This window comes from Blastocatellia bacterium, assembly GCA_016713405.1.
Lineage (GTDB): Bacteria > Acidobacteriota > Blastocatellia > Chloracidobacteriales > JADJPF01 > JADJPF01.
The window spans coordinates 288,356-346,026 of record JADJPF010000001.1; the positions used below are offsets into that span (position 1 = coordinate 288,356).

A 57,671-nucleotide genomic window follows, 5' to 3' on the forward strand; every position below is an offset into this window, starting at 1 on the left:
TCCTGGCCTAAGAGTAAGAATTTATAATAGCTTGATAGACATAACTCAAAATTGCTTAAAACAATTACAACCAGGTTTAGAAAATTGGGATTTTCAAGCCTTAGAAGAATTTAACAAAGAAATGGAGTCTAAAGTATTTCAAAATGTATATGATCCAGCCACTTATATTGCTGCCAACTTGGTCTATATTTCTCTTCCTAGTGGAGCAGCAACAATGAAGAGCTTTTATAACAGTAACAACATGGGACAATCACTTACTGCATTTGCTGCAATTTCGGCTTATAAAAAGAACCAGAATCAATTTCCTGCTACTTTAGAAATGGCAATGTCTGAAGCAGGTCTTTCAACTCCAGTAGATCTTGCTACAGGTAAACAAATAGGTTATCGCCTAGAAAATGCTAATTCTATAATTTGGTTTGCTGGTGCTGATGGTCAAGATAATGGTGGACAAACTCCATATACTATTGAAGAACGTGTTTCTTCTATTGCAGGTAAGGACTTAATATTTAAGTATGGTGAAATTCCTTTCCACAAAAAAGGCCAATAATTGAAGCAAATATCAAAAACTCCTTTAATTTTCTTGAAAAAGCCTAGTGATTATAGCTAGGCTTTTTTGTTATGTTTTTAAATAATACAAATATTCTAAGAGGTTAAAAAAAGTGATTAAAATTAAAAAATTCAGCAAAAAATTAGATAGAAAATTCTTTTAATTGTCGCCACTTATTATGTAAGGAGGCGTTCTATGAACACTATTATTTCAATCTACAAAGCAAAACAGGATCTAAGCGAAAGTATGGTTACTATGAAAATAGACTTGGTGGAAAAAGTCAAAGAAATATTTGGACAAGCTTTAGAAACACCTAAAGAAAATAGAAGAGAATTTTTAGCTACAGCTTGTTATCAAAACCAGGAGCTATATAAAGAAGTTCTTTCTTTGCTTATTGCACATGAGGAAGCAGAATCATTTTTAGAAAAACCTGCGGCTAATTTTGCAGCTAAATTGGTTAAACACGAAAAGGAAAACCTAGCTAGCAATAGTAAAGAAGCTTTTTTGGAACAGCTTACAGGACGTGTTGTAGATGGAAAATACTTAATAGAAAAACTATTAGGCCAAGGTGGAACGGGAGCAGTTTATCAAGCTATACATTTAGGTACTAAACGACCTGTAGCCTTAAAAGTAATTGCTCCTCAATTTATGGCACATACTGAGTTTGTAGAACGCTTTAAGCGAGAAGCTGAAGCTGCTGGACGGCTTTCTCATCCTAATGTTGTTAATGTTACTGATTTTGGTATTGCTGCTTTTGGTGCAGCACAGGTTGCTTATTTAGTGATGGAATATTTAAAAGGCTTGACTCTAGGAGCTTTACTAAAGAAAAAAGGAAAGCTACCTGTAAGTTTTACTATTGATATCCTAGAGCAAATTTGTTCAGCCATTGAGGAAGCACATAGCCAAGGCATTATCCATCGTGACCTAAAACCAGATAACATTTGGCTAGAACCTGATGGTAGAGGTAGCTATCACGTTAAAGTGCTAGATTTTGGCCTTGCTAAACTTCATTCTTCACAACCTACAACAAATCTTTCTACTCCTCTAAGCAATCTGCTTCCTACAGTAGACCCAGATAAAATTTCTTTATCTTTTGATTATCAAAAGATTAAAACTAATAAACATCGAACGTCTGATAATGAAGGAGTAATGATTTTTACTGATGAAAAAGAAACTAAAATTATGGAGCCATCACAAACAGCAGGTAATTTAGATCCTCAATCCGTCCCAGAATGGCTAACTCGTGTTGGGATGGTTTTAGGAACACCTCTTTATATGTCTCCAGAACAATGTAGCGGCCAAGCCTTAGAAAAAAGCTCAGATATTTATAGCTTAGGTGTAATTGCCTATGAGATGCTAACAGGAGAAACACCTTTTACAGGTGATATGTATCAGTTAATTCAGCAACATACAGAAACTGCTCCAATCCCTTTACAAAAGAAAAGAAAAAATATTCCTTCTTCAATTGCTGATCTAGTAATGGCTGCTTTAGCTAAAAAGCCACAAGAGCGCATTATTAGTGCTAAAGCTTTTGCTACAGCACTTCGCGCTAACTCTGAAGGGGAAATCCCTTTAATACATCAAGCTTTTGGTATTTACTGGAAAGAATTTTTTCCAATAACAAGTGTTTCTATTGTAATAAACTTTATTTTTATCTTATTTAGTAGTTTACTTACAGCAAGTTTAGTTCAATTAAATTTTACTTTTCCACTTGAGGGTATTTTTCAATTAATTTGGTGGATTTTTCCTTTACTTGGTATTTTGTTAACAGGAGAAGTAAGCACAGGAGCATTTACTTTAGCTGTTAAACAATTTCAAGAAACAGGTACTATTTCTTCAACTAAAGTAATTTTAGGCTTGAATAAACACCTAGGACAAATACTTATTACTGCGTTGCAAAATTACTTAGCAGCAGTTTCGCAAATTTGGAAATTTATTTTTCCAGCTTTTCGATCTTTAGTTTATTCTTCATTTACTAGCCCAAGTTTAGTATTAGAAAATAAACAGCCTTATCAAGTAAGACAATCTTCTAAAGAATTAGTAACAAAACTTTATTCTCTAGCTTCTAGCTTAAAACTAAGATTTTTAATTACTAAGGTTATTAGCTTTTTTCTTTTTTTAGTTAGCGTTATGGTTTGCTATGTTACTTTGGGACAGTCAGAACAGTATTCTTTAACTATTTCTTTGATAGCAACAATATTATTGCCAGGACTATTTATGATTATAGTTAACCCATTAATTGATATGGCAATAGCATTGCTTTATTTCAAAGCTAGAGAAGCTAATGGTGAAATTGTTTATCAACAAAAAGGTTTAGAAGAAATAGAAATTTCTGAAAAATTAAGATTTTCCCGCCGTCGCAAAGTTTTAGTTGCAGTATCTTTAGTTTTATCAATTGTGTTTTCTAGTTTTTCTTATATTTTGATTATTCCTCCATTTGGCAAACCTTTTATCCCTGAACGTCCAGTTATTGAAAAATTATCAAATGAAGAAAATGCTTGGTTTGAATATGATTTAGCTCTACAAGATATGTTAGAGTTTCCTATTGGCTTTAGTTACACCAATAACAAACCTTCACAGGAATTTGTTGGAGAAATGATACGTCAACAAATAAAAAATCCTGGTTTTTCTAATTTAGAAAAAGTAGCTTTAAGAGAAGAGGATTTTAATGAGCAACAACTATCTTATTTAGATAGCCATAAAGAAGCTATAAAGCATTTACTTAAAGGTGCAAAACGTCCTAAAGCTCAATTTTATAATGAGTCACCAGCTACTATTAATTCTCAAACTCCTAACTTACTACAAATACGTGCTTTAACTATTTTAGCTGCCGCAGAAGTGCGCCGTTTACTAGATCAAGGAAAAACACAACAAGCCGTAGAACTAGCTCTAGCCAACTATAAAATGGTTACAGATATTGGAGCAGAAGCTAACACCACTTTAATTTCTAGCTTAATTTCTATTATATGTCGTGCAATTGCTGCAAAATCATTATTTGCTGTAATTTACTTTGGCACTACTACATCAGAAATGGACAAGGAAATTGCTAGATTTGTAGATGAACAAGATCGCCGTATGCCCAACGCTTATCAAGCTCTTGTTTGGGAAACTCAAGCTATGGATATTTCTATGGAAGAGGCATTAATAAAAAGCAATTATTCTTCTCTTAATGAAGAATGGCCATTTTTTGGTTCTTCTAGCAAAGTTCAATGGATAAGAGCCTTTCCTGGCCTATGTATTAGAACTTATAATAGTTTGCATATAGTTAATAAACAGTATTTGCAAAAAGTTAGCAGCGTTTTAGAAAATTGGGATTTTGCTTCTACACAAAAAATTTATCAGGAGTTGCTTAACAAAGAATTAGACGATATTTTAAGTTTATCTCCTAGTGATACTATTGCTCGTACTATGTTTTATATTTCTATACCAAATATGTTAGCCACAATGAAAAGTTTATATGTTGCTAATTCATTTGGTAATGGAGTTACAGTTTTTGCTGCTGCTTCAGCTTATAAAAAAGAGCATGGAAAATTTCCTGATACTTTGGATTTAGCCATTAATGGTTTAGGTCTTAACCCTCAAATTGATGTAGCTACTAACAAAAAAATAGGTTATCGCTTAGAAGATGATAAGCCTGTTATTTGGTTTGCTGGTGTTGATGGTCAAGATAATAATGGAAAAATAGCTTATGGTCTTGATCGAGATAAGCCCACTTTTGGCAAAGATTTAGTTTATAGATATGGAAAATATCCTCTTAACAATTAACCATTCTCTCATTCCTAATCCTACTTGTATTAGCCTAGTTAAAATTTTTAACTAGGCTATTTTATTTTAGGCTATTTATTTTATACTTTTTAACTCTCTGTAGAGTCTAGCTTTAGCCATGCTCCATTCCCGATTAGCTGTTGCAGGGGAAATTTCTAGCACTTCAGCCGTTTCTTCAATGGAAAGTCCGCCAAAAAAACGTAGCTCTACTATTTGACCTTGTATTGGGTCTACTACAGCAAGCTTAGTTAATGCGTCATCTAAAGCAATTAAATCTATATCAGGTGGAGCTTCTGATAAGCCTATAACAGTTTCTAAAGGAACTTTTTGGTCATTTCCACCACGTTTAAGACGGCTACGTCCTCTAGCATGATCAATTAAAATACGGCGCATTATTTGTGCAGCAGCACCAAAGAAATGAGAACGGTTTTTCCAGTCTACTTGAGATTGATCTATTAATCTAATATAAACCTCATGTACAAGTGCTGTAGCCTGTAATGTATGGTTAAGTCGTTCCATTTTCATATAATAATTAGCCAATTGATGTAGTTCGTCATAAACAATAGCCATTAGTTGTGCTAAGGCTTCTTTGTCTCCGCTACTGCAATTTAATAGTAATTGCGTTACGTTACTTGATGGATTCATTTTTAATCCTTTCTTAATTGGCTAAATCCTATATTATTTGCTAATTTTATAGTCACTGCTTTAATCTACCTAAATATTTCTATGACTATTTGTTGGCTGGGAATTAATATAGTTTATGAACTTTGATGCTTTATTACCAACAGGAACTATTTTGGCTAATCGTTATGAAATTTGCAATCCTTTGGGTGAAGGGGGAACAGGTATAGTTTATTTAGCAAAAGATAATAAACTTAATGACTTTAGAGCTATTAAGCAAATGGCTGCTGAATATGTAAGCATTGAAGAATATACAAAAGCTGTTAGCGATTTTCGTCGTGAAGCAGAACTACTTTCTAAAATAAAACATCCCTCTATCCCAAGATTTTATGATTATTTTGTTGCTGATGGTTATTATTATTTAGTAATGGAATATATTACGGGTATAACCTTACTAGACTTATTGGAACAAATTCAAAAACCTATTTCGGAAAAACGTGCTACTAAATGGGGAATTAAGCTTTGTGAAGTATTAAGCTATATTCATAATTATGAGCCACCGATAATTTACCGAGATATGAAACCAGCTAACATAATGTATAATAAAGAGTTAAACCAACTATACATTATTGATTTTGGTACAGCTAGATTTGTAGCTGCGCTGCAAATGGTAGACGTTACTGCGGTTGGGACATTGGGTTATGCTCCACCAGAACTTTTTCATGGAATTGTAAGACCCGAAACAGATATTTATTCTCTAGGTGCTACATTAATTCATTTATTAGTAGGTAGATGTCCAAATTTTAACCTTAATTATGGTTTTAACTTTGCTCAAAACCCAAGTCCCAGCCAACTTAACCTAAGCATTTCTCCGCAAATGGATGAAATTCTAGTAAAAGCAGTTTCTATGCGTCCTAGTGATCGCTATTCTTCAGCAGAAGAGCTAAAACAAGCATTAATTAATCATTTAGCTACTATTTTAAGCTAGAGGTTAATTACTTGCTTTTTGAGCAGACTTAAAACCTGAGCCACTGACCCCAGGTTGATCAAACTGCTCCATAAATTCTGGTAAAGCAGGCTCTTTCTGCATCTGCATTCCTTTAGTTATTGCCCAACGATGTAACCAAGAAACTCCAACCTTACCAGTATATTTATCAGATAAATTGTAGGATTTGTCTTTTAATGCTTCCTCTAAGGAAATAAATTGATAATTTCTACCCTTTAACATTTCTATTAGTTTGTCTAAATGTTCGGCATTTAATAAATTAGCGTGTAAAAGTAAAATTTGAGGTACTTCATACCCAACAACATCTAAGGAAAGCTTCTCATAAAATGCAAACATTTTTTCCATATAAGGAATATATTCTGCTGCTACACGATCAGCAGTTTTTTTATCATTTTGCTCTTTTGCTTTGCGATAAACATTAGCAAACAGCCATTCAGAGTTATCAATTGTTACAGGAGCAATAACATAGTTTTGATTTAAGAGAAATTTTTCAAAAGCTGTTTTAGTCTCTAAATCCGGGCCAGTATTTAGAAAAGGATGACGAAAATATTTTACTTTTCTGTTTTTAACCAAAGTATTAGTAATCTTCTCACCTTGTAAAACATTTTCTTGAAAATCTGTTAACGAGGTACGGTAAAAATAGGGATGCGAATAAGTATGATTTCCAAGCTCAAGGCCAGCATCTAACCATAACTGTAAAATAGCAGTACGTTCTTTTAACTCATCATTTTGATAAAGTTTACTTTCATTAACAAATCCAATAGCAGGAATTTTGTTTTTAGTAATTTGATTTATCAATTTGCTGGTCATTTCTTTTAGTGGTTTAATAGCTTCCTGTTGGCCTTGTCGAGGCAAATCATCAAAAGTAATAGCTACTTGTCTTTTGATAGGTTTTGTTGATGGAATTAAATTTGCTGTAACAGAGTTTACAAAAGTTATTGACAGTAAAAACAGAAAAATGATTAATAGCCTAAGCATCTAACACAATTTCCTTTTGTTTATTTTTTTGGAGTGATGCGAACTTAGACTTTTAATCTAATTGGCTAATTTAGATATAGGTGGGAAACCACAAATAGACCTGTTGGTAAGTACAATTTATGAAATCTGTATTGGTAATTGCACATGACTTTCCTCCTTTTGGAGGAGGTGGAGTGCTAAGAGTTCTTAAATTTACTAAATATTTACCAGAATTTGGCTGGAACCCAATAGTTCTATCTGTTGATCCTACGTATTATCCAGCAGGATTATTGGATTATTCCTTAATGTCGGAAATACCTGAACAAGTAAAAATCTATCGTACCAAAACAGCTATTAGTGCATATAAAATTAAAGAAACCAATAAGAAAGAAAATAAAAAATTTAACTGGCGAAATATTTTAGAAAATTTTATTCCAGATAGCTTTCGAGTTATTCAAGATCATGGTTTTTTTTGGCTTCCATATGCTTTGGCTAAAGCGCAATCAATTATTCAAAAAGAGAATATCCAACTAATTTTTACTACATCACCACCTCATAATGTCCATATTTTAGGTAGCATATTAAAAAAAAGATATGGTTTACCCTGGGTAGCTGATTTTCGAGATGGTTGGACAAGAAATGAAATGTATACAGCAAAATCCCAGTTAAGACAGCAAATTGATAAAGTATTTGAACGCTTTATTGTTAATCTTGCAGATCAAATAATATGCGTTACTCCAGAACTAGCAGAAGATTTTTATCAAGATTATCCTAAAGTTAAGAAAAAGACTTCTGTTATTTATAATGGCTTTGATCCAGCAGATTTTGAAAAATTAAATAAAGTAGAAAAAGATAAAAATACTTTTACACTATCCCATATTGGCTCTTTAGCTGCTAAACCTAATAGAAGCCCAGAAATAATTTTGCAAGCTGTAAGCTCAATAGCTAGTACCAATAAGGAATTTAAGGAAAATTTTAGGCTTGAGTTTGTTGGCCCAGTGCTTAATCTACCTTTAGAAGAAATGATTACAAAATATAGCTTAGAGTCTATTTGCTCAGTAGTTGGAGTAGTGCCACATCTTAGAGCTTTAGAACATATGCAAAAAGCAGATGCTCTTTTGTTATTAACCAACCACAAACAAAAATTTGGAGATAGTGCAATTTTAGCAGGCAAATTTGGAGAATATTTATTTACAGCTAACCCAATTTTAGCAGTTGTTTCAGAGGGAATAGCTAAAGATATTATTGAAAATTATGATTTAGGTTACGTAGTTTCCCCGGATGATTTAGAGAAGACAAAAGAATTTTTATATGAGCTTTTTTATAAATGGTAAAATAAATCTTTGCCAAATAATAAAGACAAAGGCTTAACAAGCTTATTTAATCGTAAATGCTCAACAGAAAAATTAGCAAATATATTTAACAATTTGTCTTAAAAAATAATAAAGGTACTAAAATTTTTAGTACCTTTATTAAAAACTCTAAAATTAATAATTAGTTGTAAGCTGGTAGGGCCAAAATTTGAACGCTTATCAAAAGTAACTTTTTTTAATTGAGATTTTTTCTGATGGTCGGTCTGTTCCTGGTTGAGTTGGAGAATTTGAAATTATCCCTACCACATTCATTCCTTCTATAACTCGGCCATAAACCGTATATTGTCCATTCCATTCAGGTTTAGCCGATTCACAAATAAAAAAAATTGACTTGTAGCACTATTGATATCATTTCCACGACGTGCAGCCGAAACAATGCCTCGCACATGCGGACGGGCATTAAATTCTGCTGGCACTGTACCCTGCCCTGGTTGGCCCATTCCCCAACCTTCTGGCGGGCCACTTTTGCTATTTGGATCTCCACCTTGAATAATTACACCAGGAATAATTCGATGAAATGCTACTCCATCATAAAAACCTTCTTTAGATAATTTTTTAAAATTTTCTACATGTTTAGGTGCTTCATTAGGGAAAAACTCAATTACTATTCTTCCTACATCTGTTTCTAAAATTGCTACTTCATCATCAACTTTATCTGAGGGTGTAGCATTAGGATTAGGTGAGGTGTTGTTAGTAGGGGTAGTTGTTTTAGTGTCATTTTCACAAGCAAGCGCAAAGATTGATAAAAAGAGGAAGAGTAAAAATAATAATGTTTTCGCTTCTACTTTAAGCATTAGATTTACACCTTTCTTCCAAAAGATTTTTAAGAATTTCATTAACCATTTGAGGGTTGGCCTTTCCTGCTGTAAGTTTCATTACTTGACCAACAAAAAAGCCTATTAAACTTTGTTTACCTTTGCAGTATTGTTCTAACTGCTTAGGGTTTTCATCTATAACTTTAGCGGCAATATTTTGAATTTCTGTTGTGTCTGTTATTTGTATTAGTCCTAATTCTTCAACTAAAACTTTAGGTGATTTGCCACTTTGAAACATTTTTTCAAATACTTCTTTAGCCATTTTGCCGCTAATTGTATTGTCTATAATTAAATTAACTAGCTCTCCTAAATCCGCAGGTTTAATAGGACAAGCGGTAATCTCTAAGTTAGCGTTTTTTAACTCTCCTAAAAGCTCACTTAGCACCCAATTAGCCGACATCTTAGCATTGCTAGAGTTTTTAACTACTTCCTCATAATAATCTGCCATTTGCCGAGATTGAGTTAAAATTATTGATTCTTCTAAGCTTAGCTTATACTCTTGCTGTAACCGTTCTCGGCGTGGTTCTGGCAGTTCTGGTAATTCTTTGGCAATTTCTGCTAAATATTGGCTAGAAACAACAATTGGAGCTAAATCTGGTTCAGGAAAATAACGATAGTCATGAGCTTCTTCCTTACTACGCATTACATAAGTTCGACCTTCTCGCTCATTCCAAAGTCTGGTTTCTTGGCTAATTCGGCCACCTTCTTTTAATACTTTAATTTGGCGGGCAATTTCATAATCTAGAGCTTTTTGTAGAAATCGGAAAGAATTTAAGTTTTTAATTTCTGTCTTAGTGCCAAGTTTTTCTTGTCCAACTGGTCGCACTGAGACATTAGCATCACATCTTAAACTTCCTTCTTCCATATTCCCATCACAAACACCTACATAAATTAAGGTTTTACGTAAGTATTGCACATAGTCATAAGCTTCCCAGCTACTACGAAAATCAGGCTCGCTTACAATTTCTGCTAATGGAACACCGCTACGATTTAGGTTTACATAAGATTTAGTGTCAGACTCTAACATCCCTTCATGCAATGATTTACCAGCATCTTCTTCTAGGTGTAAGCGAGTAATATTAAAACGTTTCTTTTTCCATTCAATAGGACGGCCCTGATCATCTCTTGGACTAGTAAGAATTTCTACCCAGCCATTTTTAGAAAATGGCTCATCATATTGGGAGATCTGATAACCTTTTGGTAAATCAGGGTAAAAGTAGTTTTTACGAGCAAAAATAGATTTATTATTTATTTGTAAGTTTAATGCTGTAGCTGCTTTGGCGGCCATTTCTAAAACTTTTTTGTTAAAAACTGGTAACGCGCCCGGCATTCCTAGACAAACTGGACAAGTATCAGCATTTGCTTCACTACCAAATTGAGCCGAACACCCACAAAAAATTTTAGTTTGTGTAAGTAGTTGAGCATGGATTTCTAATCCAATTACAGCTTCATAAACTTTATCCACTTTTGCGCCTCGTTTTAATATTTTTAATATATAGAATTGAAAATAGAAGGGGTTATTGTAACTAAGCCAGCAGAGAAAAAAAATTAATTTAACCGGAACAAGCAATTTCGGAAAAAAGGTTGCCTTAGCAAAGAAAAACGATTAAAAATCTTTTCGCTGTAAAAAGCTTAATGGGCCGTTAGCTCAGTTGGTAGAGCAGCAGACTCTTAATCTGCGGGTCGCTGGTTCGATCCCAGCACGGCTCATCAATTAAATTAATAACTTAAAGCCATCAATCTATGATGGCTTTTTTAGTTTTTACCTCAAAGCTTTTAGGGAAAATTAATAGCTTAAAAAGCAAAAAGGGAGATAACTTTATCTCCCTTAAAACCCACCATATTTTATTTATTGTGACACAGGTTTGACTATTGCTAGATTAATCAATTGTTTTGTCAGAATGTCTAGGATGTCTAAATTGTTTTCTCTCACCGCGCTTATTTTTGAATTGTTCTTTCATTTCTTCTAATTTTGCTTTTTGCTCTGGGGTAAATACCGCATTAATTTCATTGTGCATCTTAAATTTTTCACCCATTAATTTAGCTTTTAAGCCAGCCATTTCAGTTAATTTTTGTGTAGCAAGTGCTTCATTGTAAACATTACCTTCAAAGGCTTGACGTAATTCCTGTTTTTTTGTCCTAAGTTCTTGTACTAAAGGTTTAACACTTTCATAGTGATTTTGTTTGATTTGTTTGATTTGTGCTTTTTGATCATCGGTTAAACCAAGCTTTTCTGCCATAAAAGAGCGCATTCTATCGCCGCGTCTATGATGTCTGCCTTGAAATTCACCTTCTACATTTTCTATAGCTGAAAGATCTGCAAATAAATCGCCTTCGCTCTTAGTATGGGCTGATACTAATTGAACAAAAGAAAAAGAGCCGACTAGTAATATTACTAAAGCTAAGAATTTGTTGATACCAGAAATTGTCCTCATGTTAATTTACCTTCCTTTATATAAAATTGCGTTTTAACTAATTTGTTACTGGTAAGAAACTATCGAAATAAAAAAAGTTTGGCAATTTTCAAAAAACTTGCTAAAACTTTTAAGTTTCTTAAAATATAATAATAACTCTTAAGGTATTTTATTGATTAAACACTATTAAAATTTCTAATTAATATTTGATAACAAAACAGTTGACAAAGCTTTTCTTCATAGATAGTCTATTTTTTAGCAAAGTGATTTTGTAAGAAATTTAAGGCATAAAATTATTTTCCAGCAACTTCATAAACTTTATGTGGTGTAACTTTAACTATTTTAGGTTTTCTGGGAGGCATTAATGAAAAAACGTCTTTATTTAGTTTGTTTTGCTTTAATAGCAATAATTTTTACTTTCCAACTTGCTCCTACAGCTAATTCTGCTACTCAAGGTCTGAATAAAACATTAAACATTACTGGAACAGGATTTGACAAACAACGCTACTCAGGCACTTTACAAGTTGTTTCAAGAAAGCTTGTTTCTCCTTCGGCTGATATAGAAGGTGTAACACTAACATGGAATGTTGGAGGGACAATTTATAAGGGAATTGGTATTTCTACAGACCGCATTCTTACAGCAACTTGGGGTGGTTCTAGTTGTAGTTTGGTTGTTTATGCTGTAGAAGGCAATCAACTAAAAGGTCTTTGGACTGTAGCAGGACAAAGTAAATTAGGCACGGAACTTGCCAACCTTTCTTCAGGCTCAGGAATAGCAGGTAGTTATAGAGTAACAGGTACAAATCTAAATGGCTCACCTTATAAAGGTTCTTTAGATATTACTCAGCAAGGGCCGGTTTATCAGTTTTCTTGGAATACTGGTACAAAATATGAGGGAATTGGCATTAAAACACAAGACTTAATTTCTGTTGCTTATGGTGCAAATGGAAAAGATATATGTGGCGTTGTACAATATGAAATTACGGACACAGGCCTTAAAGGTGGTAAATGGGGTATGTATGGAGAAAATGCAATTGGTACAGAACAAGGTACTCTTAGATAGATTATTTGCTGAAAAAGTTTATAGAACAATTAAATATTAATAAAAAATACTAGCTACAAAGTTTTAGATATCAATAAAATTCTCTAGCTAGTATTTTTGCTTTAATTAAATTTTTAGCCAATTTTTTAGAAATTATGATATAACTTCAAGCTATTTTACTACTTTTGCTACAATAGTTTTTCACCCAAAAATTTAAGGAGCTTTCATTATTTATGAGCGCAACACGTCCGCTAACAATTCTTTGTCTAGCTAGTTATGAAAAGGGCGCAGAGTTTATGCGAGAATGCAAAAGGCAAGGTTGTCGTGTCTTTTTAGTTACTTCTCAAAGTATTGCTAATGCTGATTGGCCTAGGGAAAGTTTAGATGACGTTTTCCTAATTCCTGATCAGGATAAAAAATGGAATCGTAGCGATGTTATTTATGGAATTAGCTATCTAGCACGTAGCCAAAAAATTGATCGAATTGTAGCACTTGATGATTTTGATGTTGAAACTGCCGCTGCACTTCGTGAACATCTACGAGTTCCGGGTATGGGCGATACTACTGCACGCTATTTTAGAGATAAACTTGCTATGCGGGTTCAGGCTAAAGATTCAGGAATCAATGTTCCTGATTTTTGTCATGTGCTTAATTATGATGACTTAAGAGATTTTATGCAGCGAGTTCCTGCACCTTGGTTAATTAAGCCCCGTTTTGAAGCTTCTGCAACAGGAATTAAAAAAATCAATAACGAGTCAGAACTTTGGCCTGTTATTGATAAATTAGGCGATCAACAATCTTTTTATGTAATGGAAAGATATGTTCCAGGAGATATTTTTCACGTAGATTCAATAGTTTCTGAACGACAAATCGTTTTTGCTATGGCTAATCAATATGGTTATCCCCCAATGGATGTTGCACATCAAGGAGGAATTTTTACTTCTCGCACTATGGTTCGTGGCTCAGAGGATGAAGTAGCTATGCAATCTATGAACGCCCAAGTATTAAAGGCTATGGGGCTTGTTCGTGGTGTATCCCATACAGAATTTATTAAAGGTAGAGAAGATGGTAAGTTTTATTTCCTAGAAACTTCTGCGCGAGTTGGTGGAGCAAATATTGTTGAATTAAATGAAGCTGCTAGCGGGATTAATCTTTGGGCTGAATGGGCTAAAATTGAGATTTTACGAGGAGAAAAGCCTTATGAATTGCCCAAATTAAGAGATGATTATGCTGGGCTAATTGTTTCTCTTGCTCGTCAAGAATACCCTAGTATGGATGCTTATCAAGAAGAAGAAATTTATTGGCGTATGAAAAAACGTCATCACGTCGGCTTAGTAGTAAGATCACCTCGTCATGAGCGAGTGGAAGAATTAATAAATGGCTATGTCCAACGGTTTTATCAAGACTTTTTTGCTACTCAACCATTACCAGAAAAACCAGCAGATTAGACAAGTTTTTAAGTTATAAATGCAATGCTAAAGGCTGAAGAAATAATTGAGCTACTAAACTTAGAACCTCTAGTTGGAGAAGGTGGTTTTTTTCGTCGTACCTATTTTTCAAACATTAATTTTTCTCAAAATCTTTTGTCTCCTGAATATAATGGCACTCGGTCAATTGCGAGTGCCATTTATTATTTTCTTACCCCAGATACTTTTTCCGAAATGCACAAACTATTAAGTGATGAGATTTTCCATTTTTATTTGGGAGACAAGGTAGAAATGTTGCAATTACATCCTGATGGCAACGGGAAAATAATCACTATTGGTAATGACTTGGCCGCAGGAATTTACCCTCAAGTTTTAGTTCCTGCCCTGTCTTGGCAAGGTTTAAGGTTAGTTTCAGGCGGTAGTTATGCTTTACTTGGAACTACTATGTCACCTGCCTTTGATTATCAGGATTATACTAGCGGAAAACGAGATGATTTGATAAAACTCTATCCTCAATATAAAGAGCTAATTACCAGTCTTACAAATAAATAAATTATGAAACTAGCAATTTTATTACTAATTTTAATGCTACCAACAATTTTAATGGCTCAAAGCAAAGACCCTGTAAAATCTAAGCCTAAAGGCATTTTGCTAGAAGATTTAACTTGGGTAGAAGCTGAAAAATTGCTTAATGAAAAGTCAATAGTTGTTATTCCAGTAGGTGCAGCATCAAAAGAGCATGGGCCACACTTAAAACTAAAAAATGATTTAATAATTGCTGAATACTTAAAGAACCGTGTTTTAGCTGAGGCAAATGTAATTATTGCACCAACAGTAAATTATAATTTTTATCCTGCTTTTTTAGAATATCCTGGATCAACTTCGCTTAGGTTAGAAACCGCTAGAGATTTAATTGTAGATATTTGTCATAATTTTTCTGCTCATGGTGTTAGACGTTTTTATGTTATTAATACTGGAGTTTCTACACGTAAGCCATTAAAATTAGCATCTGATTTGCTTACAGCGGAAGGAATTTTATTTGAGTATACAGACATTATTAAAATTGCTGAGGCAGTAGAAAAACAGATAAAAAAACAGCCAGGTGGAACACATGCCGACGAAATTGAGACATCCATTATGCTTTATATTGCTCCTGAATCTGTAGACATGAGCAAGGCTGTAAAAGATTATCATCCTGATAAAGGCCCGCTTACACGAAATCCTAACAACCCACAAGGGACTTATTCAGCTACAGGAATTTGGGGAGATCCAACATTAGCTACTAAAGAAAAAGGTGAAAAAGTTGTAGAAGCAATTGTTAGCGGGATACTTCAAGATATAGCAGAGCTTTCTAACAAGCCTTTCCCAAAAATTCATGCTAACGAACAACCAACAGAAGAAAAAAAGGAAGAAAAATAACTTACCAATATTCGCTATCAAAAGACTGACGCTTAAACTCTTCTAGTCGCCGGAGCGTTCCGGGAGTCGTGCTAGTAGGTAAGTTATTTATAGGAAAAAAGCTTACTTCAGCAATTTCTAAGTTAGATTGTTTACTTTCTAGCGGTGAATTTTCCAAGACTTCAAAATCATTTATACAAAAAAGAGCAATATGGTCATTACGATTTTGATTAATATTTGAATAAACAGCACTTAGTTGAGCTTTTTTTACTTTTAATCCACATTCTTCTATAACTTCTCGACAAACGGCACTGTAAATCGTTTCTCCGCGATCAACTTTTCCACCAGGTAAATACCAACCTTGTGTGTAGGTATGACGAACTAATAACACTTTTTCTTGGTTAGTAATTAAGGCTCTTACCCCAAGGATTGTAGGCTCAAAGATTTTCCAATAAATTTGTCTTACACGATGAAAAGCTTGTATTACAGGTATTATTGCTTGCATAACTTAAGATTTTAGACTTATTTAGCCTTCAAGATAGCAAATCTTGTTAACGGCTTTTCTAAGCGTTCCTTTCTTGACGAATGGCGGATAGCTTCGTTAATTTTCTTATTCTACTATTCTAAAAATTTTATTTTGAGAGCAATTAATGATTTCCAGAAAAAAAACTGCCGTAGTTGATGTTGGTGGTCGTAAAGTCGGCGGCCAATATCCAATAGTCGTTCAATCAATGACAAATACTGATACAGAAGATGCTGAATCTACTGCAAAACAAGTAGCAGAATTAGCCCAAGCTGGTTCTGAACTTGTTCGCATCACAGTTAACACTAGAGAAGCAGCCGCAACTGTTCCAGCGATTTTGAAAAACTAGACAAAATGAATGTTTCTGTCCCAATAATTGGAGATTTTCATTTTAATGGGCATTTACTTCTAAAAAAATATCCTGAGTGCGCCAAACTCTTAGCTAAATATAGAATTAATCCTGGCAATGTAGGATTTGGAAAAAGGCATGATGACAATTTCCGCCAAATGATTGAAGTTGCAATTGAAAATGATAAACCTGTCCGAATAGGTGTAAACTGGGGATCGCTTGATCAAGCTTTACTAGCAAAAATGATGGATGATAACGGCAAGTTAGCAGAACCTAAATCAGCCGATGATGTGCTAATGGATGCAATGGTTGAAAGTGCTATCACTTCAGCAGAATTAGCAGAAAGCTACGGACTAGCACATAATAAAATTATCTTAAGCGCGAAAGTTTCAAATGTTCAATCCCTGTTAAAAGTCTACCGTAATTTATCAGCGCGTGGCGACTATCCTTTACATTTAGGTTTAACTGAAGCTGGAATGGGTAGTAAAGGAATTGTTGCTAGTTCAGCAGCTTTAGCAATTTTACTACAAGAAGGTATTGGAGATACTATCCGAGTTAGTTTAACTCCTCGTCCGGGTGGGGAACGAAGCGAAGAAGTTCTAGTAGCACAACAAATCTTGCAATCTTTAGGTATTCGTAACTTCCTACCTGCTGTTACTGCTTGTCCAGGTTGTGGACGAACTACTAGCACATTATTTCAAGAATTAGCTGAACAAATCCAAGATTATCTTAACCGCCAAATGAAAGAATGGAAGGCAACTTATCCAGGTGTAGAAACCTTAAGAGTTGCTGTAATGGGCTGTGTTGTTAATGGCCCGGGCGAGTCCAAACATGCTGACATAGGGATTTCTTTACCTGGAACAGGTGAAGAACCCCGCGCACCAGTCTTTGTTGATGGCAAATTATTTACTACACTACAAGGTAGTGATATTGCTAGCAATTTTATGACTATTGTAAATGACTATGTTGATTCTCATTACAATAAGTCTAGTAATGCAAATGTAGTAGAAGAATTTTTAGTTTAACAATTTAATTATTTAATAGGAGTAAATATGTCCAGTCCAGATGCAAATCATCATGATGCAGATTTAATGCTTAAATGTTATGACTTACGTCGTGAAGCAGTAATGCGAGATTCAAGAAATGCAGTAGCAAAGTTTTCCCACAAAAATATGAAGATATCGTAGCTGTGATGCAACCTGATCATCCAATGAATGCAGCTTTCCGACAAGTTGCTACTTATTGGGAAATGGTTTATAGCATGGTCAAACATGGGGTTGTTCATCCAGAATTTTTTGTTGAAAATAGTGTTGAAGGTTTATTTGTTTTTGCCAAAATAGAGCCTTATTTAGAACAAATCCGTAAAGATTTTAACCCCGCAGCTTTACAAAATGCTGAATGGGTAGCAAATAATACTGAAGCAGGTAAAGCTGCTATGGTAAGAATTAAAGCTTATATTCAAAAATTAGCACAACAAGCTAATAATCAATAGCTTAAGCTATTTAATCAACAAAATTAATTTATAAAATAAGCTTAGATAATTAATTACTTTATTAACTATCTAAGCTTAATTACTTTATAAAAATATAAATCCAAAATTAAATCCGTTCTCGCACTTGTCGTAAAGTTTCTCCGTTACTAACTTGTAAGCTTTTTGACTTAGGGCTTTCAATAGGTTGAGCTAAATAAATGCCTCTATGTCCACTAAATACATAAGCTAATATACAGGCAATGCCATAAGGAAGCGCAATTGCTCCGCCAAATAGCTCTATTCCCATCAATAAACAAGCTATAGGAGTATTAGCCGCAGCCCCAAACACAGCAACAAACCCTATAGCAGCAAACAATTCTGGGGTTCTCCCATTATTAGTCCAAGTGTATGTCCAAGTGTTGCACCAATAACAAACAGTGGTGTGACTTCACCGCCCTTAAATCCTGCTCCTAGTGTAATTGCTGTAAAAACTAGTTTAAGTATAAAAGCATATTTACTTATATAACCGCCTTCGGTTGAAGTGGTAAGCATTGGTAAGGAAAGACCTAAATAATCTTGAGAGCCTACTAGATAGGTTAGAGCAATAATTATGATACCGCCTATTACAGGACGAAGAGGAGGCCAAGAAATCCAGCGTTTAAAGCTATCTGAAATAGCATGAGTTAATTCTGAAAAAAGTAGTGCTACTAAACCAAAAGCTATACCCGCAATTGCTAGTTTTGCAAAAAGTAGTCCATTAAGTGTAACTGCTTCAGCATGTTTATAATGAGTATGTGCTACACCCCAGAGACTACAAATTACATCCCCAACAATTGAAGCTATTAAACAGGGTATAATTCCTTCATAGCGAATACGTCCAACAGATTGGACTTCCATACCAAATATTGCACCTGCTAAAGGAGTGCCAAACACGGCACCAAAACCAGCACTCATTCCAGCCATTAAAATAAGTCGTGTATCTTCTACGCTTAAAGACAAACGTTGTGCTAGCCAACTAGCTAATGATCCACCCATTTGAACGGCTGTTCCTTCACGTCCAGCAGAACCACCAAAAAGGTGTGTTAATACTGTAGAAAACAAAATCATAGGTGCCATTAGCAGCGGAACAACTTTTTTAGGTTGGTGGATGTTATCAAGTATTAAGTTATTACCTTTTTCAACCGCTTTGCCCCATTGATAATAAACATAACCAATTAAAAGACCGCAAAGCGGTAATAGCCAAAGCATCCAAGGGTGTGCAATACGAAACTCTGTAGCAGAGGAAAGCAAAGTAAGAAAAAGGGCTGAGGCACTGCCAGCTAAAATACCTACAACAGAAGCTAGTAAAGCCCATTTAACTGTACTAGCAGCTAATACAATATGCTCCCAAATATCCCAGCCTACAAAAGATTGTATAGTTTTAGAAAAACTTACTAAGTGTGGTGTACAAACTCTCTGTATTTTAGAAAATAGATCAGCCTTTTCAATATTTGTACATTCCTCAGTATCTTGATTTGATTTTGTAGTGTTAGCAGGATTCATCTTAGGGGTTTCCTCGTATCTAGTTTTATAACCTAGAAGCGAAGAATAGTTCTACATCACCTCTAGGGGGTTAATGTAGAAGCTATTAGCCGAAGCGGTTCGGAAAATAAGCTTATTTTCCAGGCGAGCCTCATCACCTATAAAATTGTTAGCTTAAAACCAAACTTTATGTTGCATTTTATGTTTTGTCAATGGAAGAAATTTATAGATTATCAACTATTTCTGACATTGCGGCTTCCTTAAAATTTTAGTTTAGGCGTAAAATCAAAGTTTAATTTTAGTGCTAGGTTTTGGAGTGTTAAATGTCTCGATTTAGACAGTTACTTGAAGATGATCGTGTACATGTTTTTGATGGTGCAATGGGAACAATGCTTTATGCAAAAGGTGTTTACATTAACCGTTGTTTTGATGAACTAAATCTTTCTAACCCAAAAATGGTCTTGGATGTTCATAAAGAATATATAAAAGCTGGGGCAGAAATTATTCAAACTAACTCTTTTGGTGCCAATCAAATAAAGCTAAATAAACATGGCTTAGATGATAAATTAGTTGAAATTAATCAAAAGGCTGCTCAAATTGCACGAGAAGCAGCAGGAGACAAAATTTGTGTTGCAGCAGCTATTGGGCCCTTAGGTATTCGTATTGAACCTTATGGGCCAACTTCAAGAGATGAGGCTAAAGAGCTTTTTAAACAACAAGTTAAGGCTTTGCTCTCTGTTGAAGGAGCGATAGACTGTTTTATTTTAGAAACCTTTAGCGACTTAAGCGAAATTAATCAAGCTATTAAAGCTATTAAAGAATTGTGTGATTTGCCAATTATTGCCCAAATGACAATCCAACCTTATGGCAAAACTGCTTTTGGTACTGCCCCAGAAACATTTACTAGTCAATTAGATAGCTGGGGTGTAGATGTAATTGGGATAAATTGTAGCGTTGGGCCTCAGGATAGTTTAGATGCTATTCAAATAATGACTACAGTAACTGATCGTAAACTGTCTGTTCAGCCTAATGCAGGGCTTCCACGCGAGGTAGACGGACGTAAAATGTATATGTGTTCGCCTGAATATATGGCTAAATATGCACGTCGATTTATTCAGGTAGGAGTAAAATTTATAGGCGGTTGCTGTGGTACTACACCGGAGCATATTAAGCTAATTGCTAATGCTGTAAAAGCTGCTACACCACAACGTGCAGTGGTAGCTTTTCCTCTAAATAAAGAGCAAGAAAATAAAACACAGATAGAAATAGTCCCTACGGAAAAACGCTCTAATTTTGCCCGTAAAATTGCTAATGGAAAATTTGTTACTTCAGTTGAAATTGTTCCAGCAAAAGGTTGTGATCCTGTAAAAATGTTGGAAAGCGTTGTAGAGCTAAGAAATGCTAAAGTAGATGCTGTTAATATTCCTGATGGCCCACGCGCACAAAGTCGAATGGGTGCTTTAGCTACAGCAATATTAATTCAGCAACAAGTACAGGGTATTGAACCAGTAGTTCATTATTGCTGCCGAGATCGTAATCTTTTAGGGATGATGTCGGATCTTTTAGGTGCTGCTGCATTGGGGATAAATAATCTACTTATTATTACTGGTGATCCTCCAAAAATGGGGCCATACCCAGAAGCAACTGCTGTTTTTGATGTTGACTCAATAGGGTTAACTAATATGGTAAGCAGCCTTAATCATGGTTTAGACCTAGGTAGTAATCCTATTGGTAAACCAACTTCCTTTTTTATAGGTGTTGGAGTTAATCCTTGTGCAATAGATTTAGATACGGAAATTCGCCGTTTTGAATGGAAAGTTGATGCAGGAGCGCAGTTTGCTGTTACACAACCAATTTTTGATTTAGCTCAATTTTTTAATTTTCTTAAAAGAATTGAACATTGCCATATTCCAATAATTGTTGGTATTTGGCCGTTGGTCTCTTATCGTAATGCAGAATTTTTAAGTAATGAAGTTCCTGGTATAAGTGTACCAACAAATATACTAGAAAGAATGCGTAAAGCTGAAGGGCCAGAAGCAGCAAGACAAGAAGGTTTAGCTATTGCACGGGAAATGCTTCAAGAGGTAAAGTCATCTGTTCAAGGTGTACAAGTTAGCGCACCTTTTGGACGTGTTGCTTATGCTTTAGATGTTTTTAGTGTTTTAGATTAAAGGTAATTTAGATTAATTGTTTTAATCTACGTTGTATCGCTTGCAACATTCTTGTAGGTATTCTTTAAAAGCAGAAACTAAATCTCTAAGCATAGTGAAGTCTTGTTGAATTGCAGCAATTTCAATACGTTTGCCTAAAATACTGATATGAGCAAACCCAAAGCTTTTTCCATGTCCATAAAGTTTATCGCCAATTTCAATTAAAACAGGGAAATTTCTTTCAGCTAAAGCTTTTTCTAATAAAACTAAATTTTCTTTTTCTGAAGCTAAATACCAAGGAATTAATTCCTTGATTAACTCATCTTCATTATCTTGTTCTTCAGCCATTTTTTTAGGTAAAAAAGGTAGCATTGATTACTTTCTCTAATACTGACTAAATACAGCGTAAACAAAGTAACTTAATATTTTTAAGTCTAAAGCCCCAACAGGGATGTGCATAGTCTTTTAATCTTGAGAAAAAACTTTGTTGCTTCTACAGGGCTTAGGATCAAAATACTAACACTTTTTATATTACGTCATACTAATACTATTATAGTAGGGTAGTTTCCTTATAATACTTACTTAGTTAAATAGTAACTAACCCTATTATTTTTAACTTTTATTTGTTGTTAGTGTTGCGATTGTAGGACAACACTAAACAGCAGTCAAACCTATTTGCTAGTCATTTATTAAAATTTCAATAAACACCCTTAAAATATAACAAAAATTCCTAACACATTATTTTTCTGATATTTGCTTTATCAATAATATAAAAAATAGTTAATTATTTACGATGTAAAATTATATTAATATTATTCAGAAAGATATTAATAAATAATGAATTTTTGTCACGTTATACTATATAACTATAACTAATTACAATATGTTACTAGACTTATGATTGATCGCTAGTAAAAGATCTTGTTAATTTATTGTAATCAAAAAAGTAATAAGTATTATCTTGAAAAGTAGATCAATAAATGTAATATACTATTTATAGTAGTAGTAAATAATTTCACCACTACTAATATTGCTAGTCGTGTCACTAACTAATAGTTAATTAATCAACCAACTTAAATCAATCTGGTTAACGAAAAATAAAGGAGAATTTATGAAAAAGATTTATTTCTTAATGGTATTTTTTGCAATTTGTGGTTACGTATTAAGCAGTAGTGTAGATAATGGTAGAACTAGTGCTGATAATCAATGTGAAGTAAGCTTTCATTTTGATGGACTACAAGCAATTGCTTTTGGTGATAGTAAACGTGTTAGTGATGGGATTTTGGATGTTCATCATCACACACCTAATATTGAGATTAAACAAGTTAAACAAGGTAAAGAAACTACTCTTTATAATATTAGGGCTAATGAACTAAAAGGAAAAGCTTTAACTATCAATGTGCCTAACAACCAATTGCAACCTATTAGATATTATTCCCCAGATATGAACAAAGACGTACAAGACTTTCGTTGGTGTTTAGATATTGAAAATGATTTGTTTCAAAAGCAGCTTTATTTAAGAGAAGATAAGCTATTTTGCAAGATTCATTTTCAAGTAGGGGAATTTTTTACTAATCAGTTAACAGATGATAAATACAAGTTTGTTGCAGGCAGCAAGCTACATTCATTTAATCGTCGTATTGGTGAACCTGCGGCAAGAGTGCAACTAGGTATTGGTAAGAATCTAGTTATTAATGGTTTAGATAAAGCCATTAGTTTGGCTTATGTTACTGGGGTTAGTTACAGGGTAAATATTACTAATTTACCACCTAAAGATATGATGAATATGGATCATTTTGCTTTTTATTATGATGTAGTTAAAACACCTACTACTCAATTTATGCCAGTAGCTAGTAAAAAAGTTGCTTTTGGGCCTAGACCTTATATTTGTGGTGCAGCGATTTTTGGTAAATCATCAATAAACTAGTCTTATTGGTTATTAGGATTGTATTTGCTGGGCAAGAAAGAAAGTAAAAAATTAGCATTTTCTTTTTTGCTTTCAGCCATACTTTGATGGGTTTTAGCAATAGCAAAATGTTCTTGTGCTTGTGCCTCTTTACCAGATTTTTCTAGTGCTATTGCTAGCCCCCGTTCTAATTGGGATATTTCTAAATCATTGTTGATTTTTAAATCCTTAATAATAGTCAAAGTTTCTTGATAAAGCTTAGTTGCTGTTTGTAAATCTCCTTGGTTTAGTTTGGTTTTTGCTTCATAGCCCAAGGTTATTGATAAAATTGCTAGTCTTGTATCTGTTTGCTCAATATTGTTAGCAGCTAGTTTTGCTTTTAAGTAAAAATCTTCTGCTTGTGAAAATTGATTAGATTCAGACAGAGTTAACCCCATAAATGTATATGACATTACTAGTAAATGGGGCTTTTTATGTTCTTCAGATAGCGTAATGGCTTGATTTAAATAGGTTTTAGATAATTCATCAAATTTATTATTAAAAGCCGCTACACCTGCCATTTGTAGCAAAGAAACTGTATAGTCAACATTATAACTTTTAGCATTAGCTAACACATCTTGAGCTACTTTTAAGGCTTGTTCGTTATCATCATTTTTTAAGTAAATTCCTGCTAGCGTCATACTAGAGCTAACAAAAAGCTCTGTTATCTCTAATTTTTTTCCAAGCTCTATTGTTTTATTAAATAGGTCTTGTGCTAGAGAAAAATCTGGAATTTCTACCAAACGCTTTGCTTGCCAAAGTGTAAAATAGCTTTCCAACATTAAATAATTGTTTTTTTGAGCAAAACTTAACCCTTCATTTATAGTAGTCTCCGCCTCATCATACTTAAAAGTTTTGACCTTTATTCTTGCTATTAAGATTTTTGCTTTGTGAGCATCAATTAAATCTCCATAAGAAGTAAAACTTTGAGCTATTTTTTCTAATTCCACTAAATTCTTATCATAATTATCATTAATAGGTTGTTCGGTTAGGGAAGATAACTTTTTGCGATTTTCAGCTAGTATTTTTATTGCTGAGTCAGGAACACTTTTATAATACTTAACCAAATCTATACCATAATTATCTTCATAGCGTAGTTTTATATCTTTAGCTATTATTTGAGCTTTTTCAGAAGATTCTTTATTGTTTGCCTTCAAATACTCATCAATAGCACTATCTAGCTGTTGATAAAGATTATTTTCCTTGGCGTTAACTATTAAATTTGAGGTTAAATCTGTTGAATTTTTAGCACCAACTTGTTTTGAAAAAGGTAAGTAAGCTTGCAATGCCGGATACTTAATGCCAAGACCTAGTAATATAAAACTACCTAGCATAAGAAATACTGCCATAGAAGTTGCTAGCATTAAGTAAGAATAAGTGCTTTTTGGGTAAATAGTCTTTTTATTGTATTCATTAGGTTTATTTGGTTGTTTAATGTTGTTTGTAGAAGTTTTATTAATATTTTTGATCTTGCTATCGTCAATTTGTTTTTCTTGGATCAAGTTTTTTACATCATTAAAAACTTCTTTTTTTACATTGTTAATAAAGTAATAAAAAAGGGGATCTGTTAAACATTTTAGTAATAAGGTCTTTTCGTCAATAGAAATAGGATGTTTAAACTGTAAAATTTCTTTTACATATGCAAGATTCATTTTACAGTCAATACAGTTTTGTAAGTGTTTGTCTAGTCTATCTTTATGGTCATTGGATAACTCACTTTTGATATACATTACAAACAAAGGAATATTTTCTGTTGTACAAATTGGTGTAAGAGGCTCTTCTTTACTATTATTTAATTTCATAATATTAATCCTTATTACTTACTTTGTTCTTATTGATAATGATACTAAGTTTAAAATAAAAAGTTAGTATCATTAATGAATTTTTAATGTTTATTAAATAAAACTATTATTCTTAATGAAATGGCTTACGACTATACCACATGATTATCATTAAACACTACTATTTTTTATGGCCTAGTCTGATAATATTAGGTTATGTTTTAATCTCTGTTTTCTTACAGGAAAATTAGCTTTGGGCTATTTGTAAGGTTTTAAGTTTTAATATCAAGGTTGTAACGCTTATACCTACCATTAACAAAATAAGATCTACTGCTAAATAATCAACTCTATAGATAGAAAAAATTAAAGACGGCCATAGAAAACAAATTGTAATGATTTTTCCTTTAAGCGGCATACCTCGTTTATCTTTGATATTACTAATATAATTGCCTAGGTATTTATGGCTAAGTAGCCAATTATGTAAGGTTTGAGAACCTCTAACATAACAAGCAGAAGCTAGAAGTAAAAATGGGGTTGTTGGTAAAAGTGGTAGAAATATCCCTAATACAGCAAGCCCTAAAAATATTGTTCCAAATATGTTTAATACAACTCTTATAAACATTTTAAGCTCCATAGGATTTGCAGAAATTTAAGAGAGTTGTTGTAATAATAAAATAACTTGTAAGCTTCAAACAAGATTGCTATAGGTCTTTTGAGCGGTGGTAGTGATATAAATATAAGGCTGAATGGTTATTGAAAATTTCCTAGAAAACAAGTTGTAGACAAAATGAATTATTCTTTAACATTACATTTTGCACATTACCAAACCCTAGGCTACAATTACGTCGTATCTTCGGCAGTCAAAAGTTTAATTTCTACTGACTTAACTTTGTTTACGCTATAATAAAATAAAAAATTTTAATGAATGAAAAATATAAGCAACTCTATTTTACAGAATATTTAACAGGAATAGAGCTTTTTAATCAAAGAAAATATTGGGAAGCACATGAGGCTTGGGAAGAAATTTGGAAACACTCTAAAGGGGATGAAAAGCTTTTTTATCAAGGGTTAATCCAAGCAGCAGCAGCACTACTTCATTATGAGCGAAATAATACACGTGGCGCACATCTTTGTATTAACAATGCACTTAAAAAACTAGAAAATCTCCCTACTCCTTATATGTCATTAGAATTACTAGGTTTATGTAAAAGCTTACGAACTTTTCTTGCTGATGTGATAGAAAACGGCGAAACTATGTTAAGCAGAAATATTGGTTTACCACATCCAATCATTGTTTTAGAGGAGTAAATTGCTTTGCTATTGCAAAAGCTAGCTAGTCTTTTAACTGAAGACCAAATTGGCAGTTATCAACATAAATTAAAATATCTTCAGAATAAAACTCTACCAATAGTTTATCCCCATTCTATTGAACAGCTTGCAGAAGTTTTATTGTTAGCAAATAAGGAAAAATTAATGGTTTTACCAATAGGAGGAGGTACTAAACTAAAAATAGGTAATCCTCCAGCTAAGGCAGATTTTTTTCTATCTACCAAAAAGCTAAATCAAATCTTAATTCACGAAAGCGCAGACCTTACAACTACTGTTCAAGCTGGAACAACATTTGCTGATTTTCAAAATTGCTTAAACCAACATAATCAATATTTACCCTTAGATCCACCTTTTGCTAAACAAGCTACAGTTGGAGGAGTTATTGTTACTAATAGCTATGGCCCAACACGCCTAGCTAATGGAACTATCAAGGATTGGTTAATAGGAATCAAAGTTGTAGGTGCTGATGGATCAATTTCTAAAGCAGGTGGAAAAGTAGTAAAAAACGTTGCTGGCTATGACTTAATGAAACTCTATACAGGTAGCTTTGGGACGCTAGCTATTATTGTTGAAGCTAGCTTTAAGCTACGACCTAAGCCATTAGATAAAGCTATTATCTTGGGTGAATTTACTTCTAGTAATTTAGCTGTAGCAATAAATAATCTGTTAAGCAGCCAATTACAACCCATTGCTTTAGAATTACTTAACCAACAAATAGCAAAGCTTTATTTTCCTCAAATACAGATAAAAGAAAACCACTCACTTTTAATTGCTCAATTTGCTGGCTCAACAAATGCTATTAAATACCAACAAGAAACGCTTTCTACATTTTGGAAAAATTTAACAAAAGAAATTATTACGATATATCAGTCTGATAAAGATTATCTTAGCTGGCAAAAATTGGTAGACTTTGCAGAAGAGCCAAATATTTTTGGTCAATTTCAAGTTGCTGTATTGCCTTCCCAAGTGTTAGGGCTAGTTAGTGAAATTACTAAAACACTAAATTTAGTAACAAAAGATTATTATTTATTAGTTCAACCAGGAAAAGGAACTATTCAGGGATTTTTTGATCAAAATTTTATTAATAATTTTATTATCAATGATTTAGATAACTTAGATGAAACTACAGCCTATAAACTAGGCGAGTTAGTTGCAGCACTTAGTCAGATAAGAAATTTTACTGAAAAAATTGGAGGACATTTAATTTTAATGGATGATGCTTTTATTGGACTATTAGATACTTGGGGAACACCTCCTGCTAGTGTTATGCTAATGAAAACAATAAAAAACAAATTAGACTCATTAAATATACTTAATCCTGGTAGATTTGTTGGAGGAATTTAACCACTATGTTATTAAAACTTATAGTTTTAACTTTATCATTAAGTATTTCTGTTAGTGCTTTAACTTTACCTAATTTAGCTAGTACAACTAATAAAATAAGTTCAACAGGTTTTCAGCAAGAAGAATTTAATTATAAGGAGATGCAAAAACAGGCAACAAAGACATCTTCTGGACTTAAGTATATTGATTTAGTGGAAGGCAAAGGAGCTAGTCCAGCTAGGGGCAAAGTAATAATTATTAAATATACAGTAAGATTAACTAGTGGTAAAGTAGTAGAAACTTCAGAAGATCGCAGTGAAAATTTTAGTTTTCGTTTAGGGTTAAGACAAGTAATTAAAGGGTTAGAGGAAGGTGTTACAACAATGAAAGTAGGCGGAAAACGCCGGCTAATTATCCCTCCAGTTTTAGGTTATGGTGAACAGGGAAGTCCCGGTGGAATACCACCTAATACAACACTTATATTTGATGTTGAATTGCTTAATATAGAACTTTAGTTATGAAAACTTAGGATTAATTATGCAATATAGATTTATGGCGTTAGTATTAAAACTACTGGTAATGATTCTACATCGAGTTACTTACAGCAATTTCAAAGATGATCCTCAGTGGGAATATTACACAGAAAACTTAAAATATGAAGTAGATAAATTTACTAAAGATAGTGAAGAAAAAAGTTAATAAAAAACTAGTAAATATAAAAATATGACTAATGTAGAAAATTTCTTTCAACTAGATAGTCAAGGCTTGAACTACTTGCAAATAGTGTGGAGGGAGTTATTAGCTAATTATGGAATTCAAGAAGAAATTGCCAACAAATATCTTAAAGAAATACTAGAAAAATATTCAGAAAAAAAGCGATTTTATCATAATTTAAGTCATATACAAGCTTTGTTAAAATCGGCAGTAAAATTAAAAGATTATTTTCAAGATTATAACTCGGTACGTCTAGCAATTTGGTTTCATGACATAATTTACAACACAAAAAAAAGTAGTAATGAAGAAAAAAGTGCAGAACTTGCAGTAAAGGTTTTAACAGAATTAAATATTCCTGTTGCTACCATAAATTTAGTAGAAAAAATGATAATTGCTACTAAAACCCATAATATCAATGGATTAAATGAAGATGGAAAAATATTTTTAGACCTAGATTTATCAATTTTAGGAGCTAGTCCAGAAATTTATCAGCAATATCATCAAGCAATTAGAAAAGAATATTCTTGGGTGCCTTGGTTTTTATATCGTCGTAGTCGCAAAAGCATACTTAGTGGCTTTTTGGCACGAGAACATATCTTTTTTACTAGTGAACTGGCAAAATTAGAGCAGATAGCAAGGCAAAATATTAGTGAAGAAATAGTATTTCTTTCAAAATAAAGTAAAAATTATTAAGGACTTTTAAATGTATGACAAAAGATACTTTGCGTTTAGAGACAAAAATTATTCATGCTGGTGAGCCAGAACCTAGAATTGATGGCGCGGTAAGTATGCCAATTTTTCAAACAGCTATGTTTGAATATGAAGGAGAAAATAGCTACCACGATATTAGATATATAAGACTTAATAATTCACCAAATCACATTGCAGTGAGCAAAAAAATTGCTGCATTAGAAAATGGTGAAGCCGCTCAAGTGGCTGCTAGTGGTATGGCTGCAATTACTACTGCACTTTTAGCTGTATTAAAAGCAGGTGATCATCTTTTAGCTCAAAATTGTCTCTATGGTGGAACACATGACTTTGTTAGTAAAGATTTAGAAAGTTTTGGTATTTCCTATGACTTTATTGATGGAACTGATCCCAATAGTTGGGCAGCTAAACTAAAGCCTAATACAAAAGCAATTTATGTAGAATCTATTACTAATCCACTACTACAAGTAGCAGATCTAAAAGCTATAGTTGAATTTGCTCGTAAAAATAATTTAATTTCCTTAATTGATAATACTTTTGCTTCTCCAGTTAATTTTCAAGCTTCAGAATTTGGTTTTGATTTAACATTACATAGCTGTACTAAATACTTAAATGGACATTCTGATATAGTTGCTGGTGCTGTTGTGGGTTCAGCCAAGTTAGTAGAAAAATTTACTCATAAACTTAATCATTTAGGTGGTAGTCTAGACCCACACGCGGCTTATTTGCTTCATAGAGGAATAAAAACTGTTGCTCTAAGAGTTAGATGTCAAAATGAGAGTGCATTAAAGATAGCTGAATTTTTAAGTACTCATCCAAAAGTAGCAAAAGTTAATTATCCTGGTTTAGAAACACACCCAGAACACAAACGAGCAAGAGAACTTTTTGATGGTTTTGGTGGGATGATAAGCTTTGAATTAAAAGGTGATCAGGCAACAACATTAAACTTTATTAAAAACTTAACAATCCCTCTTAAAGCTCCAAGTTTAGGCGGGGTAGAAACTTTAATAAGCCAACCTGCTTTTACTTCTCATGCTGGAATAGCGCAAAACGAACGTGAAAAAATAGGAATTACTAATACATTAATTCGCCTCTCTGTTGGTATTGAAGCAACTGAAGATTTAATTGCAGATTTTGAGCAAGCTTTAGCTAAGTAACATTTGGTAACTTTATGGTTGATAAAGATAATTCACCTGTAATGCTTTATGATGGTGTTTGTGGTTTTTGTAACCAAACAGTACAAACAATCATTAAGATAGATAAAAAGGGAAAAATACTCTTTGCACCCTTACAAAGTGAATTTGGTAAAGCAGTTATGCTACGTCATCCAGAACTGGTTCAAATAGATTCAGTTATCTTACTAGAACGACTTTCCGATAACTCAGAGCGAATATTAGTTCGCTCTGAAGCTATAATTACAATAGCAAAACACATTGGAGGAATTTGGCAACTTGCTCAATTAACTAGTATAGTTCCTAGAGCATTAAGAGATTTTTTTTATGATCTATTTGCTAAGAATCGCTATAAAGTTTTTGGCAAATATGACAGTTGTATGATACCTACCCCAGAAATTCGCGCTCGGTTTATAGATATGGCTTAAATAATTAATGAAGTAATTTTTTAGTTGTATGCAAATAAGAAAGATAGTTTATTTTTAGTAGGTGATATTTTAGGAATAATAGGTTAATTAAATAGGTTGTTCTTCCAGTTTTTCTAATGGAAATAAACTAATAGTCTTAATGTTAAATGGAATATAGATAGTAAAATTATATTTTGCTAGTAAACTAAAATTATTTCTGGCTAATTTTCAAAAATTTTGCTAATTAATAAACAGACTTAAGCTTTTAATTTGTTGGAAAATAGGGAGTTTTCCTAAAATGGTAAAGTGTTCCAATCCTCGTTGCGTTGATACTAGGGTGACATCTACGGAACGTTGTTCAAATTGTCGGTCATTATTTGCAGGTAAAGTATTACGTAATAGATATAAAGTAGACCGAATGATTGGCAAAGGGGGGTTTGGAATTACTTATTTAGTAGAAGATAGAGATTGTTTTGGGGAATATAGAGTATTAAAAGAACTCTTTCCACATGTTACAGATAATATTGAGGATGCAGAAGAAGATCCATCCGTTACAGCCGAACGACTTTTCCAGCGTGAAGCAAAGGTTTTACTAAGCTTACAACATCCTGGGATCCCAAAACTTTATGCTTATTTTACTGATAGCGGGTATTCATACTTAGTACAAGATTGGATTCCAGGCCAAACTCTTTATGATGAATTAAAATCACGTAAAAGAACTTTTGGGGAACAAGATGTTTGTACTATTTTGGTAGAACTAGCGGACATTTTAGAGTATTTACATGGTCATAACCCTCCAATTATTCATAGAGATATAAAACCTCAAAACTTAATGCGTCATGATAATGGCAAAATACAGTTAATAGATTTTGGAGCAGTTTATCAATCTACAAATATAAAAAGTAATATACAAACATTAATTGGCTCGCCAGGTTATGCACCACCAGAGCAAATAATAGGTTCACCTGTGCCACAAAGCGATCTTTATGCTGCTGGTGCTACAATACTTTATTTATTGACAGGGATTCATCCTAGTAAAATGTTTAACCATACGACTAAACATATGGAATGGGAATCCCATACACAAGTAAGTTGGGAATTAGCCGAGCTTTTAACTGAAATGTTGCTAGTAGATTTAAGTAAGAGATTAAAAAGTGCTACAGAGCTAAAGCGTAGGCTACAAAAAATTGTTACTCAATATGGCAAGCGATCCAATGCTTTTGTTTCAGAATTTATTAATACTAAAGTTTTATCAGAGCAAAACAATGTAGTAAATAAATTAGAAGATATAGCTGAAAAGACTAAAAGCCCTACTGCCGAAGAACAAAAACCCCTTTCATTACCAACTCCAAAAAATTATGTTCCTCCAGTAGAAACTTGGACATCTCCTATTAGCGAAAATTCTGGAGCAATGGAATCACAATTTGATAGTACGGGTGATGGCCCACCAGATGAGGGAGGCAATTTTTATGATATGCCTTTCCCATTTTTGCTAAGACGTATTTATAGAGAGCGTTTAAGCGGTAGGCTCACTTGTCTTAATACAAATACTACTAAAACACTTTATTTTGACCAAGGTGCTATTGTTTATGCTAAAAGTAATTTGCCCGAAGATGGATTTGGCGAAACAATGGTTAGAATAGGACGCATTGACCAAAAAACTTTTAGCCAAGTTTCTCAATTAGTTAAAGAAAAAAACTTACGCTTTGGCGCAGCTTTAATTAAAGGTGGCTGGATTTCTCCAGAACAATTAAAAGATTTAATTTCAGAACAATTTTGTAGTATTACTTACTCGCTTTTTACATGGGAAAATGGACGTTATGAAATTTATAGAGAAGCAGCTAGAAAAAGCTCAATAAAAGTTTCACTCTCTACAGCAGATATTATTTTTGAAGGACTAAGACGAATCCAAAACATTGATTTAGTAAAAAAATGGCTAGGTGATTTTCGTTGGAAACTTTGTGTAACAAAAGATCCTTTTTTACTCTACCAATCAATAAGCCTTAACCCTAAAGAAGCTTTTATTGTTTCGCGTATTGAAAATGCTCGCTCAATAGAAGAAATTCTTTCTATGGGTGGACTTCCTGAAGATGAAACCATTAGGACACTTTGCGGTTTAGTAGCTGTTGGGCTATTAGAATGGGTTAAAGAAGAACAACCTGTTCAACAAGATGAAGAGGCGATGTCAATTTCTCAAATAATAGTTAACCATAAACTAAAAACACCTGCTTTTGATATGCAAAGCGCGGCAAATTTTTGTTATGAAGTAGAGAAAATAAATACTACTTTAGATAGTATGAATCATTATGCTTTATTAGGTATTTCTAGAAGTGCTACAGAGGAAGAAGTTAGACGTGCTTACGCAGAACAGTCACAGAAATTTCACCCAGATAATAACGCTCAATTAGCTAAATATAACATTAGTTTACACAATGATTTAGAGAAGATTTTTACCCGTATTTCTGAGGCTTATCGAGTGTTAATCAATCTAACTACTCGACAAAACTATGATCGTAGTTTTAGGACTACTAGTTCAAATGCTAAAGCTACACTTCCAAATGATGCAAGAAACGACAAAGTTTACCAACCTGCTAGAGTAGAAAATAGAGCTAGTAATAATGCTAATAACTTGGCTAATTCCAAAGTTGATAGATATCCTAAAAGTAATTTTTCTAATCGAACATCAGAACCCTATCAAAATAGGACTGCAACCCCACAACAAAATCTGGCTGCTCAAAGTATGTTTGAAAAGGGGATTAAATACTTTCAAGCTTATGAATATAAACAAGCCTATTATGCTTTTCAGGCTGCTGTAGATGTAGCCCCACAACATGCAGAATACCGAGTATTTTTAGCTCGTACTTTGCTTCATCTTAATGAACAAACTAAAGCAAAAGAACAATTTAGCAAAGCTATTGAACTTGAGCCAAAAAATGCAGATTACTATGTAGAGTTTGGATTACTTTATCAAAGGATGAATATGCCAAAACAAGCTTATTTACTGTTTGATAAAGCTTTGGAAATTATGCCAGGACACCTTTTAGCAAAACGTGCTAAAGAAGCTTTAAGACCATAGGTTTATATATATTTTTCTAATGTAGTAATTATTAATTCTAAGCTTGGTCTATCTTTAGGGTCTTTAGCAAGCATAGCCATTATTAAACTAGCTAGCTGCGGCTCTATAAGTATTATTTGATTAATAGGAGTTGGCTTTTTACTAATATGAGCTATTAGTATTTCTACGTCCGTCCCCAAAAATGGCACTTGCCCAGTAAGCATCTCATAAAAAACTACTCCTAATGAATAAATATCTGTCTCTTTTTCAACATCTCGTTTATTTATTTGCTCTGGAGACATATATTCTGGAGTTCCAATTATAATATTAGGGTCTGTTAAGCGTTCTGGGGCGGCCTTTTTGTCGTCTTGTTTTGCTTGTAGTATAGCGATACCAAAATCCAGTACTTTAACAACAGGCTCATTATTAGAGGAATATACTAGAAAAATATTATTTGGCTTTAAGTCTCGATGAATTACATCTTGTTTATGAGCCTCTAAAACACCTAAACAAACCTGTTTCATTATTTTTAGAGCATAGTCTTTTGGAATGGTAATATTTCTTCTTAGCTCATTCATTAGTGAATGACCTGTGAGTATTTCCATTGTGATAAATGCTTGACCAGAAGCAACTAAACCATATTCATAGGTTTCAATCACATTTGGATGTTTAATTCTTAAGGCTGTTGAAGCTTCTCTGGCAAATCGCCGAACTTCAACGCTATTTGACACATATTCGCGGCGTAGTAGTTTTAGAGCTATTTCTTGATTTTTTTGTAAGTCATGCGTTCGATAAACTATGCCCATTCCACCACGGCCAATAGGTTCTAGTAGTTTATACCTATTATTTAAGGTTTTGCTGACGTGTAAATAGGTTTCGTTTGGTTCATCATAATTTACCAAAGAATCAGATGAAGCTGAATTTAAAAAATCTGGCGGTGATAAAACAGCTTTAGTAACTGCATCAGTATTATCATTAGGTTGTTGTGGTGGGTTAGTTATAACCTGTGGGACTACTTGAGATAAAGTAAGTCTACTTAGAATTTTTTTTGTTCTAACAATTATTTCTTTAGCATTAAAAGGTTTGTTCCAATAATCTTCAACACCTGTTTCTAAAAGGGCAATTTTAGTTTCTTCATCATCCGAAGTAGTAAGAAATATAAAAGGAATATGTTGCAAGGCAGGAGAGTTTTTTATATGAAAAAATAAGTCTATACCATCTAATACAGGCATATGCCAATCAGAAATAATCAAACTAGGCTGAATTTCTGAACATTTTTCTAAAGCTTCTTGCCCATTTAGAGCCGTAATTACTTTGCAATCTAAACTTTGAAAAGCCTTTTCAAGGATTTTCAAAGTCATAGTGTCATCATCAGCAATTAAAATACAATGTTTATCCATTTTAGTTAGTTAGTCTAATTAATAGTTTGTTCTATGTGCATAACTAAGCGTAAACCATTAAAAGGGCTTCTAATATGAACTGTTGCTCTATCACGAAAAGCACAACGACATCCATAACCAAAATAGTCCCAGGAACCCCCACGTAGAACCCTTAAATTTGGTTTTTCTCCCACTACCCAAGCAGTACCATCAACTGGCGCACCTTCATAATTATCATGCCAAACATCTTGACACCATTCCCAGACATTTCCATGACAATCATAGAGTCCAAAAAGGTTAGCATTAGCTAAACTTCCTACAGCAGTAGTGCAATTGCGATAAATAGTTTTGCGAGCCTGGCCGTAAGGGGCTTGACCATCATAGTTTACTAGTCTTGTGGTAACTGTTGTACCATAAGCAAAAGGGCTTGTAGTAGTAGCGCGGGCAGCATATTCCCATTCTGCTTCTGAGGGTAGACGATAGTAATGTCCTGTTTTAGCTGATAATCTAGCACAAAACTCTATCGCATCATACCAAGAAACCTGTTCTACAGGTAAATTATCGCCTTGAAACATAGAGATTTCTGCTGGCAGATCTTGGTTAATTTTAGGCCAATTAGCAATAACTCTCCATTGGGCTTGTGTAACAAGGTATTTGCCTATAAAAAATTCAGGGACATTTACTAGATGTTGAGGCTTTTCGTCTTGGTCGCCTTCAATACTTCCCATTAAAAAGTTTCCAGATGGAATATAGACCATTTCTAAAGCTACACCCTCAAGATCTTGGATATAACAGTTGGCTGTTTTTTTACGGCGTTTTACTACACGACCAAAGTCATCTACTATTGGAACTGAAAATTCAAAATTGGATAAGCTGTTTAACATACCTTAAGTTTACTAAAGATTTATTAAAAAAATAACAATTATTTTTTTAATAAATGTTCTAAAGCAGGGAGTAAATTAGGGTAGAGAAATTTATAACTGCTTGCTTGAAGTCGTGCTGGAATAGCCCGACAACTTGAAAATAATGCTTCATCTGCTAGCTCTCCAAAAGCAATCCGAGCAGCAAAAGCAGGCACAGTAAAAAAACTAGGTCTATATAATACCTTAGCAAAAGCTTTAGTAAATTCTGCATTAGTAACTGGATTTGGGGCAGTAACATTAATATTTCCAGATATTTCTGGATTCTTTAACAAAAATAAAATTATATTAATTACATCATCTAATGCTATCCAACTCATATAATGTTTTCCATCGCCAAGCTGACCTCCTAAACCTAGTTGGAATGGCAACATCATTTTACTTAAAGCTCCTCCATTAGGACTAAGAACTATACCAATACGTAAATTAATAAGCCTAATACCATTATCAGAGATGATTTTATTTGCTTCTTCCCATTCCTTAGTTAGATCAGCTAAAAATCCTGTGCCTGGGCTACTTTCTTCAGTTAACACTTCACTACCACGATTACCATAATAACCAATAGCTGAAGCCATAATAGCTACTTTAAGAGGAACTTTAGATTTTAATAAAGTATTACAAAGGTTTTTGGTTACTTTAATTCTGCTATTGCGGAGTTTTTGTTTTCTTTCCTCTGTCCATCTGCCTTCAGCAATATTTTCTCCTGCTAAATGGATCAAAGCATGTGCATTGCTTAAAACTGAAGGGTCAATATTTCCTGTTTCAGGATCCCAGCTAAATTTATTAAGTTTTGGATCAGCAGCAGAACGAACTAGCTTTTTTACAGCATAACCAGATTGCTCTAGTGGTTTTACTAGTACTGATCCAATTAAACCTGTTGACCCTGTAACTAATACTTGAGAAATATTTGATGACACAAGAAATACTCCTAAATAGTAAGTTTTTGTAGTAGATACAGGGTTGTTACTTACAACCCTGTATTTATATTAAACTTCATAAAGTAAGTCTTCTGGAAGTGTTTGTGGATTATCTACTAAGTAAGGTGTACGAGGCAGACGAGAAATTTTGCGGCTATCTACTGATAATAAATGATGATAAGCCTTTGTTAAAAACCTTGGAATAATTAAGTCATGTGTTCGTTTAACGCGATCTTCTGCTTGAAGACTTGCTAGCATCTTGTTAAAAAGCTCTTCTCCATTGTGTGCTAGGATATGCTCTCGTTTTTCTAGATCTAAGAAATTACGTAAAATACTATCTCTATCAGCTTCAGGATGAAATTGAGTAGCCTGGATTTCCTCACCAATAGATATTGTCATTAGGGCTTTACCCCTTAAACCATGTCTACTTTCTAATGCTAAAACTTTTACACCTAAAGCAGAAAGAGCCGAAGCATCAGGATGGACAACTTGATAATTACGACGTTCAAAGGCAAAAAAACGTTCTCCTAAGCCTTCTAACAAATAGGATGTAGCCCCTTGTGGTGTTGGGTAAGCGGGCATAATTCCATAAACCGAGCGTGGCGCATCACAAACTTCTGCAAAGCCAAAATGCCTAGTTAATACTTGGAAAGAGTGGCAAATTGCAAAAAAGAAAGATTTTCTTTCTCTATGGAGGTTATGTTCAAATACATCATCCAGGAGTTGAAAATAATCAACTTCCCATTGTTTGCCTTCTCCATCATGAGGTGAGCCTGGGCCACCACTAGAAATATAAATATCAAAACGGTGTTTTGGGACTTCTCCAAAATCTCTTACTCGGAAATGCTCTATTTTAAGGTTTAAGTCATAATTATGACGAGTTTTCCAATTTTGCTGAGAATCATCTAGTAGTTGGTATATGCAACTAATACCCTGGTTCTTAAAACCATCGTTTAGGTCTAACACAGCAACGGAAATAGAATCAGATTTAGGTAAATTACTCATAATAGTTGATTTGTAAAAAATTTTTGGTGACGAATAGAAATTTTCTGTTTATAATAACCCAGTTTGCCAACTAAAAACACCTAGAAAAACCTTCTATTTATTAATAATTCATGCTAAATAAATTTAATCATAAAGGGTTATATGCAGTAACAGATAGAGAAATTACAGGATTAACCCATCCACAAATTGTTGAAGAAATTATTGAAGGTGGTGGAAAATTAATTCAATTAAGAGAAAAATCACTACTTACTGGGGATTTTTATCAAACTGCTTTGCAGGCAGTTACGTTAGCGCGTAGAAAAGGTGCTAGGTTGATTATAAATGACCGTGTGGATATTGCATTAATGGTAGAAGCTGATGGTGTTCATTTAGGGCAAGATGATTTAGACCCAGAAAAGGCTCGCTCGCTTTTAGGCCAGGATGCTATAATTGGCCTCTCAACACACTCATTAGCACAAGCAATATTAGCAGATAAACGCCCCATTGATTATATTGCGGTTGGGCCTATTTTTCCCACCCTAACAAAACCTGAAGCTAGTGCTGAAGAGGGTGGTTATATAGGACTAGAATTATTATTTAAGGTTTGTCAATTAGTTAGCAAACCTGTTGTAGCTATTGGGGGAATTACCTTAAATACAGCTAAAGACGTTTTAGAAACAGGGGCTAGTTGTGTGGCTATAATTTCTGATTTACTAAAATATGGTAATATTAGCGAACGTACTAACAGATTTTTAATTGAATTAGAACCATTTACAAAAATTTAATTAAGTCTACTGGTAAAATTTAGTAAGGTATAATCTTAAGGAGGCAAGTAAGATGAGTTTTTTTGAACTCCCACCATTAATTGAGAAAATGTTAGCAACTAGTGAAAATGTTAGTGACTTAAATTTTTCTGTTGGACGACCTCCACAAGTAGAAGTAAATGGTAAACTTACGCCAGTAGAAATCAAGGGTTTACGGGTACTTACTCCATATCAAACAGAAGTTATTGCAATGTCTTTACTATCTGGTAATAAAGATGCCGCCGAAAAACTACTAAAAAATGGTTCTGTAGATATTTCTTTTAGTATCCATCAGCGTACAAGATTTCGGGTTAATATTTTTTCTCAACGTGGCACTTATTGTATTGTAATGCGGGTTATTCCTACAGATATTCCTTCTATAGAATCTCTGCAACTACCTCCACAACTTGGGGAAGTATCTTTTTATAAAAATGGAATTGTTTTACTTACCGGGCCAACAGGTAGCGGCAAATCTTCCACTTTAGCAGCAATTATTGATAAAATTAACCGAGAAAAATACTATCATATTGTTACTATTGAAGATCCAATAGAATTCCTACATTCGCATAAAAATTGCACGATTAATCAACGTGAGTTAGGTAGTGATACACCTTCTTTTGCTTTAGCCTTACGCGCAGCACTGCGCCAAGCTCCAAAAGTAATTTTAGTAGGTGAAATGAGAGATTTAGAAACAACAGAAATTGCTTTAGAAGCTTCTGAAACAGGTCACTTAGTATTATCTACCCTGCATACTACTGATGCTTCTAAAACAATAGATCGTATCATAGGACTTTATCCTAAAAATGAAGAACATATTATTCGGGTAAGACTAGCGCAGTCATTTCGCTATATAATTTCACAAAGATTATTACCAAAAGCCGATGGAAAAGGAAGAATAGCTATAGTAGAAGTCTTAAAATCTACTCCTAGAACTCGTGAATATATTGAAAAAGGTGAAAGTGAAGGCAAGACCTTGTTAGATGCTATGAATGATGGGGAATTAGAAGGTATGCAACATTTTGACCAAGTAATTGAAAAATATATTCGTCAAGGGATAATAACTAAAGAAGACGGACTCTCATTCTCAACTAACCCAAGCAATTTACAACTTCGTTTATCAGGTCTTGGAACTTCTAGTGACTTTTCGGTTGGAAGCCAAGATAATAGTCGTGGAGATGGTGGCCGAAGTAGTGCTTTTGGTGCTGGCTCAATGCGTAATTTAATAGAAAGGTAGAAAGGAAAATAAAAAAGGAAAATTTTTATGAACCAAATGTGTCCTTCTTGTGGTTTTGATGTTCATATTGATGATAGCCAAGCTCCACCCTATGCTTTTACTATGGAATGCCCGCGTTGTCGTAAATCTGTAACTATGTCTCCCCCTCCTAAACCAGAACCAACATTAAAAGTTGATAGTACAATGGCTCGTACTAACGTTATGGGATCAGGAAATGCTAAAGCTGGTGGCCCGGCTAATATGCAGGAAACCTTAATGGCATTTATGCAGATGATGAGTGGTGGAACTACTCCAGTAGCAGCAAAAACGCCAGATCCTTCTAAAACGCCTTATGCCTGGGCGCGTAAAAATGTATTAATTTGTTGTGCTGATCAAAACCAACGTCAAATAATCGAGCAAGTTATAACAAATAATTATGATACTCATATAGCACAAAGTTCAGCACAAGCTTTAGAAATAATGCATGGTGTTAAAGTAGATATGCTAGTGCTAGACCCTCAATTTGATGCTGCTCGCCAAGGTGGTATAGCTGTACTACGGCATGTTAGTTCTTTAATGCCAAAATATCGCCGCCGTATTTACGTTGTGTTAGTTTCTCCTCAAGTAAAAACTTTAGATACCTATATGGCATTTCTTAATTGCGTTAATTTAACGGTAAATACTGATGATTTAGAATCTTTGCCAGCAGTCTTGGAAAAAAGCTTAAAAGATTTTAATGAATTATATCGTCCATACTTTGAGGCTGGAGGGGGAGATTTTTTATAAAATTAAAAAGTTATTCTTCTTGTCTAAGATCTAAACTATCTCCCCAATCGGATTTTTTTGCTAGTTTATAATTATCTTTACTAGCTGAAATCGTAAGGTTTTTTAATCCGTTACTAGTACATAAACTTAATTGTAAATGACCTTTTCTTTTTAATGGATGGCGGATAATACGGGCAAAAGGTCTATTTACAACATCTTTAGAAACAATAAGATAAGAAAATTTTTCATCTTCATAAGATAAATATCCAGCTTTTGCTCGACGATGAAGGCTTGAGCGCGGCAACCGCTCAGAAAAGTGGCACCAATCGTTTTCCTGCATCGGGCAAATTTCTTGGTGTGGACAAGGTGCTACTATATTTGCTCCTAAACTAATTAACTGCTCTCTAGCCTCTAAAATATTACTAAACCCTTTTGGTGTTCCTGGTTCAATTAATAAAAGTATTTTACTTGTTGCTTGCCAGGCTTTTTGAACTAAAACTTTTCTTTCTACTAAAGGCAATTCTCCTAAAACATAAGAAATAGTTATTAAGTCATTTGCTGAAAATTGATGCTCTTTAATTAAATTTAAGTTAAGCCACTCAGCAGATTTAAGACTAACATTGTTGTTAGATAATTTCTTACCTAAAGCTAGCATATTTTTATCGTCTTCTATCAAAGTAACCTTATTGATTGCTGGGAAAAGATTTAATGCTGCCCAAGCAACTGTACCAGGGCCAGCACCTAAGTCTAATAAACTAGCTAATTCTATGTTAGGTAAAACTTTTTTTAACTGTGTTAATACTGCTTTTATTACCGCATAAGTTGCAGGAAGTCTTACTCCAATATAAGCAAGACGATGTATAGTAGAGGAAATTAATACTTTCTCGCTATTGCGGTAGCGTAAGGATAATTCCTCTATTGCTTTAGAAAAAAGAGAAAAATCTATTGTAGTTAACTCTGTTTCTATAGCTTTAGCTAATTCATTAGGTAAAGACATATGGTAAAATTAGCGTATAGCTAACATTTCATTTAATACTTCTACTTCTGCCACTTCTACAGAACTTTCTATTAGGTACAATGCTTCTAGCTCTCCTGTTGATTGATTAGATAGACATTGTATACAATAAAACTTTTCTTCTTGGATTAAAGCACGTTGTATTAGTTGGTTACATCCAAAACAATTAAAAAGATGGGTCATAAAATTAACCTTTTAAGTATATTTTTTAGAATAGATAAAAACTATTTAACATTTTGTAGTTTTACTATAATTATTAGTATTTTTCAACTACCTATTGTTTTCTTTGTTTACAATGCGATTAATGTATAAAAACTAACAAAAAACTAATAGGTTTTTTGTTGAAAAATAAAGACTTAATGCAAAATTAACAAGATTATAAGTAATAGATCAACTATAATATTTTATACAAAGTATTTGAGTTGGTTACTTATGTAATGGCTATAAAATCTTATAAAACCTTATAAACCAACAAAAGTTAAACAACATAGTAAAATAGTCCCATTTCCTCTCAAACTAAACAAAACTTTTAGAAAATAAAATAGAAACGAGGGGCTTATGACAACAAATTACAAATCACAGATTTTAATAGTAGATGATGAACCGCAAATTTTGCGTGTAATGAAAAATAGTCTTTTAGCAAGAGGTTATGATGTAAAAGTTGCTTCTGATGCTTTAGAAGCAATAGAGTTAATTAATGAGAAAATACCAGATTTAATCATTTTAGATTTAATGATGCCTAAGTTGTCAGGTTTTGATTTATGTAAGATGGTGCGTAAAATATCTAAAGTACCAATAATGATTCTTTCAGCTAGGCAGTTAGAAGATGATAAAAAGACAGCTTTAGATTTAGGAGCATGCGATTATATAACTAAGCCTTTTAATTTGAATGATTTACTAGTACGAATGAGAGTAACATTAAGAAGAAGTAGCAATACAGAAATAGAGGTAGGATACTTAAAAGTTGGTGATATTGGGATTGATTTTAGTAACAAAAGAGTTTTAGTTAGTGGAAAGGAAGTGGAATTAACACTAGTAGAATATGATGTACTTATATACTTAGCGAATAATGCAGGAAAAATAATAACACGCCAAAATTTAATGAACCGTTTATTTGGCTTTGATGGCTTAGAACATAGTCAGCAATTAAGAAGTTTAATAAATAAATTACGTAATAAAATAGAGCCTAATCCAGAAAAGCCTCATTATATTTTAATTGAACCTGGAATAGGTTATAAATTCTATCAACAGCCTTTATAGACAGATTAAAAATTAAAGGGATTAAAAATTAGTTTAATTTATAAACAAGCGAAAGATCAGCAAGTTAAACTAGTAGTTTAGTTTTTTGTTGTTTACGCTTTCTTTTTGATTTAGTTTTTTGCTGTTATTATAACTTAAGGATATATAGAGATGTTAATTTTGCCAGCAATTGACTTAAAAGATGGTTGTTGTGTTCGTCTTACTCAAGGTGATAAGGAAAAAGTAAAAGTTTATGATCAAGATCCATTAGCTGTTGCTAGTAGCTTTTTAACTGTTGGGGCGCAAATGATTCATATTGTTGATCTTGATGGAGCGTTTGCTGGTGCAAAGACGGAAAACTTGTCAATTGTTAAGAAAATTTGCCATGAGTTAAACGCAAAAGTAGAATTTGGCGGCGGTGTTAGAGATGAAAAAGCTGTAGAAAACCTTATAGAAATAGGGGTTAGTCAAATTGTTCTTGGGACAATAGCGGTTGAAAATACGGAATTATTAACTAATTTAGCCAAAAAATATCAAAAATATTTAGCCATTGGCATAGATGCTAGAAATGGTAAAGTTGCAACTCGTGGTTGGGAAACTATTACAGAAATAGACGCAGTAACTTTGGCTAAACAAGTTTCTGAGCTAGGAATTGAGCGAGTAATTTACACAGATATTTCACAAGATGGAATGCTAACAGGCCCAAATTTAGTGATGACTAAACATTTAGCTGAAAGTAGCAAATTAAAAGTAACGGCTTCTGGTGGTATAGGCTCTTTAGCTGATATTTGCGCCTTAAAAGCTTTAAGTAGTTATGGTGTAGATAGTTGCATTATTGGAAAAGCTCTTTATGAGCAAAAATTTACTCTAAAAGAAGCTTTAGAAATTGCTGCTTAAATAACTTTAACTCGGTTACGACCAGACTTTTTAACTTCAAAAAGCGAGTCATCCAATTCTTTAAGTATTTCTTTGGCGTTATTATGGCTAGCTTTCTTTGAAAGTTCTGTTACAAGAATAGTAACTGTTATTTGGTTATAGTATTCTTGAGGGAAAAAGTCAGTATTTTCTATTGCTGTACGTATAGATTCAGCTAATTCTGTTGCAGTTTGTACATTAATTTCTGGCAGTAAAATTGCGAATTCTTCGCCTCCATAGCGACTTGCAAAACCCCGGCTTTGAACTTGTTTTGATAACTCTTCTGCAATTTTAACTAAAATCCTATCTCCAACAAGAAAACCATTATCATTAACTGCTTTAAAAAAATCTATATCAATAAATAATAGAGAAAAAACAGGATTGTTTGTTTTTTCTAAAAGTTTATCTAGTTGTTCAATTAAAAATCTACGATTTAACAAGCCTGTTAATTCATCTTTCATTTTCAACCTCTTTTAACTTCTTCCTGTTCGTAGAAAATATATTTCTTCACCAAATTTTTCTTTTACTTTTGCTCCAATTTTAACATTTTGATTTAGCTTGCCACATTGTGCGCAACTTGGATAATAACGCCCTTGCATAAGCCGTTCACGGACAGCTTGCCATTTTTCGCTATACCAATGTTCAGAAAATTTACCTTCAGCTAAGTTTCCTACTTCTACTTCTGTTGAACAGCAAAATAAAATTTTTCCTTCCACTGTAACACGGGAATAATTCCAACCCATAAAACAGCCTACTTCTTTGATAGGTGCTGTTGACAAGCCTCCAATCGCAACTTGTTTTTCAAAAATATCTAAGTTGGTTGTTACATTTAATTTAGCAGCTTCACGGCGTGCTAATGGGATTAGCTCATCAAGTAGTAATTTTTGTTGTTCTTCTGTAATCGCACAACGTTCAGTTCCTTGGCTTAAACTAGCTAATTTATAAGTAATGCTAGTAGCATTATATTTATCAGCAAACCTAACCATTTCAACTAGTTCCGCTGCTGTATCATAATTGATTACTTGGACGTGCTTAAATCTTTTACCAGCCCAAGCAAAAGTTTCCAAAAGTTGACAAAGCTTTTGAAAATCAGCAGGTCTTAAATTTGGATGAAATGCTATATAAGATGTTGGAGAAACACCATTTACAGAAATTAACATCATATCCACATTTAACGAGAGGATTTTTTCTGCATTAGCTAAAAGTGCGTTAGTAAGTACAGTAACATGCCAGCCATAGCCCTTGCATACTTCAATGATTTTATAGATAGCAGGATTAACAAAAGGATCTCCCATACCTGATAAAATCACGGCTTCAACAGAATTTAGGCTGTCAAGGTCTTTAGCTAGCTCTATAAATGCTTCAAAATCAAACTGTTTACGCTTCCACTCCATTGATCGAGGTAAATAAAGCAAAGGTGAGTGATCCCAGCAAGTTGTGCAATTGGTGTTACAGCCGTTAGCTAAATCTATATGCACGGTTTGAGGCCCAGTTAGGACTTTACCCTCTTTTATTCCCTGCATTCGCAACTTACGCGCTTGACGAAATTTTTCTGTAATTACTGGCAAAATATTTCTCCAAAAATTTTTTGTTAATAAAGTCGCTTTGAGAAACGTTTATTATTTGTTGTCTATTTTTAGCTCTTGATTTATTGATGGATGCTTGATTTTAGCAGGCCAGAAAATATGTTAAACATTATTTTCCTGATACTGAATAATACTTAAGGTTATGAAAAAATATTCCTTTATTTAGATACTTTTAGAATTGCCCTTCAATCAATTTTTGCCCATAAATTACGTGCTTTTTTAACTTTAATAGGTATTATCATTGGCGTAGCTTCTGTTGTACTAGTAGGAGCTTCTATTAATGGTCTTAATACTTATGTAACAGATATAGTTTCTCGTGTTTTAGGTGTTAACCATTTTATGGTTGCTCGAATAGCTGCGGTAGGTAATATTTCTGATGATGAATGGGATAAGATGGATCGACGCAATAAAAGATTAACATGGGAAGATTACTATTGGCTACGTGATAATTGTAATACTTGTCAAACGGTTGGAATACAAGTTAATAATGGTATAGATCTAAAATTTGATGGTAAGGAACTGTTAGGGACAAGGGTTTCTGGAGTCACAGCAAATATGGTTGAGATAGAAGACAAAACCATTGTTGATGGTCGGTTTTTGCTGCCTTCAGAAGTTGAGCATTCTGCAATGGTTTGTGTAATTGGAATGGATGTAAAAGATAAGTTTTTTCCTGATGTGGATGCTATAGACAAAACTATTAAAGTTCGACAAATCCCTTTAAGAGTTGTTGGAATAGAAGAAAAACGAGGCTCAATGTTTGGTCAATCTTTTGATAACCAAATTTACTTGCCTGTTACTACTTATGGACATATTTTTGGCCGTCAACAAAGCCTTACCCTACATGGTAAAACTTCTGATAAAGAAGTCTTCTCTAGGGCCATAGAAGAAGCTAGAACAGCCCTGCGCAATAAACATAAATTAAAAGGCAATGAAGATGATGATTTTGGCTTAATTAATGTTGATCAACTAAATGGTCAAGTAGATCAATTTACAGGTGCTATTGCTGTGGTCGTTGTTCCTATAACTTTAATTTCTTTGCTTGTTGGTGGAATTGTTGTAATGAATATTATGCTAGTAAGTGTTACTGAACGGACTTTTGAAATAGGCTTACGTAAAGCAATAGGAGCAACACGAGGTCAGATACTTTTACAATTTTTAATTGAATCATCACTACTTTCTGCTATTGGCGGTGTACTAGGATTAGTTACTGCTAGTGGGTTAGCTAAATTAATTACAGTTGCTACTCCAATACCAATGACAATTACTCCAGCTTATGTCTTACTTTCAATACTTGTTTCTGGTGGAATAGGTGTGATTGCTGGAATTTATCCTGCTTATAAAGCTGCAAAACTAGACCCAATTATTGCATTAACTAAGAATTAAGGAGCAAGTAGAAATGAAAAAGCCAAAGTTAATTTTTGTTGAAATCATTGTAATGGCTGTAGAAAATCTAAAAGCTAATAAATTTCGTAGCTTTTTAACTATACTAGGTATTGTTATTGGAGTAATGACAGTTATTGCAATAGCATCTTTATTAACAGGACTTAGAAAAAATTTAGTTAATGTAATTGAAGAATATGGAACAAATAATATTTATGCTTTTCATCTTTCTACGGGCCCTCGTGTAGGTGGACGAGATAGAGCAGAACGGCTTAGAAAACCTCTAAAAGAAGAAGATGGGGAAATTCTTCGCTCACAAGCTAGCGCGATAAAAGATGTGGCTAACTCCTTATTTGTTAATTGGTCAGATAGTAGAATTGAATATAAAGGAACAAAATATCGTCGGGGCAATGTTACAGGAGTTTCAGCAAATTATGCCCAAATAGTTAATTTATCTGTTGGACAAGGTAGGTTTTTTACTGAAGTTGATGACCAACATAAGCGCAATGTTATGGTGGTAGGTGTTAATGTTGCTAACGCACTCTTTCAAAGTGATTCTCAAGCAATAGGAAAAAAAGTTACTTTTGTGGGTAAAGAATTTGAAATTGTTGGAGTTTTGGAAAAAAGAAAAAGTAGTTTTTTAGAGAAAATGACGAAGATAATGATATTTTAGTCCCATATCATACAGCAAGAAAAGTTTCACCTCGTAGCGAAACCTTAATGCTAATTATTCAATCCCACTCAGAAATGTTGAAACAAGCTTTATCGCAATCCCAAGACATTTTACGTCGTCAAAGGGGTGTAAAATTTAATGAACCAGATAATTTTGATTTAGGTACAGCAGATCGTTTTGTACAACAATTTGATTCAATTATGGGGGGGATAGGTATAATTGCAATTTTAGTTTCTAGTATTGGCTTATTAGTTGGTGGTATTGGAGTTATGAACATCATGCTAGTAAGCGTTACAGAACGAACTAAAGAAATAGGTATTCGCAAAGCTATTGGCGCACAAAGTAAAGATATTGTTACTCAATTTCTTGTTGAAGCTATGACACTAACATTTTTAGGGGGTGTTTTAGGCGTTGTGTTAGCTGTTGGCCTTGGACAATTAATTAGTCTACTGGTGCCTTCATTACCAGGTGTTGTGCCTCTATGGGCTGTAACTTTAGGCTTAGTAGTATCTGTTTTAATAGGTTTAGTTTTTGGTGTCTGGCCGGCAACAAAAGCTGCTAAACTAGATCCTATAGAATGTTTACGCTATGAATAATAAATAATCAGTAAATACAAAGTAGGATTGTTGCTTTACCAATCTTAGTCACACAATTATAATTAGTCACCTATTTGCAATAAATAGCTTGCTTTTAAGACTAATATTTAACTTTTAGCTAATTAATTTGCTTAGTTGATATAACTAAATAAATTAATTAGCTAAAAGCCAATTTTAGCTAAAATATTTAATTTTTAGCTAAAAAGTTGCAAACTAAAATTGGTTAGGTTTAATCCAAACTAAAATTTTTAGGCCAGTGGAAAAAGATATGGAAAACAATCAAGAATCAAACAATTTGCCCATCACCAATCAATCATCTAAAGTTGTCAAAACTAATACTTTACTTACAGAAAAACTTCCAAGTAAACCAACACTTTTACAAAGATTTTTTTCTAAATGGACACTATTAGCATTATTTTTAACTTCAATAATTTTAGGAACATTAACAGGGCTAGAACTTTCCTATCAATATGGCCTAACTTATGATGCTCAAGCTGTTAAACAACTGGCAGACTATAAACCTAGTTTAGTAACTCAGGTTATTGCTGATGATGGTAAAACCGTTATAGGTGAGTTTTCCTTAGAACGTCGTATGCCTATTAGTTATGATGAAATCCCATTAAAAATGCGACAAGCAATTATGGCAATAGAAGATGCACGGTTTGAGCATCACTGGGGAATTGACCCAATAGGCATTGGGCGTGCAGGCTGGCGCAATTTTCAAGCAGGATCTACGGTTGAAGGGGGTTCAACCCTAACACAACAACTAGCTAAAATGCTTTTTCTTTCTCCAGAAAAATCCGTCACTCGAAAAATTAAAGAAGCACTACTAGCTTTACAAATTGAGCGACAATTTACCAAAGAACAAATTATGGAGTTTTATTGTAATCAAATTTTCTTAGGTGGAGGGTCTTATGGGATAGAAGCAGGCGCATTATATTATTTTGGTAAATCCATAAAAGATTTAGAGTTAGAAGAAATGGCACTTCTAGCAGGACTACCTAAAGCTCCAAGTGCTTATTCACCTACACGAGATGTAAAACGGGCTAAAATGCGTCGTGATTTGGTAATAGATAACATGGTAGCAGAAGGTTTTATTAGCAAAGATGAAGCAGAAAAAACGAAGAAAAAACCTATTAAATTAAATGTTTATTCTCGCACAGGAAACAATAATTCACCTTATGGATATTTTGTTGAAGAAGTCCGCCAATTTCTAGAAGAAAGCTACGGAACTAGAGTTGCACATACTTCAGGGATGAAGGTTTACACAACCATTGATGCTCTAGCTCAACTCCAAGCTGTCCAAGCTGTTCGCAAAGGCTTACATGATTATGATCGTCGACATCCAAAATGGCGTGGTAATTTTCACAATATAATAGAGGATGAAAATATTAAAGATTTAAGTAAGTATAAACATTCGGATTGGGATCAAGAAATTAAAGAAAAAATGTATCTTCAAGGTTTAGTAATGGAGGTTAGCGATAAATTAGCACAAATAAAAGTGGGCGAATATAAAGCCACAATAACCCCTAAAGAAGTTACAGGTACTAAAGAGCCATTAAATAAAGTACTTAAAAAAGGTGATCTCGCTATTTGTTATATTAAAAAAGTCGATCCAGAAAAGAAAGAGTTGACAGTTACTATAGAACAATTACCACAAGTTGCAGGTGCTTTTATTTGCATAGAAGCAGCAACAGGTGAAATTAAAGCTATGGTAGGAGGTTATGATTTTAACCTTTCTAAATTTAATAATGCTACACAAGGTAATCGTCAAACAGGATCTAGTTTTAAGCCTTTTATTTATTCTGCTGCTTTAGAAGATGGTTGGCTAGCTGATGAATATGTAATTGATAGCCCAGTGTCTTATGGTGATTGGTCGCCACGTAATTACGATGGTAGCTTTATGGGAGCAATTTCTTTAAGAAAAGCTATGGCTCAATCTCGTAATATTCCAGCAGTGAAATTGCTACAATCTGTTGGTATACAAAAGGGTGCAGAAGTTGTAAAACGCTTTGGAATTACTAACCCAATGGCCCCTTATCTACCTTCTGCTTTAGGCGCGACTGAAGTTCCATTAATTGAAATGGTTGCAGCTTATAGTGCATTTCCTAATCTTGGAAGTAGGTCTAAGCCTCATTATATTAAGCGTATTACAGACCGCAATGGCAAATTAATAGAAGAAGAAAAGCCACAACTAACACCAGTTCTTTCTCCTCATGTCGCTGGTACAGTAGTTTCTTTAATGCAAGGTGTAGTAGAAGCGGGAACAGCTAAAAGAATTAAATCTGAAAAAGAAGCAGACCTTAATAAAAGGCAAATTGCTGGTAAAACAGGCACAGTAAATGATTTTACAGATGCTTGGTTTATTGGTTATACACCTAGTTTAGTGGCTGGTTTTTGGATTGGTTATCAGGGTGAAAAGAAAAGTTTAGGCAGTGGTGAAACAGGTGGAACATCTGCCTTACCTGTTTGGATAGATTTTATGAAATACTATCTAAAAGATAAAGAAATTGAAAAATTTCCAGAAATCCCAGAACCAGATGAAAAGCTAAAGAAAATCCAAGAAAAAAGATATAAAGAAAGATTAGAAGTTTATTTAGCCTCTAAAACAGATGGTTTAGAAGGTAATATCCCTTTACCAGAAGTTTTATCAGGTGATAAATCTGCTTTTACTGGTGGAGCATTGCCACCACCACCGCCACCACCTGGATATGACGCAGAAAATTCTCGTGGTGATAATAAAAATTCTGCGCATTCTAGTACATTACCTTCAGCTAAAAACGCTGGTAAAATACCTAGTAAACCAACTAGCGATCCAGACTCAGCATTGAAAAACTCTCTTCCACCTGTTAAACCACCTTCAATAAAAACTAAACCAGACGCAAAAACGCAAACGACACCAGGAAAAAACAGTGCTACTAAACCAACTATAGCTACACCAAAGAATAATTCTATTAAACCAACAAGTACAACTAATAATTCTAGTCGCCCAAGAGTAGTAAATAATACTAGGCTATCTACTAGTGGAGAAACTAAGAAAAATAATTCTACAACTAAACCAACAGTAGGAACTAAAAGATAAAATTGTATTATTGAAATTTAAGTAAGTAACTAAAGTTAGTGTTTCTATAAAAATAGGATAGTATTGCTTGATTTAATCTAAAATTCTATCTATAAAGACTTTGGGATATTGGGAACACAAGAACTAGAAATAAGATTTTTTATAGCTAAATAGAAAATAGAGGGGTGCTTTCTCAACTCCTAAAATCTTAGCGAATTTCTAATTAATGGGAGGAGGCAGTATAGAAGTAAAAATACTATACTGAGAAAAATAAGTAATGAAGTTAACCATGAGAGATGTTGCACAAGCTGGCCCAATTTATGTACAAGTAAAAACAGAACTGGAAACTATGATCACTGATAATCAAATAAAAAAAGGTGAGAAACTACCAAGAGCATCTGAAATAGCTCGCGCAAACAACATTCCAGAAGGAGAAGTTGTTCGCGCCTATCATGAAATGGTTCTTGCAGGATTACTTAGTAAAAGTCAAAAGAAAAACCTTTTTGGTGATACCGTTGTAGAACATACTGTTAAATAACAAAACTTAAGCCGGTTTTAGCCTAAGTTTCTAGCTTAAGTTTACAACCGGCTCATAATCTCTGCTTCTTCTCTTTCTAGTTCAATACTTTCTTTTGTCCATTCAATTAGTTTTTCGGCAGCTTCTTTATTAAGACCAAAAATAGAGGCCATTTCTCTAAGCTTATCTGCTTCTTGTGATGCTAACTCATTATCTACATAAGCTAGTTCTACCATTACCCGATAAAGCCACCTTTTCATATCAGGTTTTTCAATATGCGAGATGAGGTCTGATAAAGGGGAAGGATTTTCTAGTTCTTTGTTTACTACTTCTGCTACATCTTCTTCAAACATTGACAAGCCTGTTTGCCAAACTAGTAGTGCAAGTTGGGATTGTTCTTCATCTGTAACTTTATGATCGGCGGCAATCATATTAGCAACTATACGGCAAAATTGTAAGCGTTCTTCTCGGCTATAAGATGAAAGATCATTGACTATTTCTTCCATTTAATAATGTATTAGTACCAAAATTACTGGTACACCCTCCTTAGAGAATAAGTTTTATAATGCTTTTTTAGGTGATTAGCATGTTAGAAAAAAGTGCTGAGGTTGCACGGGCTATTTTAGCTAAAATAGCCCTACTGAGCTAGTAGCGATGCCGCAAAAATTTTTATAGCTAAAGGGTTATAAATATGTGGCTTCTACACTTTGTAAGTAAAATTTTAGCGTTTCTATAAGAGCAGCAAGTAAAGGATAATTTTTTTAGTAGCAGCTTGTTCAATACTTTTTCCAATTTTACTTACTAATGGAAAACCAAAACTAGCTCCATGTCCATAAAGCATATCGCCAAGATAAATTAATAAAGCTAGATCTTTGTTTTCTAAAGCAGATTCCAAAGAAACTAGAGTTTCTTTTTCTGAGTTTATATACCAGGGGAGCAGATCTTGTAAGGTTTTATCAGCAAAAACTAGTGGCGTGTTTATAGTTGTTTTATATAGATCAAGGTTTGCAGCCATAACTTGCCTCCTAAAATTTTTGTAGCCTAGTCATATCGCAAGTCTAATGCCAAGTGTCCATTAAGAATAAATACTATTTGTATATTATTGTATTAAAAGAAGTTAATACAATTAATAAATTAATAAACTGATAAATATAATTTATTTAAGCTAAGAGAAATTCCCAATTTTGGGACAGTATACTTTTTATTTTTGGGATTTTGTAATTTTGCTTTTTGTTAAGAAAATTAATAAATCTGGAAATTTTGTATAATTATTCTTTGTAATTTGTAACTTTTTTAATTTAATACGCAACTTTAAAAATTTTCGCTCGATAAGTTAGACAAATAACATTACAAACATTTGTAATAAAAATTATTTCAAAATTATATTTAATAAAAAACTTTTAGGAGGATTTCGTTATGGCATTCTTAGGTGGAATTGGAAAAGCTTTAGGTGGTGTATTTAATGCAGTAAAGAGTTTTGCAACCAGTGGTTTAGGAAAAACTTTAATAGGATTTGCAGGTAATGCTCTGTTTCCCCCTCTAGGTGGAATGATTGCGAAAGCCGCAACTAACTTACTCAGCGGCGGGTTTAACGTCAAAAATTTACTTAAAACAGGTTTAGATGTATTTGGTGGTATGGCTGGTAAATTTGGCATTGGGGATTTAGTTAAAAATCTTCCTTCCGCTCTCAAAAATCCTTCAGGTTTAGGTGGCATTGTTAGTAACTTATTCAAAGGCGATTTAGGCGGCGTTGCTAAAGTAGCAGGTCAATTATTAGGCCAAACTTCTATAGGTCAAAAAGTTATGGACATCGTTGGCAAAGCTAGCAACCTTATTACCAAAGGCACAGGCTTTGCACAAGACGCACAAGGCATTTTAGGTTCTGTTTCCAAATTCTTAGGTAACTTTGGTATTAACACCAATGGCTTAAATAATGTTAGCGGCGGCATTTCTAACGTATTAGCAGCAGCACAAAAAGTACAAGACATTTTAGGCAAAGTTGGCGGGTTCTTAAGCCCACCACAATCAGATATGATGATGCTTCGCGCTTAATTTTTAGATTTAAGTACAATAGATTTTAATAAAATAAGGCAACCAATTTGAGTTGGTTGCCTTATTTTGCTTTTAATTACCTATTAATTACGGTAGTGAGTAAAATGTAATGCTGAGGGACAATTCATTTTGGCCGAAACTCGTTTCTAAACCTGCGTTCTAGGCAATACTGAATTTCTATTCAGCCTTACTTTTTTAGCACTACCGAAAATTTTTCTTGACTTTGTTATGTAAGATTAGCTATGTTGTTAGGCAAATTAGGATCTGTGGCGATTTATAGCAAATTGCTCCACGTTAAAAACAGCTAAACAGCTAAAGGCTTTTTACTTAAGCTCTGCGTGTTTGGCGCAGGGCTTTTTAGTTTTTAAAGCTTTTAGTTTTTTCTACTACTTTAATAAAAAAGTAGTAAGGAGGACATTGTGAACAATATATTTGTCGCACTAAATCAACTAGAAACAAGTTCAGATCTACTTGAGGACTGTATTAACAAATTAACCTTAACTCATAATCAACTAATAGATTTAATCAAACAACTTCCTCAATCTGCATTAAGTTGGCAGCCTTTAGTTAATACACCAAATATTGGTACACTGCTTTTACATATTGCTTACAGTGAGGTTCTATGGTCAGGTCAACCACTTAATCAAGAAGCCAAGCAATATCTTTGGGATGATACAAAACCAAATAATTTGAGTTTTGCTCCAAATAAATCATTGAACTGGTATTTAGATTTACTAGAAACTATTAATTATCACACTCTAGAAAAAATAAAACATTTGTCTTCAGTAAGTTATCTTTCTATAAAAACTCCTGAAGGAGTTTCAAAAGATTATCCAGTTAACTGGGTAATTTGGCATTTAATTAGCCATAAATCTCATCACCAAGGACAAGTAGAACTATTAAAAAACTGGCATAAACAAGCTTATAGTCCAGTTTATGCTTAATTTATTTATTCCTTAAATTTATATAGAGTATAAGCTAGGTTGAAAAACTTTTTGTTAGGGAATAGACTTTTAACTTATCTAAATTTACAAGATTAAGTTTATTCTCTAATAAGTAATTGCTTACATAAATAATTTTAAGGGGTAATATTTTGAGTTCTTTACTTTCACGCCAAAATAAATTATTAGCTATTATTGCGTTGGTAGTTTTTGGAGTATCTATTATATTTTTAGGAAGATATGTTTCTCGTAATCCATTGCCATCGCTGCTTTCAGAAACAAAGCCTGAAGAATTAGGTAAACCAAGAGTTTTTAAGACAGACTTAAAAGTTACTAATAATGTTTATGGTGTGGATAAGGATGGGGTACTTATACCAGAATTTGTTAGTTTACCAGCGGGCAAGTTTTTAATGGGAAGTGCAGAAGGTGATGGAGCAATTACAGAACAACCGCAACATGAAATAAGTGTAGCAGCCTTTTCCATTAGCAGAACAGAAATCACCAATGTACAATTTTTAGCTTTTTGTCAGGCTACTAAACGAAAATTGCCAGAAGACCCTCACTGGCAAGGCGTTTATATGCGAGATTATCCAAATCATCCTATTGTTAATGTTAGTTGGCAAGATGCTGTTGATTATTGTGAGTGGTTAAGCAAAATTTTGGAAAAAGAAGTCCGCCTTCCAACTGAAGCAGAATGGGAATATGCTGCACAAGGTTCTGGTGTAGGTACAACGCTAGAATTTGCTGCTAGAGAATTGCTTCCAACAACTAAGGTTGCTAGTTATGCTCCTAGTCCAACAGGCTTATATGATATGTTAGGAAATGTTTGGGAATGGTGTCTAGATTGGTACGGCCCACAATATTATCAAGAAAGCCCAAAGGAAAATCCAATTGGGCCATTAACAGGAGATCTTAAAGTTATTCGTGGAGGGTCTTGGGCAGAAAGTCTTAGAGCTAGCAGGATTTCTCACCGAAACCGCGCCACACCAAAGGGAGGAAGTCCTACAATAGGATTTCGTATAATTATTAGTGAAGTAGACACTAACAAATAAATTTTCTAGGATCAAAGCGAACCAACATCACCGCTTCCTTGATAGTGCCAATCAATAATCATACGGATTTGGTTATTTTGGTTAGAAATACCAACAAATTTTATAGCACAATTGGGGCAAACAATTTCTTGGCCTTTTTCTGGCACCTTAAATTTAGTATTAGTTGGAACAAAGTTTTGGGCTTTTATTTCTAGCTTATCTATTGCACCAGTATAGTTATAAATATGAGTGTTGCAGTAGGTACAAAAAACAGGTTTCATGTTATTTTTCCAAATTATCTTCTATCTTTGTTGATTTTTCTTCTGCGGCAAGCTGTTTATCTACAGTATTTAATGGAAATTCTACAGGTTCCATTAAAATATTAGTTCCATCTAAATTCATTGAAACGCCACGACCATTATCAGGGTTAACTTCTTTGTTTGGAGTTCTAGTAAAAACTATTGTCCATCCTTGACCCGTGCGCCGTTTTTTTATAAGTCCATAAGCTTTAGGTTTTAGACTGTTATGTCTTAACTTCATAACTTGTTCAAAAGTAATTAGTTTGTCATAAAGTTCTGGAGTAAGTTTGCTTTTTTCTATAGCAGGTGTTTGGGTATAACCATTTTTAACAATAAATTCTTCTGCTAGAGAGATAGCTTCTGTTTCACTAACTACTTTTGTGTTAGAAGTATTGTTAGCTATATCTTGCTTAGGTAAAGTTAAGTTAAAAACAAAAGGATTTACTAGTAAAAATGCAGATAAAAAAATTTGACAAAAATTAACCATTGCTAATTATTTTTCTTAAATATTTCTTTGAAAATTTGTTTTATTACTCTTTGACGACGTGGCCGGGTGTCATCCTCCTTAATACTAACAGTGTCATTATCTGGAGGGATATAGCCTTCTTCACCATCGTCAACAGGAAAAGTTGAACTAGTACTACAATAATCTTTTGGCTCTGTGCCTGTAATAAAGTACTCATCATAAGATTCGCCACCACATTCAGGGGCGGATAAAAGACCTGTTTTAGCGTCTATGGTTACTTGAGTAAGTCCAGTTTTAGGACTAGGAAACTCTTGACCGCCAAGGTCGGGACGCTTTGCTAAAGCTTTTTTCATAAACTCTGTCCAAATAGGTAAAGCAGATTTTGAACCTTCTATACCTAATTGAGAGTTATCATCAAGGCCAACATAAACAACACAAACTAAATTAGGTGTAAAACCAGCAAACCAACCATCTCGACTAGTTCCAGTTTTTCCTGCTGCTAGAGCGTTAAAGCCTAGTGTGCGAGCGCGTGCGCCTGTTCCTTTATTCATAACATCTTGCATTATGGAATTCATAATAAATGCTACTTGAGGAGAAATAGATTGTTGATTTTTAGTTGTACCTTGATAAATAGTTTTACTATCAGAATTTACTACACGGTTAATAGCAAATGGCTCAACTCTTGTGCCTAGGTTAGGAAAAGTTGTGTAAGCACGTGCAACTTCAAAAGGTGTTGCTTCAGTTGTACCTAAAGCGATGGATGGAAAAGGTTGTGGTTTAGGTAGTCCTAAGCGTTCAGCCATTTTAGCTACTTTATTATAGCCAGTTTGTTCTGCTACACGAACTGTAACAACATTAAGAGATTTGGTTAAGGCATAACGTAGGGAAACATTTTCACCAGTGTATTTTTCCCCATAATTGTCAGGTTCATAAGTTTTTCCTTCACCAAAGCTAAAAGTAGCTTTATCATCTAAAAACTGTGATGAGGCAGTAATTATTTTGTCATCTTTTTCTTCATAAGCTGTATTAAGTGCAGCAGTGTAAACAATAGGCTTAAAGACTGAACCAGGTTGACGGCGAGCCTCAATAGCACGATTAAGCTGGCT

Annotated in this window: 55 protein-coding genes, 1 tRNA gene and 2 pseudogenes (2 of these 58 running past the window's edge); 34 read left to right on the forward strand and 24 right to left on the reverse strand. The window is 33.7% G+C overall.

Annotated elements, in window-relative coordinates:
* On the forward strand, positions 1-547 hold the end of the coding sequence (locus IPK14_01210) for a hypothetical protein (GenBank protein MBK7992058.1). The gene continues 1,208 nt to the left of window position 1, outside the view; only the last 547 of its 1,755 coding nucleotides appear in the window; its start codon lies off the left edge, out of view; its stop codon occupies positions 545-547.
* 195 nt (positions 548-742) lie between these two features.
* On the forward strand, positions 743-4,312 hold the full coding sequence (locus IPK14_01215; protein ID MBK7992059.1) for a serine/threonine protein kinase: 3,570 nt from the start codon (positions 743-745) through the stop codon (positions 4,310-4,312).
* Positions 4,313-4,387: 75 nt separating this feature from the next.
* Here IPK14_01215 and IPK14_01220 read toward each other — a convergent pair whose 3' ends face one another.
* Positions 4,388-4,957, reverse strand: a complete 570-nt coding sequence (locus tag IPK14_01220) for a sigma-70 family RNA polymerase sigma factor (GenBank protein ID MBK7992060.1) — start codon at positions 4,955-4,957, stop codon at positions 4,388-4,390.
* Between the two features lie 115 nt (positions 4,958-5,072).
* On the opposite strand from IPK14_01220, the gene IPK14_01225 reads away from it, so the two are divergent.
* Positions 5,073-5,921, forward strand: a complete 849-nt coding sequence (locus IPK14_01225; GenBank protein MBK7992061.1) for a serine/threonine protein kinase — start codon at positions 5,073-5,075, stop codon at positions 5,919-5,921.
* A 3-nt stretch (positions 5,922-5,924) separates the two neighbouring features.
* Here IPK14_01225 and IPK14_01230 read toward each other — a convergent pair whose 3' ends face one another.
* Complete coding sequence (locus IPK14_01230; protein MBK7992062.1) at positions 5,925-6,917, reverse strand: polysaccharide deacetylase family protein; 993 nt, start codon at positions 6,915-6,917, stop codon at positions 5,925-5,927.
* 119 nt (positions 6,918-7,036) lie between these two features.
* Between IPK14_01230 and IPK14_01235 the strand changes: the two genes are divergently transcribed.
* The gene (locus IPK14_01235; protein ID MBK7992063.1) at positions 7,037-8,230 is read left to right on the forward strand and encodes a glycosyltransferase; all 1,194 of its coding nucleotides are present in this window, start codon (positions 7,037-7,039) and stop codon (positions 8,228-8,230) included.
* Positions 8,231-8,428: 198 nt separating this feature from the next.
* On the opposite strand, the gene IPK14_01240 is transcribed toward IPK14_01235, so the two are convergent.
* The 3 genes from IPK14_01240 to gatB are packed head-to-tail and all read right to left on the reverse strand — an operon-like array spanning position 8,429 to position 10,549.
* The gene (locus tag IPK14_01240; protein MBK7992064.1) at positions 8,429-8,596 is read right to left on the reverse strand and encodes a peptidylprolyl isomerase; all 168 of its coding nucleotides are present in this window, start codon (positions 8,594-8,596) and stop codon (positions 8,429-8,431) included.
* A complete protein-coding gene (locus tag IPK14_01245; GenBank protein ID MBK7992065.1) occupies positions 8,527-9,063 on the reverse strand; it encodes a peptidylprolyl isomerase in 537 nt (178 codons plus the stop codon). The genes IPK14_01240 and IPK14_01245 overlap by 70 nt, the downstream gene beginning before the upstream one ends.
* Positions 9,056-10,549, reverse strand: coding sequence for an Asp-tRNA(Asn)/Glu-tRNA(Gln) amidotransferase subunit GatB (gatB, locus tag IPK14_01250; protein MBK7992066.1), 1,494 nt, complete (start codon positions 10,547-10,549; stop codon positions 9,056-9,058). The genes IPK14_01245 and gatB overlap by 8 nt, the downstream gene beginning before the upstream one ends.
* Before the next feature lie 172 nt (positions 10,550-10,721).
* Here gatB and IPK14_01255 point away from each other — a divergent pair.
* Positions 10,722-10,794 (forward strand) — tRNA-Lys (locus tag IPK14_01255).
* Between the two features lie 170 nt (positions 10,795-10,964).
* Here the strand turns inward: IPK14_01255 and IPK14_01260 are convergent.
* On the reverse strand, positions 10,965-11,519 hold the full coding sequence (locus IPK14_01260; GenBank protein ID MBK7992067.1) for a Spy/CpxP family protein refolding chaperone: 555 nt from the start codon (positions 11,517-11,519) through the stop codon (positions 10,965-10,967).
* Between the two features lie 343 nt (positions 11,520-11,862).
* Between IPK14_01260 and IPK14_01265 the strand changes: the two genes are divergently transcribed.
* From IPK14_01265 to IPK14_01280, 4 genes are all read left to right on the forward strand, one after another.
* Entirely contained in the window at positions 11,863-12,561 is a 699-nt protein-coding gene (locus IPK14_01265; protein MBK7992068.1) for a hypothetical protein, read from the forward strand.
* 212 nt (positions 12,562-12,773) lie between these two features.
* Positions 12,774-13,988, forward strand: a complete 1,215-nt coding sequence (locus IPK14_01270) for an ATP-grasp domain-containing protein (protein ID MBK7992069.1) — start codon at positions 12,774-12,776, stop codon at positions 13,986-13,988.
* A 24-nt stretch (positions 13,989-14,012) separates the two neighbouring features.
* Positions 14,013-14,519 (forward strand): cupin domain-containing protein, encoded by a 507-nt coding sequence (locus IPK14_01275; GenBank protein MBK7992070.1) that lies wholly within the window; start codon positions 14,013-14,015, stop codon positions 14,517-14,519.
* Between the two features lie 3 nt (positions 14,520-14,522).
* Positions 14,523-15,386: a creatininase family protein gene (locus tag IPK14_01280; GenBank protein MBK7992071.1), complete on the forward strand. Its 864-nt coding sequence runs from the start codon at positions 14,523-14,525 to the stop codon at positions 15,384-15,386.
* Between the two features lies 1 nt (position 15,387).
* On the opposite strand, the gene IPK14_01285 is transcribed toward IPK14_01280, so the two are convergent.
* Entirely contained in the window at positions 15,388-15,870 is a 483-nt protein-coding gene (locus IPK14_01285; GenBank protein ID MBK7992072.1) for an NUDIX domain-containing protein, read from the reverse strand.
* Positions 15,871-16,015: 145 nt separating this feature from the next.
* On the opposite strand from IPK14_01285, the pseudogene ispG reads away from it, so the two are divergent.
* Together ispG and IPK14_01295 are read left to right on the forward strand one after the other, a co-directional pair.
* Positions 16,016-17,262 (forward strand): annotated as a pseudogene (gene ispG / locus IPK14_01290) (flavodoxin-dependent (E)-4-hydroxy-3-methylbut-2-enyl-diphosphate synthase).
* Positions 17,263-17,426: 164 nt separating this feature from the next.
* Positions 17,427-17,729, forward strand: a complete 303-nt coding sequence (locus tag IPK14_01295) for a hypothetical protein (GenBank protein ID MBK7992073.1) — start codon at positions 17,427-17,429, stop codon at positions 17,727-17,729.
* 106 nt (positions 17,730-17,835) lie between these two features.
* Here the strand turns inward: IPK14_01295 and IPK14_01300 are convergent.
* A pseudogene (locus IPK14_01300) lies at positions 17,836-19,250 on the reverse strand (voltage-gated chloride channel family protein).
* A 302-nt stretch (positions 19,251-19,552) separates the two neighbouring features.
* Between IPK14_01300 and IPK14_01305 the strand changes: the two are divergent.
* Positions 19,553-21,400, forward strand: coding sequence for a bifunctional homocysteine S-methyltransferase/methylenetetrahydrofolate reductase (locus tag IPK14_01305; GenBank protein ID MBK7992074.1), 1,848 nt, complete (start codon positions 19,553-19,555; stop codon positions 21,398-21,400).
* Between the two features lie 21 nt (positions 21,401-21,421).
* Here IPK14_01305 and IPK14_01310 read toward each other — a convergent pair whose 3' ends face one another.
* A complete protein-coding gene (locus tag IPK14_01310) occupies positions 21,422-21,751 on the reverse strand; it encodes a hypothetical protein (protein ID MBK7992075.1) in 330 nt (109 codons plus the stop codon).
* Between the two features lie 739 nt (positions 21,752-22,490).
* Between IPK14_01310 and IPK14_01315 the strand changes: the two genes are divergently transcribed.
* Positions 22,491-23,306: a hypothetical protein gene (locus tag IPK14_01315; protein MBK7992076.1), complete on the forward strand. Its 816-nt coding sequence runs from the start codon at positions 22,491-22,493 to the stop codon at positions 23,304-23,306.
* 2 nt (positions 23,307-23,308) lie between these two features.
* Here IPK14_01315 and IPK14_01320 read toward each other — a convergent pair whose 3' ends face one another.
* Entirely contained in the window at positions 23,309-25,126 is a 1,818-nt protein-coding gene (locus IPK14_01320) for a hypothetical protein (protein ID MBK7992077.1), read from the reverse strand.
* A gap of 226 nt (positions 25,127-25,352) precedes the next feature.
* Positions 25,353-25,739: a YbaN family protein gene (locus tag IPK14_01325; GenBank protein ID MBK7992078.1), complete on the reverse strand. Its 387-nt coding sequence runs from the start codon at positions 25,737-25,739 to the stop codon at positions 25,353-25,355.
* 287 nt (positions 25,740-26,026) lie between these two features.
* On the opposite strand from IPK14_01325, the gene IPK14_01330 reads away from it, so the two are divergent.
* From IPK14_01330 to IPK14_01365, 8 genes are all read left to right on the forward strand, one after another.
* On the forward strand, positions 26,027-26,413 hold the full coding sequence (locus tag IPK14_01330; protein MBK7992079.1) for a DUF309 domain-containing protein: 387 nt from the start codon (positions 26,027-26,029) through the stop codon (positions 26,411-26,413).
* Between the two features lie 6 nt (positions 26,414-26,419).
* Entirely contained in the window at positions 26,420-27,778 is a 1,359-nt protein-coding gene (locus tag IPK14_01335) for an FAD-binding oxidoreductase (protein ID MBK7992080.1), read from the forward strand.
* A gap of 5 nt (positions 27,779-27,783) precedes the next feature.
* Entirely contained in the window at positions 27,784-28,272 is a 489-nt protein-coding gene (locus tag IPK14_01340; GenBank protein ID MBK7992081.1) for an FKBP-type peptidyl-prolyl cis-trans isomerase, read from the forward strand.
* A gap of 22 nt (positions 28,273-28,294) precedes the next feature.
* Positions 28,295-28,456, forward strand: coding sequence for a hypothetical protein (locus IPK14_01345; protein ID MBK7992082.1), 162 nt, complete (start codon positions 28,295-28,297; stop codon positions 28,454-28,456).
* 24 nt (positions 28,457-28,480) lie between these two features.
* On the forward strand, positions 28,481-29,149 hold the full coding sequence (locus IPK14_01350; protein MBK7992083.1) for a hypothetical protein: 669 nt from the start codon (positions 28,481-28,483) through the stop codon (positions 29,147-29,149).
* A gap of 29 nt (positions 29,150-29,178) precedes the next feature.
* The gene (locus tag IPK14_01355; GenBank protein ID MBK7992084.1) at positions 29,179-30,336 is read left to right on the forward strand and encodes an aminotransferase class I/II-fold pyridoxal phosphate-dependent enzyme; all 1,158 of its coding nucleotides are present in this window, start codon (positions 29,179-29,181) and stop codon (positions 30,334-30,336) included.
* A gap of 14 nt (positions 30,337-30,350) precedes the next feature.
* Positions 30,351-30,779 (forward strand): DUF393 domain-containing protein, encoded by a 429-nt coding sequence (locus IPK14_01360; protein ID MBK7992085.1) that lies wholly within the window; start codon positions 30,351-30,353, stop codon positions 30,777-30,779.
* 277 nt (positions 30,780-31,056) lie between these two features.
* Positions 31,057-33,834, forward strand: coding sequence for a protein kinase (locus tag IPK14_01365; protein ID MBK7992086.1), 2,778 nt, complete (start codon positions 31,057-31,059; stop codon positions 33,832-33,834).
* Positions 33,835-33,836: 2 nt separating this feature from the next.
* On the opposite strand, the gene IPK14_01370 is transcribed toward IPK14_01365, so the two are convergent.
* From IPK14_01370 to IPK14_01385, 4 genes are all read right to left on the reverse strand, one after another.
* On the reverse strand, positions 33,837-35,213 hold the full coding sequence (locus IPK14_01370) for a protein kinase (GenBank protein MBK7992087.1): 1,377 nt from the start codon (positions 35,211-35,213) through the stop codon (positions 33,837-33,839).
* 14 nt (positions 35,214-35,227) lie between these two features.
* On the reverse strand, positions 35,228-36,076 hold the full coding sequence (locus tag IPK14_01375) for a formylglycine-generating enzyme family protein (GenBank protein ID MBK7992088.1): 849 nt from the start codon (positions 36,074-36,076) through the stop codon (positions 35,228-35,230).
* Positions 36,077-36,114: 38 nt separating this feature from the next.
* Positions 36,115-37,017, reverse strand: a complete 903-nt coding sequence (locus tag IPK14_01380) for a TIGR01777 family protein (GenBank protein MBK7992089.1) — start codon at positions 37,015-37,017, stop codon at positions 36,115-36,117.
* A gap of 81 nt (positions 37,018-37,098) precedes the next feature.
* The gene (locus IPK14_01385) at positions 37,099-38,034 is read right to left on the reverse strand and encodes a GMP synthase (GenBank protein MBK7992090.1); all 936 of its coding nucleotides are present in this window, start codon (positions 38,032-38,034) and stop codon (positions 37,099-37,101) included.
* A 110-nt stretch (positions 38,035-38,144) separates the two neighbouring features.
* Between IPK14_01385 and thiE the strand changes: the two genes are divergently transcribed.
* Genes thiE through IPK14_01400 form a run of 3 tightly spaced genes read left to right on the forward strand, consistent with a single transcriptional unit; the run spans position 38,145 to position 40,815 of the window.
* A complete protein-coding gene (thiE, locus tag IPK14_01390; GenBank protein MBK7992091.1) occupies positions 38,145-38,798 on the forward strand; it encodes a thiamine phosphate synthase in 654 nt (217 codons plus the stop codon).
* A 52-nt stretch (positions 38,799-38,850) separates the two neighbouring features.
* Positions 38,851-40,050, forward strand: a complete 1,200-nt coding sequence (locus IPK14_01395; GenBank protein MBK7992092.1) for a PilT/PilU family type 4a pilus ATPase — start codon at positions 38,851-38,853, stop codon at positions 40,048-40,050.
* Positions 40,051-40,077: 27 nt separating this feature from the next.
* Positions 40,078-40,815, forward strand: coding sequence for a hypothetical protein (locus IPK14_01400; protein ID MBK7992093.1), 738 nt, complete (start codon positions 40,078-40,080; stop codon positions 40,813-40,815).
* Between the two features lie 10 nt (positions 40,816-40,825).
* Here the strand turns inward: IPK14_01400 and IPK14_01405 are convergent, their stop codons facing one another.
* Both IPK14_01405 and IPK14_01410 read right to left on the reverse strand, forming a co-directional pair.
* The gene (locus IPK14_01405) at positions 40,826-41,791 is read right to left on the reverse strand and encodes an rRNA methyltransferase (protein ID MBK7992094.1); all 966 of its coding nucleotides are present in this window, start codon (positions 41,789-41,791) and stop codon (positions 40,826-40,828) included.
* Positions 41,792-41,800: 9 nt separating this feature from the next.
* Entirely contained in the window at positions 41,801-41,992 is a 192-nt protein-coding gene (locus IPK14_01410; GenBank protein MBK7992095.1) for a hypothetical protein, read from the reverse strand.
* Between the two features lie 375 nt (positions 41,993-42,367).
* Here IPK14_01410 and IPK14_01415 point away from each other — a divergent pair, with 375 nt between their 5' ends.
* Positions 42,368-43,069 (forward strand): response regulator transcription factor, encoded by a 702-nt coding sequence (locus IPK14_01415; GenBank protein ID MBK7992096.1) that lies wholly within the window; start codon positions 42,368-42,370, stop codon positions 43,067-43,069.
* A gap of 150 nt (positions 43,070-43,219) precedes the next feature.
* Positions 43,220-43,945, forward strand: coding sequence for a 1-(5-phosphoribosyl)-5-[(5-phosphoribosylamino)methylideneamino]imidazole-4-carboxamide isomerase (gene hisA / locus IPK14_01420; protein MBK7992097.1), 726 nt, complete (start codon positions 43,220-43,222; stop codon positions 43,943-43,945).
* Here the strand turns inward: hisA and IPK14_01425 are convergent.
* Positions 43,942-44,424 carry a GGDEF domain-containing protein gene (locus IPK14_01425; protein ID MBK7992098.1) on the reverse strand — a complete coding sequence of 161 codons (483 nt, stop codon included), beginning with the start codon at positions 44,422-44,424 and terminating at the stop codon, positions 43,942-43,944. The two genes, hisA and IPK14_01425, sit on opposite strands and share 4 nt — an antisense overlap.
* Positions 44,425-44,436: 12 nt before the next feature.
* Positions 44,437-45,531: a radical SAM protein gene (locus IPK14_01430; protein ID MBK7992099.1), complete on the reverse strand. Its 1,095-nt coding sequence runs from the start codon at positions 45,529-45,531 to the stop codon at positions 44,437-44,439.
* Between the two features lie 357 nt (positions 45,532-45,888).
* Between IPK14_01430 and IPK14_01435 the strand changes: the two genes are divergently transcribed.
* From IPK14_01435 to IPK14_01455, 5 genes are all read left to right on the forward strand, one after another.
* Complete coding sequence (locus IPK14_01435; protein ID MBK7992100.1) at positions 45,889-46,932, forward strand: ABC transporter permease; 1,044 nt, start codon at positions 45,889-45,891, stop codon at positions 46,930-46,932.
* 13 nt (positions 46,933-46,945) lie between these two features.
* Positions 46,946-47,602, forward strand: coding sequence for an ABC transporter permease (locus IPK14_01440; protein ID MBK7992101.1), 657 nt, complete (start codon positions 46,946-46,948; stop codon positions 47,600-47,602).
* A gap of 47 nt (positions 47,603-47,649) precedes the next feature.
* Positions 47,650-48,198: an FtsX-like permease family protein gene (locus IPK14_01445; protein ID MBK7992102.1), complete on the forward strand. Its 549-nt coding sequence runs from the start codon at positions 47,650-47,652 to the stop codon at positions 48,196-48,198.
* A gap of 268 nt (positions 48,199-48,466) precedes the next feature.
* On the forward strand, positions 48,467-51,280 hold the full coding sequence (locus IPK14_01450; protein ID MBK7992103.1) for a PBP1A family penicillin-binding protein: 2,814 nt from the start codon (positions 48,467-48,469) through the stop codon (positions 51,278-51,280).
* Between the two features lie 256 nt (positions 51,281-51,536).
* Positions 51,537-51,797 carry a GntR family transcriptional regulator gene (locus IPK14_01455; GenBank protein ID MBK7992104.1) on the forward strand — a complete coding sequence of 87 codons (261 nt, stop codon included), beginning with the start codon at positions 51,537-51,539 and terminating at the stop codon, positions 51,795-51,797.
* A gap of 41 nt (positions 51,798-51,838) precedes the next feature.
* On the opposite strand, the gene IPK14_01460 is transcribed toward IPK14_01455, so the two are convergent.
* Both IPK14_01460 and IPK14_01465 read right to left on the reverse strand, forming a co-directional pair.
* Positions 51,839-52,282 (reverse strand): TerB family tellurite resistance protein, encoded by a 444-nt coding sequence (locus IPK14_01460; protein MBK7992105.1) that lies wholly within the window; start codon positions 52,280-52,282, stop codon positions 51,839-51,841.
* Positions 52,283-52,506: 224 nt separating this feature from the next.
* Complete coding sequence (locus tag IPK14_01465) at positions 52,507-52,791, reverse strand: hypothetical protein (protein ID MBK7992106.1); 285 nt, start codon at positions 52,789-52,791, stop codon at positions 52,507-52,509.
* A 401-nt stretch (positions 52,792-53,192) separates the two neighbouring features.
* Between IPK14_01465 and IPK14_01470 the strand changes: the two genes are divergently transcribed.
* The 3 genes from IPK14_01470 to IPK14_01480 all read left to right on the forward strand — a co-directional run bounded on the left by IPK14_01470 (position 53,193) and on the right by IPK14_01480 (position 55,821).
* Positions 53,193-53,828 (forward strand): hypothetical protein, encoded by a 636-nt coding sequence (locus IPK14_01470; GenBank protein ID MBK7992107.1) that lies wholly within the window; start codon positions 53,193-53,195, stop codon positions 53,826-53,828.
* Positions 53,829-54,247: 419 nt separating this feature from the next.
* Positions 54,248-54,772: a DinB family protein gene (locus IPK14_01475; protein ID MBK7992108.1), complete on the forward strand. Its 525-nt coding sequence runs from the start codon at positions 54,248-54,250 to the stop codon at positions 54,770-54,772.
* A gap of 149 nt (positions 54,773-54,921) precedes the next feature.
* Complete coding sequence (locus tag IPK14_01480; protein ID MBK7992109.1) at positions 54,922-55,821, forward strand: formylglycine-generating enzyme family protein; 900 nt, start codon at positions 54,922-54,924, stop codon at positions 55,819-55,821.
* 11 nt (positions 55,822-55,832) lie between these two features.
* Here the strand turns inward: IPK14_01480 and IPK14_01485 are convergent, their stop codons facing one another.
* The 3 genes in view from IPK14_01485 to IPK14_01495 are tightly spaced (at most 2 nt apart) and all read right to left on the reverse strand, a layout consistent with a single transcriptional unit that may run on beyond the window.
* The gene (locus tag IPK14_01485; GenBank protein ID MBK7992110.1) at positions 55,833-56,081 is read right to left on the reverse strand and encodes a hypothetical protein; all 249 of its coding nucleotides are present in this window, start codon (positions 56,079-56,081) and stop codon (positions 55,833-55,835) included.
* Between the two features lies 1 nt (position 56,082).
* On the reverse strand, positions 56,083-56,586 hold the full coding sequence (locus IPK14_01490) for a hypothetical protein (protein MBK7992111.1): 504 nt from the start codon (positions 56,584-56,586) through the stop codon (positions 56,083-56,085).
* A gap of 2 nt (positions 56,587-56,588) precedes the next feature.
* Positions 56,589-57,671: the end of a PBP1A family penicillin-binding protein gene (locus IPK14_01495; protein ID MBK7992112.1), read on the reverse strand. Its footprint extends 1,392 nt past the window's final position; 1,083 of the gene's 2,475 nt are visible here — the last part of the coding sequence; its start codon lies off the right edge, out of view; it ends in the stop codon at positions 56,589-56,591.

Bases quoted from the DNA above. Each gene is read 5' to 3' on its own strand.
- IPK14_01215 (MBK7992059.1), top strand. From the start codon at position 743: ATGAACACTATTATTTCAATCTACAAAGCAAAACAGGATCTAAGCGAA.
- IPK14_01220 (MBK7992060.1), bottom strand. From the start codon at position 4,957: ATGAATCCATCAAGTAACGTAACGCAATTACTATTAAATTGCAGTAGC.
- IPK14_01225 (MBK7992061.1), top strand. From the start codon at position 5,073: ATGAACTTTGATGCTTTATTACCAACAGGAACTATTTTGGCTAATCGT.
- IPK14_01230 (MBK7992062.1), bottom strand. From the start codon at position 6,917: ATGCTTAGGCTATTAATCATTTTTCTGTTTTTACTGTCAATAACTTTT.
- IPK14_01235 (MBK7992063.1), top strand. From the start codon at position 7,037: ATGAAATCTGTATTGGTAATTGCACATGACTTTCCTCCTTTTGGAGGA.
- IPK14_01245 (MBK7992065.1), bottom strand. From the start codon at position 9,063: ATGCTTAAAGTAGAAGCGAAAACATTATTATTTTTACTCTTCCTCTTT.
- IPK14_01260 (MBK7992067.1), bottom strand. From the start codon at position 11,519: ATGAGGACAATTTCTGGTATCAACAAATTCTTAGCTTTAGTAATATTA.
- IPK14_01265 (MBK7992068.1), top strand. From the start codon at position 11,863: ATGAAAAAACGTCTTTATTTAGTTTGTTTTGCTTTAATAGCAATAATT.
- IPK14_01270 (MBK7992069.1), top strand. From the start codon at position 12,774: ATGAGCGCAACACGTCCGCTAACAATTCTTTGTCTAGCTAGTTATGAA.
- IPK14_01275 (MBK7992070.1), top strand. From the start codon at position 14,013: ATGCTAAAGGCTGAAGAAATAATTGAGCTACTAAACTTAGAACCTCTA.
- IPK14_01280 (MBK7992071.1), top strand. From the start codon at position 14,523: ATGAAACTAGCAATTTTATTACTAATTTTAATGCTACCAACAATTTTA.
- IPK14_01285 (MBK7992072.1), bottom strand. From the start codon at position 15,870: ATGCAAGCAATAATACCTGTAATACAAGCTTTTCATCGTGTAAGACAA.
- IPK14_01305 (MBK7992074.1), top strand. From the start codon at position 19,553: ATGTCTCGATTTAGACAGTTACTTGAAGATGATCGTGTACATGTTTTT.
- IPK14_01310 (MBK7992075.1), bottom strand. From the start codon at position 21,751: ATGCTACCTTTTTTACCTAAAAAAATGGCTGAAGAACAAGATAATGAA.
- IPK14_01315 (MBK7992076.1), top strand. From the start codon at position 22,491: ATGAAAAAGATTTATTTCTTAATGGTATTTTTTGCAATTTGTGGTTAC.
- IPK14_01320 (MBK7992077.1), bottom strand. From the start codon at position 25,126: ATGAAATTAAATAATAGTAAAGAAGAGCCTCTTACACCAATTTGTACA.
- IPK14_01325 (MBK7992078.1), bottom strand. From the start codon at position 25,739: ATGGAGCTTAAAATGTTTATAAGAGTTGTATTAAACATATTTGGAACA.
- IPK14_01330 (MBK7992079.1), top strand. From the start codon at position 26,027: ATGAATGAAAAATATAAGCAACTCTATTTTACAGAATATTTAACAGGA.
- IPK14_01340 (MBK7992081.1), top strand. From the start codon at position 27,784: ATGTTATTAAAACTTATAGTTTTAACTTTATCATTAAGTATTTCTGTT.
- IPK14_01345 (MBK7992082.1), top strand. From the start codon at position 28,295: ATGCAATATAGATTTATGGCGTTAGTATTAAAACTACTGGTAATGATT.
- IPK14_01350 (MBK7992083.1), top strand. From the start codon at position 28,481: ATGACTAATGTAGAAAATTTCTTTCAACTAGATAGTCAAGGCTTGAAC.
- IPK14_01355 (MBK7992084.1), top strand. From the start codon at position 29,179: ATGACAAAAGATACTTTGCGTTTAGAGACAAAAATTATTCATGCTGGT.
- IPK14_01360 (MBK7992085.1), top strand. From the start codon at position 30,351: ATGGTTGATAAAGATAATTCACCTGTAATGCTTTATGATGGTGTTTGT.
- IPK14_01365 (MBK7992086.1), top strand. From the start codon at position 31,057: ATGGTAAAGTGTTCCAATCCTCGTTGCGTTGATACTAGGGTGACATCT.
- IPK14_01370 (MBK7992087.1), bottom strand. From the start codon at position 35,213: ATGGATAAACATTGTATTTTAATTGCTGATGATGACACTATGACTTTG.
- IPK14_01375 (MBK7992088.1), bottom strand. From the start codon at position 36,076: ATGTTAAACAGCTTATCCAATTTTGAATTTTCAGTTCCAATAGTAGAT.
- IPK14_01385 (MBK7992090.1), bottom strand. From the start codon at position 38,034: ATGAGTAATTTACCTAAATCTGATTCTATTTCCGTTGCTGTGTTAGAC.
- thiE (MBK7992091.1), top strand. From the start codon at position 38,145: ATGCTAAATAAATTTAATCATAAAGGGTTATATGCAGTAACAGATAGA.
- IPK14_01395 (MBK7992092.1), top strand. From the start codon at position 38,851: ATGAGTTTTTTTGAACTCCCACCATTAATTGAGAAAATGTTAGCAACT.
- IPK14_01400 (MBK7992093.1), top strand. From the start codon at position 40,078: ATGAACCAAATGTGTCCTTCTTGTGGTTTTGATGTTCATATTGATGAT.
- IPK14_01405 (MBK7992094.1), bottom strand. From the start codon at position 41,791: ATGTCTTTACCTAATGAATTAGCTAAAGCTATAGAAACAGAGTTAACT.
- IPK14_01410 (MBK7992095.1), bottom strand. From the start codon at position 41,992: ATGACCCATCTTTTTAATTGTTTTGGATGTAACCAACTAATACAACGT.
- IPK14_01415 (MBK7992096.1), top strand. From the start codon at position 42,368: ATGACAACAAATTACAAATCACAGATTTTAATAGTAGATGATGAACCG.
- hisA (MBK7992097.1), top strand. From the start codon at position 43,220: ATGTTAATTTTGCCAGCAATTGACTTAAAAGATGGTTGTTGTGTTCGT.
- IPK14_01425 (MBK7992098.1), bottom strand. From the start codon at position 44,424: ATGAAAGATGAATTAACAGGCTTGTTAAATCGTAGATTTTTAATTGAA.
- IPK14_01435 (MBK7992100.1), top strand. From the start codon at position 45,889: ATGGTTGCTCGAATAGCTGCGGTAGGTAATATTTCTGATGATGAATGG.
- IPK14_01440 (MBK7992101.1), top strand. From the start codon at position 46,946: ATGAAAAAGCCAAAGTTAATTTTTGTTGAAATCATTGTAATGGCTGTA.
- IPK14_01445 (MBK7992102.1), top strand. From the start codon at position 47,650: ATGCTAATTATTCAATCCCACTCAGAAATGTTGAAACAAGCTTTATCG.
- IPK14_01450 (MBK7992103.1), top strand. From the start codon at position 48,467: ATGGAAAACAATCAAGAATCAAACAATTTGCCCATCACCAATCAATCA.
- IPK14_01455 (MBK7992104.1), top strand. From the start codon at position 51,537: ATGAAGTTAACCATGAGAGATGTTGCACAAGCTGGCCCAATTTATGTA.
- IPK14_01460 (MBK7992105.1), bottom strand. From the start codon at position 52,282: ATGGAAGAAATAGTCAATGATCTTTCATCTTATAGCCGAGAAGAACGC.
- IPK14_01465 (MBK7992106.1), bottom strand. From the start codon at position 52,791: ATGGCTGCAAACCTTGATCTATATAAAACAACTATAAACACGCCACTA.
- IPK14_01470 (MBK7992107.1), top strand. From the start codon at position 53,193: ATGGCATTCTTAGGTGGAATTGGAAAAGCTTTAGGTGGTGTATTTAAT.
- IPK14_01485 (MBK7992110.1), bottom strand. From the start codon at position 56,081: ATGAAACCTGTTTTTTGTACCTACTGCAACACTCATATTTATAACTAT.
- IPK14_01490 (MBK7992111.1), bottom strand. From the start codon at position 56,586: ATGGTTAATTTTTGTCAAATTTTTTTATCTGCATTTTTACTAGTAAAT.